General features: G+C 64.6%; 47 protein-coding genes. 27 read left to right on the top strand and 20 right to left on the bottom strand.

Annotated elements, in window-relative coordinates; all coding sequences use genetic code 11:
• Positions 1 to 121: 121 nt before the first annotated feature.
• Positions 122 to 397 (top strand): hypothetical protein, encoded by a 276-nt coding sequence (locus AE618_RS06880; RefSeq protein ID WP_054208319.1) that lies wholly within the window; start codon positions 122 to 124, stop codon positions 395 to 397.
• Between the two features lie 98 nt (positions 398 to 495).
• Here the strand turns inward: AE618_RS06880 and AE618_RS06875 are convergent, their stop codons facing one another.
• The gene (locus tag AE618_RS06875) at positions 496 to 1,752 is read right to left on the bottom strand and encodes a WcaI family glycosyltransferase (RefSeq protein ID WP_054208318.1); all 1,257 of its coding nucleotides are present in this window, start codon (positions 1,750 to 1,752) and stop codon (positions 496 to 498) included.
• Positions 1,753 to 2,373: 621 nt separating this feature from the next.
• On the opposite strand from AE618_RS06875, the gene gmd reads away from it, so the two are divergent.
• The 4 genes from gmd (at position 2,374) to AE618_RS06855 (ending at position 5,948) form a co-directional block, all read left to right on the top strand.
• The gene (gene gmd / locus AE618_RS06870) at positions 2,374 to 3,450 is read left to right on the top strand and encodes a GDP-mannose 4,6-dehydratase (protein ID WP_054208317.1); all 1,077 of its coding nucleotides are present in this window, start codon (positions 2,374 to 2,376) and stop codon (positions 3,448 to 3,450) included.
• Positions 3,440 to 4,387 (top strand): GDP-L-fucose synthase, encoded by a 948-nt coding sequence (gene fcl, locus AE618_RS06865; protein ID WP_054208316.1) that lies wholly within the window; start codon positions 3,440 to 3,442, stop codon positions 4,385 to 4,387. Before gmd ends, fcl begins: the two co-directional genes overlap by 11 nt.
• A gap of 87 nt (positions 4,388 to 4,474) precedes the next feature.
• Entirely contained in the window at positions 4,475 to 4,831 is a 357-nt protein-coding gene (locus tag AE618_RS28430) for a hypothetical protein (protein WP_054208315.1), read from the top strand.
• Positions 4,832 to 4,841: 10 nt separating this feature from the next.
• Positions 4,842 to 5,948 carry an SGNH/GDSL hydrolase family protein gene (locus tag AE618_RS06855; RefSeq protein ID WP_054208314.1) on the top strand — a complete coding sequence of 369 codons (1,107 nt, stop codon included), beginning with the start codon at positions 4,842 to 4,844 and terminating at the stop codon, positions 5,946 to 5,948.
• A gap of 109 nt (positions 5,949 to 6,057) precedes the next feature.
• On the opposite strand, the gene AE618_RS27855 is transcribed toward AE618_RS06855, so the two are convergent.
• From AE618_RS27855 to rfaE1, 3 genes are all read right to left on the bottom strand, one after another.
• Positions 6,058 to 6,240: a hypothetical protein gene (locus AE618_RS27855; protein ID WP_210166446.1), complete on the bottom strand. Its 183-nt coding sequence runs from the start codon at positions 6,238 to 6,240 to the stop codon at positions 6,058 to 6,060.
• A 218-nt stretch (positions 6,241 to 6,458) separates the two neighbouring features.
• Positions 6,459 to 7,433 carry an ADP-glyceromanno-heptose 6-epimerase gene (gene rfaD, locus AE618_RS06850; protein ID WP_054208313.1) on the bottom strand — a complete coding sequence of 325 codons (975 nt, stop codon included), beginning with the start codon at positions 7,431 to 7,433 and terminating at the stop codon, positions 6,459 to 6,461.
• The gene (rfaE1, locus tag AE618_RS06845; protein WP_248310780.1) at positions 7,430 to 8,956 is read right to left on the bottom strand and encodes a D-glycero-beta-D-manno-heptose-7-phosphate kinase; all 1,527 of its coding nucleotides are present in this window, start codon (positions 8,954 to 8,956) and stop codon (positions 7,430 to 7,432) included. Before rfaE1 ends, rfaD begins: the two co-directional genes overlap by 4 nt.
• A 305-nt stretch (positions 8,957 to 9,261) precedes the next feature.
• Here rfaE1 and AE618_RS06840 point away from each other — a divergent pair, with 305 nt between their 5' ends.
• From AE618_RS06840 to AE618_RS06820, 5 genes are all read left to right on the top strand, one after another.
• On the top strand, positions 9,262 to 11,061 hold the full coding sequence (locus AE618_RS06840) for an acyltransferase family protein (protein WP_082365058.1): 1,800 nt from the start codon (positions 9,262 to 9,264) through the stop codon (positions 11,059 to 11,061).
• Positions 11,062 to 11,184: 123 nt separating this feature from the next.
• On the top strand, positions 11,185 to 11,991 hold the full coding sequence (locus tag AE618_RS06835) for an aldo/keto reductase (protein ID WP_054208311.1): 807 nt from the start codon (positions 11,185 to 11,187) through the stop codon (positions 11,989 to 11,991).
• The gene (locus AE618_RS06830; RefSeq protein WP_054208310.1) at positions 11,988 to 13,535 is read left to right on the top strand and encodes a GMC oxidoreductase; all 1,548 of its coding nucleotides are present in this window, start codon (positions 11,988 to 11,990) and stop codon (positions 13,533 to 13,535) included. The genes AE618_RS06835 and AE618_RS06830 overlap by 4 nt, the downstream gene beginning before the upstream one ends.
• Entirely contained in the window at positions 13,532 to 14,491 is a 960-nt protein-coding gene (locus tag AE618_RS06825) for a hypothetical protein (protein WP_156330153.1), read from the top strand. Before AE618_RS06830 ends, AE618_RS06825 begins: the two co-directional genes overlap by 4 nt.
• 573 nt (positions 14,492 to 15,064) lie before the next feature.
• Positions 15,065 to 15,958 (top strand): glycosyltransferase family 2 protein, encoded by an 894-nt coding sequence (locus AE618_RS06820; protein ID WP_248310779.1) that lies wholly within the window; start codon positions 15,065 to 15,067, stop codon positions 15,956 to 15,958.
• A 58-nt stretch (positions 15,959 to 16,016) separates the two neighbouring features.
• Here the strand turns inward: AE618_RS06820 and AE618_RS06815 are convergent, their stop codons facing one another.
• The 3 genes from AE618_RS06815 to AE618_RS06805 form a co-directional block, all read right to left on the bottom strand.
• Complete coding sequence (locus tag AE618_RS06815) at positions 16,017 to 16,652, bottom strand: thermonuclease family protein (protein WP_054208307.1); 636 nt, start codon at positions 16,650 to 16,652, stop codon at positions 16,017 to 16,019.
• 93 nt (positions 16,653 to 16,745) lie between these two features.
• Positions 16,746 to 18,170, bottom strand: a complete 1,425-nt coding sequence (locus AE618_RS06810) for a mannose-1-phosphate guanylyltransferase/mannose-6-phosphate isomerase (RefSeq protein WP_054208306.1) — start codon at positions 18,168 to 18,170, stop codon at positions 16,746 to 16,748.
• Positions 18,171 to 18,988: 818 nt separating this feature from the next.
• Complete coding sequence (locus tag AE618_RS06805; RefSeq protein ID WP_054208305.1) at positions 18,989 to 20,428, bottom strand: exopolysaccharide biosynthesis polyprenyl glycosylphosphotransferase; 1,440 nt, start codon at positions 20,426 to 20,428, stop codon at positions 18,989 to 18,991.
• A 256-nt stretch (positions 20,429 to 20,684) separates the two neighbouring features.
• Here AE618_RS06805 and AE618_RS06800 point away from each other — a divergent pair, with 256 nt between their 5' ends.
• Complete coding sequence (locus tag AE618_RS06800; RefSeq protein ID WP_210166445.1) at positions 20,685 to 21,818, top strand: AGE family epimerase/isomerase; 1,134 nt, start codon at positions 20,685 to 20,687, stop codon at positions 21,816 to 21,818.
• A 22-nt stretch (positions 21,819 to 21,840) separates the two neighbouring features.
• On the opposite strand, the gene AE618_RS28665 is transcribed toward AE618_RS06800, so the two are convergent.
• Entirely contained in the window at positions 21,841 to 22,155 is a 315-nt protein-coding gene (locus tag AE618_RS28665; RefSeq protein ID WP_210166444.1) for a hypothetical protein, read from the bottom strand.
• Between the two features lie 549 nt (positions 22,156 to 22,704).
• On the opposite strand from AE618_RS28665, the gene AE618_RS06790 reads away from it, so the two are divergent.
• Together AE618_RS06790 and AE618_RS06785 are read left to right on the top strand one after the other, a co-directional pair.
• On the top strand, positions 22,705 to 23,916 hold the full coding sequence (locus AE618_RS06790; RefSeq protein WP_054208302.1) for a polysaccharide biosynthesis/export family protein: 1,212 nt from the start codon (positions 22,705 to 22,707) through the stop codon (positions 23,914 to 23,916).
• Between the two features lie 48 nt (positions 23,917 to 23,964).
• Positions 23,965 to 25,836 (top strand): O-antigen ligase family protein, encoded by a 1,872-nt coding sequence (locus tag AE618_RS06785; RefSeq protein WP_054208301.1) that lies wholly within the window; start codon positions 23,965 to 23,967, stop codon positions 25,834 to 25,836.
• Here AE618_RS06785 and AE618_RS06780 read toward each other — a convergent pair.
• The 5 genes from AE618_RS06780 to AE618_RS06760 all read right to left on the bottom strand — a co-directional run bounded on the left by AE618_RS06780 (position 25,829) and on the right by AE618_RS06760 (position 31,825).
• Positions 25,829 to 26,722, bottom strand: coding sequence for a glycosyltransferase family 2 protein (locus AE618_RS06780; RefSeq protein ID WP_054208300.1), 894 nt, complete (start codon positions 26,720 to 26,722; stop codon positions 25,829 to 25,831). The two genes, AE618_RS06785 and AE618_RS06780, sit on opposite strands and share 8 nt — an antisense overlap.
• Complete coding sequence (locus AE618_RS06775) at positions 26,719 to 28,764, bottom strand: right-handed parallel beta-helix repeat-containing protein (protein ID WP_054208299.1); 2,046 nt, start codon at positions 28,762 to 28,764, stop codon at positions 26,719 to 26,721. Before AE618_RS06775 ends, AE618_RS06780 begins: the two co-directional genes overlap by 4 nt.
• Before the next feature lie 29 nt (positions 28,765 to 28,793).
• Positions 28,794 to 29,912 (bottom strand): acyltransferase family protein, encoded by a 1,119-nt coding sequence (locus tag AE618_RS06770; RefSeq protein ID WP_054208298.1) that lies wholly within the window; start codon positions 29,910 to 29,912, stop codon positions 28,794 to 28,796.
• A gap of 28 nt (positions 29,913 to 29,940) precedes the next feature.
• Positions 29,941 to 30,528 carry an acetyltransferase gene (locus tag AE618_RS06765; RefSeq protein ID WP_054208297.1) on the bottom strand — a complete coding sequence of 196 codons (588 nt, stop codon included), beginning with the start codon at positions 30,526 to 30,528 and terminating at the stop codon, positions 29,941 to 29,943.
• Between the two features lie 100 nt (positions 30,529 to 30,628).
• Entirely contained in the window at positions 30,629 to 31,825 is a 1,197-nt protein-coding gene (locus AE618_RS06760; protein ID WP_054208296.1) for a glycosyltransferase, read from the bottom strand.
• Between the two features lie 401 nt (positions 31,826 to 32,226).
• Between AE618_RS06760 and AE618_RS06755 the strand changes: the two genes are divergently transcribed.
• The 4 genes from AE618_RS06755 to wzy all read left to right on the top strand — a co-directional run bounded on the left by AE618_RS06755 (position 32,227) and on the right by wzy (position 37,049).
• The gene (locus tag AE618_RS06755) at positions 32,227 to 33,240 is read left to right on the top strand and encodes a glycosyltransferase family 9 protein (protein WP_210166443.1); all 1,014 of its coding nucleotides are present in this window, start codon (positions 32,227 to 32,229) and stop codon (positions 33,238 to 33,240) included.
• Positions 33,237 to 34,547, top strand: a complete 1,311-nt coding sequence (locus AE618_RS06750; RefSeq protein WP_156330152.1) for a lipopolysaccharide biosynthesis protein — start codon at positions 33,237 to 33,239, stop codon at positions 34,545 to 34,547. Before AE618_RS06755 ends, AE618_RS06750 begins: the two co-directional genes overlap by 4 nt.
• Before the next feature lie 98 nt (positions 34,548 to 34,645).
• On the top strand, positions 34,646 to 35,503 hold the full coding sequence (locus AE618_RS06745; protein ID WP_054208293.1) for a sialate O-acetylesterase: 858 nt from the start codon (positions 34,646 to 34,648) through the stop codon (positions 35,501 to 35,503).
• 31 nt (positions 35,504 to 35,534) lie between these two features.
• Complete coding sequence (gene wzy, locus AE618_RS06740; RefSeq protein WP_054208292.1) at positions 35,535 to 37,049, top strand: O-antigen polysaccharide polymerase Wzy; 1,515 nt, start codon at positions 35,535 to 35,537, stop codon at positions 37,047 to 37,049.
• 40 nt (positions 37,050 to 37,089) lie between these two features.
• Here the strand turns inward: wzy and AE618_RS06735 are convergent, their stop codons facing one another.
• The gene (locus tag AE618_RS06735; RefSeq protein ID WP_197280698.1) at positions 37,090 to 39,234 is read right to left on the bottom strand and encodes a right-handed parallel beta-helix repeat-containing protein; all 2,145 of its coding nucleotides are present in this window, start codon (positions 39,232 to 39,234) and stop codon (positions 37,090 to 37,092) included.
• A gap of 241 nt (positions 39,235 to 39,475) precedes the next feature.
• Here AE618_RS06735 and AE618_RS06730 point away from each other — a divergent pair, with 241 nt between their 5' ends.
• Positions 39,476 to 40,750 carry a hypothetical protein gene (locus tag AE618_RS06730; protein WP_054208290.1) on the top strand — a complete coding sequence of 425 codons (1,275 nt, stop codon included), beginning with the start codon at positions 39,476 to 39,478 and terminating at the stop codon, positions 40,748 to 40,750.
• A gap of 40 nt (positions 40,751 to 40,790) precedes the next feature.
• On the opposite strand, the gene AE618_RS06725 is transcribed toward AE618_RS06730, so the two are convergent.
• Positions 40,791 to 41,447, bottom strand: coding sequence for a transglutaminase-like cysteine peptidase (locus tag AE618_RS06725; RefSeq protein WP_156330150.1), 657 nt, complete (start codon positions 41,445 to 41,447; stop codon positions 40,791 to 40,793).
• A 258-nt stretch (positions 41,448 to 41,705) separates the two neighbouring features.
• Here AE618_RS06725 and AE618_RS06720 point away from each other — a divergent pair, with 258 nt between their 5' ends.
• The 5 genes from AE618_RS06720 to AE618_RS06700 all read left to right on the top strand — a co-directional run bounded on the left by AE618_RS06720 (position 41,706) and on the right by AE618_RS06700 (position 47,187).
• A complete protein-coding gene (locus tag AE618_RS06720; protein ID WP_197280697.1) occupies positions 41,706 to 42,455 on the top strand; it encodes a metallophosphoesterase in 750 nt (249 codons plus the stop codon).
• A gap of 200 nt (positions 42,456 to 42,655) precedes the next feature.
• On the top strand, positions 42,656 to 43,219 hold the full coding sequence (locus tag AE618_RS06715) for a hypothetical protein (protein ID WP_156330149.1): 564 nt from the start codon (positions 42,656 to 42,658) through the stop codon (positions 43,217 to 43,219).
• Between the two features lie 204 nt (positions 43,220 to 43,423).
• A complete protein-coding gene (locus tag AE618_RS06710) occupies positions 43,424 to 44,041 on the top strand; it encodes a hypothetical protein (protein WP_054208286.1) in 618 nt (205 codons plus the stop codon).
• Positions 44,042 to 44,134: 93 nt separating this feature from the next.
• The gene (locus AE618_RS06705; protein WP_082365055.1) at positions 44,135 to 46,396 is read left to right on the top strand and encodes a polysaccharide biosynthesis tyrosine autokinase; all 2,262 of its coding nucleotides are present in this window, start codon (positions 44,135 to 44,137) and stop codon (positions 46,394 to 46,396) included.
• A gap of 128 nt (positions 46,397 to 46,524) precedes the next feature.
• A complete protein-coding gene (locus tag AE618_RS06700) occupies positions 46,525 to 47,187 on the top strand; it encodes a hypothetical protein (RefSeq protein ID WP_156330148.1) in 663 nt (220 codons plus the stop codon).
• A 21-nt stretch (positions 47,188 to 47,208) separates the two neighbouring features.
• Here the strand turns inward: AE618_RS06700 and AE618_RS06695 are convergent, their stop codons facing one another.
• Positions 47,209 to 48,333, bottom strand: a complete 1,125-nt coding sequence (locus AE618_RS06695) for an acyltransferase family protein (protein ID WP_054208284.1) — start codon at positions 48,331 to 48,333, stop codon at positions 47,209 to 47,211.
• Positions 48,334 to 48,803: 470 nt separating this feature from the next.
• Between AE618_RS06695 and AE618_RS06690 the strand changes: the two genes are divergently transcribed.
• A complete protein-coding gene (locus tag AE618_RS06690; protein ID WP_197280696.1) occupies positions 48,804 to 49,856 on the top strand; it encodes a lipopolysaccharide biosynthesis protein in 1,053 nt (350 codons plus the stop codon).
• Positions 49,857 to 49,908: 52 nt separating this feature from the next.
• On the opposite strand, the gene AE618_RS06685 is transcribed toward AE618_RS06690, so the two are convergent.
• The gene (locus AE618_RS06685; protein ID WP_054208282.1) at positions 49,909 to 51,063 is read right to left on the bottom strand and encodes a glycosyltransferase; all 1,155 of its coding nucleotides are present in this window, start codon (positions 51,061 to 51,063) and stop codon (positions 49,909 to 49,911) included.
• A gap of 368 nt (positions 51,064 to 51,431) precedes the next feature.
• On the opposite strand from AE618_RS06685, the gene AE618_RS06680 reads away from it, so the two are divergent.
• Both AE618_RS06680 and AE618_RS06675 read left to right on the top strand, forming a co-directional pair.
• Positions 51,432 to 52,703 carry a hypothetical protein gene (locus AE618_RS06680; protein WP_156330147.1) on the top strand — a complete coding sequence of 424 codons (1,272 nt, stop codon included), beginning with the start codon at positions 51,432 to 51,434 and terminating at the stop codon, positions 52,701 to 52,703.
• A gap of 236 nt (positions 52,704 to 52,939) precedes the next feature.
• Positions 52,940 to 53,554 (top strand): WecB/TagA/CpsF family glycosyltransferase, encoded by a 615-nt coding sequence (locus AE618_RS06675; protein ID WP_197280695.1) that lies wholly within the window; start codon positions 52,940 to 52,942, stop codon positions 53,552 to 53,554.
• A gap of 22 nt (positions 53,555 to 53,576) precedes the next feature.
• Here AE618_RS06675 and AE618_RS06670 read toward each other — a convergent pair whose 3' ends face one another.
• A complete protein-coding gene (locus AE618_RS06670; protein ID WP_210166442.1) occupies positions 53,577 to 55,031 on the bottom strand; it encodes an undecaprenyl-phosphate glucose phosphotransferase in 1,455 nt (484 codons plus the stop codon).
• 267 nt (positions 55,032 to 55,298) lie between these two features.
• Positions 55,299 to 55,664 carry a VanZ family protein gene (locus AE618_RS06665; protein ID WP_054208278.1) on the bottom strand — a complete coding sequence of 122 codons (366 nt, stop codon included), beginning with the start codon at positions 55,662 to 55,664 and terminating at the stop codon, positions 55,299 to 55,301.
• A 240-nt stretch (positions 55,665 to 55,904) separates the two neighbouring features.
• On the opposite strand from AE618_RS06665, the gene AE618_RS06660 reads away from it, so the two are divergent.
• Positions 55,905 to 56,654 carry an aspartate/glutamate racemase family protein gene (locus AE618_RS06660; protein WP_054208277.1) on the top strand — a complete coding sequence of 250 codons (750 nt, stop codon included), beginning with the start codon at positions 55,905 to 55,907 and terminating at the stop codon, positions 56,652 to 56,654.
• A 451-nt stretch (positions 56,655 to 57,105) separates the two neighbouring features.
• Here the strand turns inward: AE618_RS06660 and AE618_RS28425 are convergent.
• On the bottom strand, positions 57,106 to 57,671 hold a 566-nt coding region (locus AE618_RS28425), incomplete at its 5' end, for a TetR/AcrR family transcriptional regulator (RefSeq protein WP_054208276.1).

Here is a 57,671-nt window from a genome sequence, read left to right as displayed (position 1 = left end):
CAAGAACGACGGTGGAGCTATCGTCGTCGAGCTTCAGCCGGACAGCTTCCTCTCTTTCGAGCCGATCGGCGGCTCCTTTGGCCGAGCCGCGCTGTCAATCGACCATCTGCGTTGGGACGATGTGGTCATCGAGCACGATCTCGCCGCGTTGCCAGCGGAGAGCCTGTCGCGTTGGTTCCGGCTCTGGTTCGACCCCCAGGACGAGCGACACGACGAGACGGCAGAATTTTCAGGCGTGATTCATTCGATGATCGCTCAGCCCCATTCGATCAGCATCGACTTTGGCACAGCCGATCCCGAGGCCTTTTGGGACATGCTGCAATTGCTCGATGATGCGGGTGCGACGCGCATCAGGATCGGCAGTTCGAGAGCGGAGTCCGCAGATCCCGACCAGTAAGGGTGGTGCGAGGCCGTGTCTGGTTTGGCTGTGCCGTCGTCTCGCTAGCGCACCAAATCCGTGGGCGGCAGCGATCGCACGGTCCCCACTACAGTGTTTCAGCTCTTGGCGGTCGCCGGGCGGCTCTCGGCCGCGCCGAGATCGATCGTCACCTCCGCCCGGATCTGCTCCAGGCAGACGTTGTGCGCGAAGATCTGCGCGAGCTTGCGGCCGTCGCCGAGCTGGGGATGGGAGCCGGTATCGGCCAATATGGCGATCTCGCGGGCCATCGCCGCCGTATCGCCGGCCGGTACCAGAATGGCCGTGCCGTCGAGGACATCGTAAAGCTCGGTGCCCTTGTCAGCGGTGACCAGGACGGGCTTGCCGCTGGCGAGCATGCCTGCGAGCTTTGAGGGCAGGACGAGATCGGCCATGCCGGCCTGCTGCGGCAGGATGTGGACATCGGCCAGGCTCAGCAGTTCCGAGAGCCGATCGGCCGGCTGCAAGGGCAGGAAGCGGACATTGGGCAGGCTGCCATAACGCGCGAACAGGCGCTTCTTCTCCGGGCCCTCGCCCGCCACCACGAAGAGAATGTCCGAGCGGTCGGCCAGCAGCTTCGCTGCCTCGAATGCGACCTCGAGCGCCTGCTTGGCGCCGATATTGCCGGAATAGAGCGCGACCTTGGTCTCGGCGGCGATGCCGAGTTCGGCGCGATAGCTGTTTTCGCCCAGATGCGGCCTGATCCGGCCGAGATCGACCCAGTTACGGATGATCGACATGCGGTCGCGGGCGACGCCCTTGTCGGCGAGCCGATCCGCCATGCGGTGCGAGATCGCGATCACGCGGTCGAAGGCTTTCAGCGTCAGGCGCTCGAACAGCCCGGCAGCCCTCTGAAGCAGGCCGGATTTGAGATGGCCGACCGCGAAGGCCGCATCGATCTCCAGGTCCTGGACATGCAGCACGAGGCGCGAGCCGACGAGTTTGGCGGCGAGGATCGCGGCCGGCGCCGAGAGCAGGGTCGGTTCGACGCAGAAGACCGCGCGGGGGCGCCGCCATAAAATCTGCCAGATGATGACGGGCAGTGACGACACGGCAAAGGAGATCGGCGGAACCAGACGCCAGAAGCCGCGCATCTCGTCGCGCAGCAGCAGCGGGCAGCGAATGACCTTGACGCCGGCGAGCGTCTCCGAGGCGTAGCGCGAGGCGGAATAAGGTGGTGCGACACGCCAGCCGGGATAATGCGGAGGCGCGGTGACGACGAGGACGTCCTGGCCTTTCGCAGCCAGAAAGGCGCCGATTTCGCCGGAATAGAGGCCAACGCCCGTGGGTTCCGGCGCGTAGTTCATCCCGTAAAACAGCGTGTCTAGCCGAGTCATCTCTCACTCCGTCCGGCAAGCGAGCCAACCCGCCGAAAAGCGCACCGACGCATCTGCCATGGCAGCACATCATGCGTTCGTCGGAGTGATGTCCGACGGACCTGTGATGGCTGGCCCGAGCGCGTTTTCGCGCTGCACAATTCTCAATCTATCGCCGCTGCCGTGAGGTAATGCAAGTCTCGTGCGCGGCGCGCAGGACGCCCGCCGACCGTCGCAAACGTTAACCAACTGACCCAGGTAGCGAGAAGCTGACAGGCCTGGAGCAGGGGGTAATTTTTCTTGCCATGGACCTGTGACCGCAGAATGCCCCGAATTGGGCCCCATTCCGGTTGTTTTCTCTCGCATTCACATTATTAGGCTCGATATTGCCTGGAACGATGTCAAATTCGTGAGGCCTGCGTTTTCCGGCTGGCAGCAGAGGGGCGACCTTGCAGGACGGTAACCCTAATGCATCATTACCTATCGTCAATTCTGCCAGACGCCTTAGACGATTGCCTCCCGCTACGGGATGTGTGATTTGTGCATTGCAGCGTCGGGCCAGCCCTGTTCCAACAGGGCGCATGGTGGCGACATCGGTCAGGCTTGTGCGCGACGGCGGACCAGCGAAATCTGGAGGACGGTATGGACAGGTCTGGGCTTGGTAAGGTCGCGCTCATCACGGGCGTCACGGGGCAGGACGGCGCCTATCTCTCGGAGCTGCTGCTCGAGAAGGGCTATATCGTCCACGGCATCAAGCGCCGCTCCTCCTCTTTCAATTCCGGCCGCATCGAGCACCTCTACCAGGACCCGCACGAGAAGGATCAGCGCTTCATCCTTCACTACGGCGACATGACGGATTCGACCAACCTGATCCGCATCGTGCAGGAGGTCCAGCCCGACGAGATCTACAACCTCGCTGCCCAGAGCCATGTGCAGGTTTCGTTCGAGACGCCGGAATACACCTCCAACGCCGACGCCACCGGCACACTGCGCCTGCTCGAGGCGATCCGCCTGCTCGGCCTGACCAACAAGACGAAATTCTACCAGGCCTCGACCTCCGAACTCTACGGCAAGGTCCAGGAGATTCCGCAGAGCGAGAAGACGCCATTCTACCCGCGCAGCCCCTATGCGGCCGCAAAGCTCTACGCCTACTGGATCGTGGTGAACTACCGCGAGGCCTATGGCATGCATGCCTCGAACGGCATTCTGTTCAACCATGAGAGCCCGCTGCGCGGCGAGACCTTCGTCACCCGCAAGATCACGCGCGCCATCGCGGCGATGCATCTCGGCTATCAGGACAAGCTCTATCTCGGCAATCTCGACGCCAAGCGCGACTGGGGCCATGCCCGCGAATACGTCCGCGGCATGTGGCTTATGCTCCAGCAGGACGAGCCGGACGATTATGTGCTGGCCACCGGCGAGACCACGATGGTGCGCGATTTCGTCAGCCATGGCTTCAAGCAGGTCGGCATCGACATCGCCTGGAAGGGCGAGGGCGTGGAGGAGCAGGGCCTGGATGCCAAGACAGGCAAGGTTCTGGTCGAGATCGATCCGCGCTACTTCCGCCCGACCGAGGTCGAGTTGCTGATCGGCGACCCGACCAAGGCGCACACCAAGCTTGGCTGGAAGCACGATACCAAGTGGCAGCAGCTCTGCGAGGAGATGGTGGCGTCCGACCTGAAGGTGGTCCAGCAGGAGCGCCGCCGCAATGCCGAGTGAGGCTGCTTTCGATCTGACGGGCAAGCGCGTCTGGGTCGCGGGACATCGCGGCATGGTCGGGGCGGCGCTGGTGCGCCGCCTGCAAAGCGAGGCTTGCGAGGTCGTGACGGCCGGCCGCAGCGACGTCGATCTGCTGCGCCAGGACCAGACCGAAAACTGGCTTTCAAAGAACAAGCCGGACGTCGTGATCGTGGCTGCCGCCAAGGTCGGCGGCATCCTTGCCAACGACACCTATCCGGCCGATTTCCTCTATCAGAACCTGATGATCGAGGCGAACATCATCGAAGCCTCGCGCCAGGCGGGTGTCGGCAAGCTGCTCTTCCTCGGCTCGAGCTGCATCTATCCTAAGCTTGCGCCGCAGCCGATCCAGGAGGATTCGCTCCTGACCGGGCCGCTCGAGCCCACCAATGAGTGGTATGCGATCGCCAAGATCGCCGGCATCAAGCTCGCCCAGTCCTATCGCAAGCAGTATGGCTGCGACTACATCTCGGCGATGCCGACCAATCTCTACGGGCCGGAGGATAATTTCGACCTTCAGTCGAGCCATGTCATGCCGGCTCTGCTGCGCAAGGCGCATGAGGCCAAGCAGCGTGGCGACAGCCAGATCACGATCTGGGGCACGGGCACGCCGCGGCGCGAGTTCCTGCATGTCGACGATTGCGCCGACGGGCTGGTTCACCTGCTCAAGACCTATTCCGGCTTCGAGCATGTCAATATCGGCTCGGGCGAGGACGTGACCATCCTGGAGCTGACGCAAGCCGTCTGCGAGGTCGTCGGCTTCACGGGCGAGATCGTCAAGGATACGAGCAAGCCCGATGGAACGCCGCGCAAGCTGATGAGCGCAGACCGGCTGCGCGCCATGGGCTGGGCGCCGAAGATCGAGCTCAAGGACGGCATCAGTCAGACCTATCGGTGGTTCCTGGCCAATCGCGCCTGAGCACGGCGTTTCCGCGCCGCCGGGGCAATCTTATCCCCGTTCTCCCGTCAGGGCGTAGGCTGATGCCTCGCTCGACGGGAGACGATCATGCGCGACTTTTACGAAGCCTTTCCCCATAGCGCGGCCCGGCTCGCGCTGGCGCCGACCTTCTCGGACCATGTCGAGGACGTCGTGCTCGACGCCGATGTCCTGGTCCGCATCGCGCTGCCGACAGGCGCGCGCTTCGTCCTGTTCAGCTTCGACGGATCCTTCCGCGCCAGGCCCGGTACGGCAACGACGCCGCTCGCGCTGCCGTCGGTCTCGACCAGCGACGGCTTGGGCAGCGAGCTCAATCCGGGCGGCCGGCGGATTCCGGAGCGGCTGGCAGACGGAACGACCGTACCGACGCATCTGTGCCTGCGCGCGCCAGCGGCGTGCAAGGGCTCGCTCGCCTTCTACGCGTAAGGGGGCGGTGATGAACGCTTTCAATCCGACCCGCGTGACGGGCGGCGACAGCTGCCGGACCCTGCTCGCCTGCGGCCCGGGCGCCCCCGTCTGGGGACCGACCTCCAATGCCGTCTGGTTCGACCTGATGCGGCCAGTCGTCCTGCCGGCGGGGACCTTTCAGCCAGGTTCGACGCTGGAATTCGATCTGCTGATCGAGTTCCAGGCGCCTGCCGCTGCCGGACGTGCGATCAGGCTGGATGTCAACGGCGTCGTCATCGGCCAGGCCTTCCCGGTCGCGGCGATCGGCTGCACGAGCGTCAAGCTGCCGGTCTGGGTCGCCAATGACGGCGGATCGTTGCTGGGCTACAGCGTGAATGTCAACGACGTGCTGTCGCCGGCTGCCGGACAGGGCGCGCCATTCGCCAGCCATGCCGCCTTGGCCTCGGTCTCCACGGTCGATGTCACCACCGAGACGACGATCCGCGTTCAGGCCCGGCCGATAAATGGCGACATCTGTCGGCTGGTCGGGATGTGCCTGACCCAACGCGCCATGCCGGGCCGGCCCGGTCAGCTCCTGCCGGCCAATGCCGTGTCCTGCTGGGGCGACAGCCTGACGGCTGGCAGCGGTTCGACAACGCCGACGGGTGGTTGGCCGAGCCGGCTGCGGCAGACCTTGGCCGGGCGCGGCGTCAGCAATTTCGGCATCGGCGGACAGACCTCCGTGCAGGTCGTCGATCGGATGCTGGCCGATCGGGTGATGGGGCGTTCGGGCATCGTCATCGGATGGTTCGGGCGTAACGATGTCGGTGTCGCGGGCGACCTGACGGCCACGGTGATGGCACAGCATGCAAGGGCTGCCGCCAATATGGCGTCTGGCGCGAGCTATCTGCCCTGCACGATCACGCCCTCGTCGACCGAAGTCACGGGGAGTGCCAATCACACCGCCATCCTGGCCGCGAACACGGCGATCAGGGCGGCCTATTCGCAGACGATCGACCTGTTCGCCGCGCTTGCGACCGAGCCGGATGGGACGATCGCGTTGGCAAACCGTTCCGACCCCGTGCATCTGAATGATGCCGGCTACGAGATCGTCAAGACATCCGTGCAGGCAAAGCTGACCTCGCTCGGCCTGTGATGCAGCCTGCGCGAACCGCAAGCGAGCGCGCATCTGAAAAAGCCATCTGGAACCGTCGGGTTCCAGATGGCTCGTGATTTGGATGAAGCCTGAAAGGCGCGCGATCCGATCAGAGAATGATCAATTTGACTGCAACGAAGGCAACGAGGGCGACCCAGCCGACATTCAGAACCGCCCCGACGCCGATCAAGGCAACGGCCCAGTTCGGGCCCTGCTTGGCGGGAAGCGTCTCCGAAGTGCCGATTTGCGCGGTTTGGGACCAGGCAGAGGCATCCATTTGCGACGTCGTCATGTGAAATCTCCCATGAGGCCGGCCTCAACAGCGTTTGCAGCGCTGCCGGGCGACGGCCCGGATCATTTCAATGCCTGCATTTCAGCAAGTATTGTGCCATGCGGTAGTTAATTTTGTTGCACTGCAATATGGCGGCTTGATGACGGTTCCGTGAGAATGCGTTCAGGACGTCGACGGTGGACCCCATGGGCAGCGCCGCAGGCCGACGCGATCGGACGTCAGCGATAGGCGTCCGCCGTCAGGAGATGGTTGCCGACATAGTCGGCGACGCCCTGTTCCAGAGTCCAGAACGGCTTGTCGTAGCCGGCCTGGCGCAGTTTCCCCATCTCGGCCTGGGTGAAATACTGGTAGTTGGCGCGGATCGAGAGCGGCATGTCGCGGTACTGGACCTCGAGCGGCTTGCCGGCTGCCGCCGCGGTGGCCTCCATCAGGTCCTTGAACGAGCGGGCGGCGCCGGTGCCCAGGTTGAAGAGGCCGCTCGTGCCGGCCTGCTGCCAGAGCCAGAGCATGACCGAGACACAGTCGGCGACATAGACGAAATCGCGAAGCTGCTCGCCATCGGCATAGCCGTCCTTGTGCGAGCGGAAGAGCGTCACCGGGTCGCCGGCTGCGATGATGGCGGCGTTCTTGGCGACGAGGCTCTGCATGTCGCCCTTGTGGTACTCGTTGGGGCCGTAGACGTTGAAGAACTTGAGCCCGGCCCAATGCGGCGGGCTTTCGCCCCCGGCTTCCGCGCCCAGCGCCCAGCGGTCGAAAGCGTGCTTCGACCAGCCATAGAGGTTGAGCGGGCGCAAGCCGTCCAGCGTCTCGACATCGTCGAGGAAGCCTTGAGCGCCGTCGCCATAGGTCGCCGCAGAGGAGGCGTAGATCAGCGGCGTCCGCGTGCGGGCGCACCAGCGCCACCACTGCATCGAGGAGCGCAGGTTGGTGCGCAGGATGTCGTCGGCGTCGGTGGCTGTGGTCGAGGAGTTCGCGCCCATGTGGAAGACGGCATCGGCGGCAGGCCGCCCCGCGAGGAAGGCCTCGACCTCGTCGGGGAAGACGATATCGACGAAGCGGCTCTTGGCGATGTTGCGCCATTTGCCCTCGCTGCCGAGCACATCGACGATGACGATGTCGCTGCGCCCTTGCGCGTTCAGCGTCGCAACGAGATTCGAGCCGATGAAGCCGGCGCCGCCGGTGACGATGATCATGCGGGGACTTTCGTCTGCGCCGGGACGGCGCTCTGTCCGCCGGCGGCGAGGCGGGTGGTGGAGTGGCCGGGCATCAGTTGAGCCAGCACAACGCGGCCGCCGCGCGCCTTGACGATATGCCCGCCGACGACCTGATCCTCGGTGTAGTCCGCGCCCTTGACCAGGACGTCGGGCTGCAGCGCCTCGATGATGGCGAGCGGCGTATCCTCCGCGAACAGGATGACGGCGGCAACGCCCTTCATCGCGCCGATGACCTCGACACGGGCCTCTTCGTCCTGCAACGGGCGGCTTGGCCCCTTCAGTCGCTTGACCGAGGAATCGGCGTTGAGTGCCATGATCAGGCGGTCGCAGGAGTTGGCAGCCTGCCGGATGAGCGAGACATGGCCGGGATGGATCAGGTCGAAGCAGCCATTGGCGAGGCCGACGCTCAGTCCCTGCCGCGCCCAGGCCGTGCGCAGCGCAACAGCCTGGTCGAGCGACAGCGGGCGACCATCGGTGGCATCCTCGGGAGCGATCGATGGCTCGACAGCCTCGGCGATTTCGCGGCGGGAGACCGTGGCGGTACCGACCTTGCCGACGACGATGCCCGCTGCATGGTTGGCCATCTTCATCGCCGAGCCGATCTCGAAGCCGGCAGCGAGGCTGGCGGCCAGAACGGCGATGACGGTGTCGCCGGCGCCGGAGACGTCGAAGACGTTACGCGCGACGGTGGCGAGATGGATCGGCGTGCCCGTCACCGGGATGAAGGACATGCCTTTCTCCGAGCGCGTGACGAGGATGTCGGCGCCGGTCGCGGCATGGGCGCGGGCAGCTGCGGTCACGACCTCGGCGTCGCTGTCGCAGGGCAGGCCGGTCGCCTCGCTCAGTTCGCGGCGGTTGGGCGTGAGGACCGAGGCGCCGGCATAGATCGACCAGTCGCGGCGCTTGGGATCGACGATGATGCGCCGTCCCTGCGCCCGCGCCGCCGCGATCGCGGCGGTGATGACCGCATCGCAGAGCACGCCCTTGCCATAGTCGGAGAGGATCGCGATGTCGCAGGCGGCGATCGCGCTGGTGGCCGCCGTCGCCAAAGCCGCCTCGACGGCTGGCGGGACGGCTCCGGTCTCTTCGTAATCGACGCGGATCATCTGCTGTCCACCGGCAAGAATGCGCAGCTTGCGTGTGGTCGGGCGGGCGCCGTCGGCGACGAGGCCGGAGGTCTCGACGAGACCCGACGTCGCCAGGGCGGCGAGCAAGCCGTCGCGGGCATCGTCGGCGCCGGTCAGCCCCACCGCCTGAACGCGCACGCCGAGCGAGGCGATGTTGGTCACGACATTGGCGGCGCCGCCCGGCAGCTCGCGCTGGTTGCGGGCCCGCACGACCGGCACCGGGGCCTCTGGCGAGATACGATCGACCGCGCCATGGACATAGCAGTCGAGCATGACGTCGCCGATGACGGCAATGGCGATCCGGTCGAAGCGTTCGAGAGCCATTGTGAACCAGTCCAGGGAGATGCAGGCGGCCGCGCGACGACGTTTCGTCATCTTCGTATCCACGATTTCCGGCGCAGAGCCAATACTTCGCACTGCGGCATCGATGTCGCTCGTCCACGAGGCGGCGTCGACGAGCCATCGGGGCCTGCGAAAGCGTTGGCGGGGGACTTGGAGCGGCTCACGGCCCGGAAAGCATCGCGTGCCGCCTCCGGCAGTAACTATAGCAGCAACAAGAACGAGTTACGGGATCGGGCCGTCGGGTATATGCGAGATGTTGCATCGCAGCACTTTTCCGCTCAGATAGTGTGTGCGATCGTCACCTTCGCTCAAAGCGGCATTTTTGACCGGAGGATCCCTTGGCGTCGACAACGTATCGGCCGGAAATCGACGGGCTGAGGGCGATAGCGGTTCTAGCGGTCATTGCCGCTCATGCCGGTGTTCCGTCACTCCACGGCGGGATACTTGGCGTCGATATTTTCTTCGTGATCAGCGGATACCTGATCACGGGTATCCTGCAGCGCGAGTTCCGGTCGGGCACATTTTCATTGCTTGGCTTCTATGACCGACGCATGCGGCGCATTCTGCCGGCGTTGTACGTCATGATGCTGCTCTGCACGCCGGTCGCGTTTCTCCTGATGCTGCCGGGCAACCTGGAAAATTACGGGCAGTCGCTGGTGGCGACCGTTCTCTTCGCCAACAACATCCTGCTGCTTCTGACGGCGGGATATTTCGATCTCGAGAGCAAGCTGAAGCCGCTCCTGCACACCTGGAGCCTCGGTGTCGAGGAACAATATTATGTCTTCGCGCCGCTGCTGATGTGGGCGAGCTACCGGCTGCTGCGCGACAAGGGGCTGCTGGTCTTTGCCTGCGTGATGACGCTGGCCAGCTTCATCGTTTCGCTCTGGCTTTCGGGGGCCCGTCCGAACGCGAATTTCTACCTTGTCTTCTCGCGCGCATGGGAACTTGGCGCGGGCGCGATCGTCGCGCTGATCGAACCGCGGCTGCGCGCCGCATCGGGCCCCAGCGATGGCCGTCGCGAGACATTCACGCTGATCGGGCTGATCGGACTGCTGGCTTCGATCGTCCTGACCAACCCCTCGAAGTCGATGCCGAACTGGCACACGCTGGTTCCGGTGCTGAGCACCTGCGCAGTCCTGGCCTATGGCTCGAGGGAGGGGATCGCCGGCCGCATGCTGAGTGCCGGCCCGGTCGTTTTCATCGGGCTGCTGAGCTACAGCGCCTATCTGTACCATCAGCCGGTGCTCGTCTTCGCGCGGCTGTCCTCCTTCTCGGAGCCGCCGCTCTGGCTGATGCTGTCGCTGTGCGTGCTGGTGTTCGGCATGGCCTATCTGTCGTGGCGCTTCGTCGAGACGCCATTCCGTGATCGCCGCCGCATCTCGTTCCCGCGTGCCCTGGCCTTTGCTGCGGTCCCGTCCGTCCTGATCGTCGGCGTTGGGCTGTCGATGTATTTCAGTTCGGGCTTTCAGGCGCGTTGGCCGGAACTGGCCGCGAAGGACCCCCATTTCGGGCCGCAGCAGAACAAGATCTATAACAGCGAGCCCGGGCAATTCAGGGGGGTTGCGCTGCCAGATGCATCCGACCGCAGGCGCGTGCTGGTGATCGGGAACTCGTTTGCAAGAGATTTCCTCAATATGGGTCTGGAAGCCGGGGCGTTTAAACCAGGCTATCTCAGCTACAGCGAAAGCAGCGACTGCGTCCCGATCACGCCGGCGCTCAAGCAATTGACGCGGAATGCCGATCTGATCGTCTGGGCCACGGATCTGGAGGTCGATCGCGTGCCTTGCGTGCGCGACCGTGTCGCGGAACTCGATGCACTGAAGCCCGGTATCACTCTGGTCCTGGGAACCAAGAGCTTCGGCTGGAACAACAATGCGGTGATGCTGCTGCCCTCGAATGAGCGTTATGTCTATCGGACGCGCCCGTTGCCCGAGGTCGAAGCGGCAGACAAGCTGGCGGCGGCGACGTTCGGCAAGCGCTTCATCCCGGTCATCTCGCATATTCAGGACGGGCAGGGCGCGGTCCCGGTCTTCACTCCCGAGAAGATGTTCATCAGCCAGGACACGCGCCATCTGACCAAGGCGGGCGCGCAATATCTCGGCAAGCTGGTCTTCGCCGATCCGAGACTGCAGTCATGACCACGGCAGGCGCGCACTATCGAGGACAAGATGTATAAGTGGCGATGTGAAGCAGCAAATCCGGCATGGCGGGCTAAGGCTACCGTGACGTTTGGCTCCGATCGTATGGAATGGATGGTCTAGATGCAGAGCATCACGATCCCCGGCACAGACCTCACCGTTTCGAAATTCATTTTCGGAACGGCAAGTCTTTTCAACGTCGGATCGGCAAACGAGAGGGTCCGGTTGCTCGAGGCGGCGATAGACCAAGGCTTTACTCATGTCGATACGGCGCCCTATTACGGCTTTGGCACTGCGGAACGCGATTTGTCATCGGTGCTGAAAGCGCATCCTCGCGTGACGATCACCACCAAGGTCGGCATTTATTCGCCAGGCGGCGAAGATCAGAGTGCTGTCTCGGTTCTGCTGCGCAAAGCAGGCGGTAAGGTTGTGAAAGCTCTCGCCCGTCCCACCACCAGCTTCGACCTCGATCGAGCCGAGCGCTCTCTTGCGGGCAGCCTGCGCAGATTGGGGCGAGACCACATCGACATCTACATGCTGCACGAGCCTCGCATCGAGCTGCTGCGGGTTGCGGAATGGACAAACTGGCTGGAAACCAAAGTGAAGGCGGGGTCCATCCGGTATTTCGGGATCGCCTCGACGCAGGACAAGCTGCTGCCATTCTTGCAGACGCCCGGCAGTCCGACACAGGTGGTCCAGATGGCCGACAGCCTTGACAAGCACGAGGCCTCCGTTCTCTCGAGCCACGGCAGACCGATGCAGATCACCTATGGCTACGTGTCCGCGGCGCAGGCGCGTGGCGATGCACAGCCCGTCGAGACGATCATGCGGCAGGCTCTCGCGCGCAACACGACGGGGTCCATCATCGTCAGCACCAAGCGCGCCGCGCGACTGTCTCAATACGCCCGTTGGCTGGAGCGCGCGGCGTGATCCGCAACCTGACTCAGCAGGGGGCGGTATCGGCCGATGCCGATGTCCTCGTGATCGGGGCGGGAACGGTCGGGCTGGTCATCGCCGCAGAGCTCGCCAAGGCCGGCCTGAAGGTCATCTGTCTGGAATCTGGAGCGGAGCACCAGGATGCCGACGAGCATCCGCTGAACGAGGTCGTGCAAACTCGGTCGGTTTATTCCGGAGCGGCGCATGGCCGCTTTCGCTGCCTCGGAGGCAGTTCGACGCGGTGGGGCGGGGCGCTGATCCCGTTCCTGGAGGGAGACCTGAAGAGGAGAGCTTGGCCCATCGAGCACTCCGAAATTCTCTCGCATCTCCCTGCGGTGGAGCGGCTTTTCGGCTTGCAGGCAGGCAGCTACGAGACTGCCGACGTGCTCGGCGCCACAGCGTCTGACTATGTGGCTCGCCTCGCGAAATGGCCGCCCTTCGCAAAGAGAAACGTCGCCAACTTGTTCGCCGCAGAGATCGCGTCGGAGGCGGGCCCCAGCATTTGGCTGAACGCGACCGCGACCGATTTCGAGGTCGAAAACGGACGGCTCATCTCTGTGACGGGGCGGGCCTCATGCGGCTCAAGCATCACGGTGCGTGCCCAGGAGATCGTCCTGGCCGCGGGGGCGATAGAGACGACGCGTCTGCTTCTCTTGATGGACAGGCAAAACGGTGGAGCGGCCTGCGCTCCGGACGATCAGATCGGCCGCTATTTTCACGACCATCTGTCCGTCGCCATCGGTGAACTCAAGGATGCGGACCTTCGTTCCCTTAATCGCTTGATCGGATTTCGCTTCGAGGCTGGAGGAACGATGCGCAACTTGCGCTTCGAGCTCGCCAACGAGTCACCGTTTCGCGAGACGGTTCCGCCCCATTTCGTTCATATCGGTTTCGACAAGGAAACCACCGGCGGTTTTGATGCGCTCCGCGACGCATTCCGGGCGGTCCAGCGGCGACGGCTGCCCAATATCAACACCCTCCTGCGGCTCGTGCGCGGCGCGCCCTGGCTCTTCAAAGCGGTCTGGTGGCGGTTCATCGAAAAGCGGCTCCTCTTCCCGGAAGGCGCCCGCCTTCATGTGCATATGGTCATCGAACAGGCGCCTCGGCCGGACAACCGCATCAGCCTTTCCGCGACACGGACAGACGTCTTCGGGCAGCCATTGGCAGAGATCGACTGGTCGATATCGGAGATCGACATCGCGGCTCTTCGGAGGGCGGGGGATGCGTTCCAGAAGAGCTGGGATCAATCACCTTTGTCTCGGCTGGCGCGTTTCGTCCGCAGGCCAGACGAGGACGCGGAGCGCGACTTGTCCAAAGGGGGTGGAATCTATCATCCCACCGGCTCGACCCGGATGGGTGACGAGCCGGCCAAAGCGGTCGTGGATCGAAACCTGAACCTATTCCGGATCCCAAACATCACGGTGCTTTCAACCTCGGTCCTCCCGAACGGTGGAGGCGCGAACCCAACTCTCATGCTCCTGCTTTTGGCGCAGCGCAGCGTGCAGCGCCTCAAGAAGGTTTTCAAAGTCACTGAGTGAGTTTTGGCGCGCGCTTCGCCCTCCGTCTCCATGGCTTGGAGAGGGCCGTTCGTGAGGCCCGCCCAGCCGATACAACAAAGGGATTCGATATGAGCTGGCGCAGCGCGCTTCTACGGTCGGTCAATGGCGTCATAGGCGCGGCGGGATGGCAGCTTCAGCCGCGATCCTTCGATTTCGACGATCGGCTCGAAAGTCCGACGCATCTCGCGGCCATGCACGGCGCGATGGCCGCGCAGATCGCACCATGGCTCGAGCGGCAGACGCTGTTTGTGGCCAAGCCACTGCCGGATCTGACCGCGGAGATCGCGACGTTCTACGCCGCGTTCCTGGATTCTCCCTTCCGGCGGCAGCTGGGGGAGAGCCGCTACAACAATTGCCTGTGGCTCCATCTCCTCGCCCGCAGCATCGAGCCCGACCTGATCATCGACAGCGGGACCTATACGGGGGCGAGTTCCTGGGCCCTGTCGCGCGGCGCGCCTGCGGCCAAGGTCGCCAGCTTCGACATCGACCTGTCGAACCTCAAGCTGCGCCTGCCTACGGTGACCTATGTGGAGGCGGACTGGACCACCTTCGACCTAGCGCCCTACGCGGGCAAGAAAATCCTGGTGTATTTCGACGATCACGTCGATCAGGCGCGGCGGCTGCTGGAGGCCCGGGCCCGCGGGATTCCGTTGGCGATCTTCGATGACGATTTCACGCTCGGGGCCTTTCCGGCCATGGCCCATGACGGGGCCGCGTTGCCGAAAGTCGAATTCGTGCTCGACGAGACGCTCCGGGACGGCGACGAGATCGTCTGGCGCAATCGCGGCCAACTTGCCCGCTGGCGGATCGACCGAGGCTATCTCGACCGCGCCAGAGCGGCGGTGCGCGCGACGGAGCGGGTTCCCAGTACCTCTCTCGTCACCGGGATCCATCAGACGCCCTATCGCATCGTGTCCCTGCATCATGATGGATGAGCGCAGGGCAAGGGCGCTGACCCTTGCAGGACATGGCGGCAGGTTTTTGGATCGACCCGGCTCCGGCCGCCTGCCCGAGCCCACCTTCATGCGACCTTCGTCATTGAAGCGCTAGGATCGCCCGGGCCATAATCGAACGGAGGACGGGCCGGTTCTTGCATCGCGGCATTGGCTCTGTGAAACGATTAACCTGCTGGGCTGACGCATCGCACGGTGCAGCGTCGATGATGGCTGACATGATATCGATTGGGACTTGAGTGTGGCAGCATGGCTCTGAAAGAAGAGACGTGGCTGTGGATGAGACGATCAGCAGGAACAATTTTCCCGGGGGGGAAGAAGGACACCGATGGTCTGCGAGCGTTCAATGCTTCAAACCGGAGCGCTGATGCGGGCCGCACTTGGAAATCTGGTCTGCCCGACGTCGAGGTCTGACGTCGGCTCGTTGACCCTGTTGCGAACTGGGGAACTACAAATGGCTGTTATGGGCGAAAAACCGACAGGGCACGCCCTCCTTGTGGACATGAACCTCGTTTCGCCGAAATGAGTCCGTCTTCGTCCAGCAGGCTTGCCGTCGTGCTGCTGACCTTCAACGAGGCAAAGCACCTTCCGCGCGCCTTGGCGTCGGTGCGCGATATTGCATCTGAAATCTTTGTCATCGATTCCGGATCGACGGATGGCACGCAGGAACTGGCCCGCTCGATGGGGGCCTCGGTGCTGCAGAATGCTTTCGTCAATCACGCACAGCAGTTCCAATGGGGGATGGACAACGCTCCGATCACGGCTGACTGGGTCATGCGTCTGGACGCAGACGAGATCGTCGAGCCCGATCTGGTTGCTGAGATCAAGGTCAAGCTGCCACAACTTCCGCCCGAGGTTACCGGGGTCAATCTGAAGCGCAAGATTATCTTCATGGGGCGGTGGCTACGTTTTGGCGGCCGCTATCCCCAAATCCTTTTGCGGATATGGCGGACGGGGAAGGGCCGCATCGAGCAGCGCTGGATGGATGAGCACATGCTGCTCACCGAAGGCCGCGCAGTGACGTTCACGGGCGGGTTTTCGGATCACAACCTCAACGACCTGACCTTTTTCACGAACAAGCACAACAAATACGCCACGCGGGAGGCGCTGGATATCCTCAACCAGCAGCTTAAGCTGTTCCCGCGCGACGAGGCGTTAGGGAGGGGGAACACCTCGATGCATGCCGCGTCGACGCGCTTCCTGAAGGAGCGCTTCTACAACAAGCTGCCCTTCGAGTTCTCGACGCTGGGGTATTTCGTTGTCCGTTATTTCCTGCAGCTCGGCTTTCTCGACGGGCGAGAGGGTGCGATCTATCACTTCCTTCAAGGCTATTGGTACCGCTTCCTCGTCGGCTCGAAAGTCGAGGAACTGCGTCGAGGCATTGCCCATCTCAGCGACCCTGCCGAGATCCGCAAGGAACTGGCGAGCCTGACAGGGCACACGCTGTAAGGCGCGACCGGCCCGGCCGGGCACGCACCGGTCTGGAGGCCGGTCGGATGGCAGGCGGTTACGGCTGCCGCCGGATCGTCCAGCCGCCGTTCCAGAGACCGGCTTGTGCGTCGCGTGCCTTGCGCATCGCGGCGTCCAGCCGCTCGTCGGGTCTCGTCGGGCGCACCCAGCCACCGCCGACCAGCGCCTCGGCGAGATCGGCGTCGCCGACGGTGCAGGACGATTCGAAACGGCCATGCATTGGCGGCAGCCGGACATGACAGTTGACCTTGCCAGCACGCAGCAGATTCGACAGCGCGGCGCGCGCCTGCAGCCCGCAGGCGAAAAGCTCGTCCTTCCGGTCAAGACAGATCGCATCGCGATGCGGACCGAGCACGTCCTGGACAGAGATCGCCCATTTCCCTGCCGTGAAGCGCTGCCCATCGACGATCATGAAGGGTGGCTCGAGTTCGACGTCGTCGTAGCTGGGCTCCGGCTCAGGCGCGACGGCAAGGCTGTCCTGGAGCTTGGCTGCCTGTTCCGGCGCAGCCTGGGGGGCGGCGGCGAGATCTGTCGCCTGGGCTGAAGGCGAGGACGCCGGCGTATCGATCGGCTGGGACTGAACGACCGAGTCTCCCAGCGGCGCCAGCGCTGCCGGGTCGAACTGCTCGAGAGCGATCACGACGGCTCCGGCCGCCGCAGCCGCGATCGCCATCGTCGTCAGCAGCCTGGGCCAAAGCCCCCTTCGCCCTCTTCCGCGGCGCCTGCCAAATGCCATGCCCAGTCCGTTCCGGAAAACCGTCTCTCGTCAGGCCCGGTTGTAGACATCTTCGAAGCGGATGATGTCGTCCTCGCCGAGATAGCTCCCGGTCTGGACCTCGATGATCTCGACATCGATCCGGCCGGGATTGGCGAGCCGGTGAATCGCCCCGCGCGGAATATAGATCGATTCGTTCTCGGAAAGGTCGCGGACGCTGTCATCGACGGTGATGCGGGCCGTGCCCTTGACGACGACCCAGTGCTCGGAGCGATGCAGGTGCTTCTGCAGCGAGAGCTGCCCGCCGGGATAGACGACGATGCGCTTGGCCTGGAAGCGGTCCTGCTGTTCAAGCGTGCGGTACCAGCCCCAGGGCCGGTAGACGCGTGCATGATGGGTCGCCTCGATGCGACCTGCCTTCTTGAGCGTGTCGACCAGGCCCTTGATCTCGCCCGAGCGCGCCTTGTCTGCGACCAGTACGGCGTCCCTCGTCGCGACGACGACGGTGTCGGTCATGCCAAGCACCGCGACGAGCTGCCCTTCACTCGAAACATAGCTGCCGGTGGTGTCGATAAAGGTGACGTCGCCGGTTGCCGCATTGAACGAGGCGTCCTGCGGCGAGACGGCCCATAATGCGTCCCAGCCGCCGATGTCGGACCAGCCGAAGTCGCCGCCAACGACGACGGCATGCGCCGTCCGCTCCATCACGGCATAGTCGATCGAGATTTTCTTGGCGCTCAGGAAGCTGGCTTCGTCCAGCACCGGCACGCCGAGATCGGTCTTCGCTCCGGCGACTGCGGCACGAACCCCGGCGACGCTGTCCGCATCATGACCGGCATATTCGTCGATGATCGTGGCAGGCTCGAACAGGAAGTTGCCGGAGTTCCAGAGATAGCCGGAGGCGACGTAGCGCAGCGCTGTCTCGTGATCGGGCTTCTCGACGAAGCGGGCGACCGCGCGCGCCTCGCCGGCGACGGTGGCGCCCGCCTCGATATAGCCGTAGCCGGTGGCCGGGCTGCTGGGGATGATGCCGAAGGTCACGATCTTGCCGGCGCGCGCCGCCTCAATGCCCGCTGCCACTGCCGCGCGAAATGCCGGAACGTCGAGCACGACATGGTCGGCGGCCAGCACGAGGACGAGAGCGTCGGGGCTGTGCTCGGCGATATAGAGGCTGGAGGCCAGGATCGCCGGGCCGGAATCGCGCGCCACCGGCTCGAGCAGGATGTCGGCCTCGAGCCCGATCTCGGCGACCTGACGCTCCACCATGAAGCGATGGATCTTGTTGGTGATAACCAGCGGCCTGCCGAACAGCGAGGGGTCGTTGACGCGCGCCAACGTCTCCTGAAAGGTCGAGAGCTCGCCGATCAGCGGCGCGAACTGCTTCGGGAACGCCTCGCGCGAAGCGGGCCACAGGCGGGTGCCCGAGCCGCCGCACATGATGACCGGGCGAACCAATCCGGTTGCATTCGAAGTCATCTCTTCTCCTTATCGACGGTAGACCACCGGAAGCGTTTCCAGCGCCGGTTCATGTGAGCCTGCGGCAAACCGCAGGACCGCTGCCATGGGACATATCACTGGCGCCGCGATGTGACAGGGCGGAGTCAACAAGGTTGCGTCAGCGCGCGATCCGGCGAGAGACATCCGACCTCGTTTTCCTCGCGACATACCGCGCAACGGGCATGTTTCGTGCCACGGCCTCGACAATCCGGAGGCCCCCACGGCGTCACCTGTTCAAAGTGTCTCAACGGCCGAGATGCGATGTGGCGGCTGCGGGCGACGAGACCGTCGCAAGATCAGTCACATCATATGCTTTCGGTGGGGTCGACTTCGAAAAATCGAGTTCAGTTAAGCTTAATGTTCGGGATAAACCACTCGTCAACCTTCATATTAAATAAAAAGTCGAATGACTATGTCTAACGTCGCTCGTGATGCGCTGGATTAAGACAACGCGGCGGTAAAACGCATTATCATTTCGTTTTCCATCGCTCGTCATCCCGGCTTCGCGGAGTTATTTGTTAAGCTCCGCCGATCTAGGTTCGCCACGTTGTTTGACGGCGCGTAGCGCCCGACGGGCCCTGGCGGCCCGTTCGCTCCTCAAGATGCCAGGACGGCGTCATGACAGTGATGATGTGGTTGGCCATCGTGAATCTGGCCTGCATGGCGGTGTTCCTGGAGATGGCCGACGCCGCTCCGGCGATCGACTAGATCGTGTGCCGGCTGCCGCGCCGCACATCGTCGCCCTTCAGCCTGTCAGACCCGAATGCTCATCGGCCTGGAGACGGGCGCGGTGCGCCTCAGTAGGTGTACTTCACGTTCAATAGAGCGGTGAAGGTCCGCAGGATGATCCGCAGATCGAGCCAGATGCTCGAATTCTCGACATACCAGATATCCAGCCGCACGCGCTCGGCCATGCTGTCGGTCGTCGGCGTCTCTCCCCGGCTGCCATTGACCTGGGCCCAGCCGGTCAGGCCGGGCTTGACGTGCTGGCGGTAAGGGTAGTCGCCGATCAGCTTCTCGAAATGAGCATCATGCGCCAGGGCATGCGGCCGCGGGCCGACGATCGACATCTCGCCGCGCAGGACGTTCCAGAGCTGCGGCAACTCGTCGATGCTGAGCCGGCGGATCAGCCTGCCGACGCGGGTGACGCGGTCGTCATGACGAGAGGCCTGCCGAACGACGGCGCCGTCTTCCATCACGCGCATGCTGCGGAATTTGAGGATGCGGAACGGGCGGTTGTTGAAGCCGTTGCGGGTCTGCCGGAACAGGACCGGGCCAGGACCGTCGAGCCGGATCGCCAACGCCGTCAGGATCAGCAGCGGCGAGATCAGAAACAGCGCCGAACTGGCGATCACCACGTCGAGCGCGCGCTTGGCGCCGCGCTCGGCCAGCGTCATCGGGGCGCGATGCATCTCCACGGTGACCAGATTGCCGAAGCTCTGCGTCGGGCGGGAGACGATGTCGCCCAGCCGTTGATCGAGCGCGAGGCGGATCGGCAGCGGCAGAATGCGCAGTCCCGCGACGAAGCGCCCGGCGAGGTCGAGGCGGCTGCTGTCGAAGGAGACCACGACCTCCTCGACGTTCGAGCCGCGTAGCGACGAGGCGGCCTGGTTGATGAAGCGCTGCACGGCCTCGTCGTCGAGAGGCTCGTCGAGGGGAAGAGCGACGCGAGCGACCACCGTCAATCCGAAGGGGGCGAGCCTGTGCGCCAGCTTGCCGTCGTCGAGATGGGCCGCATCCCCAATCAGCGCGATGCGACGGGTGGCGAAGGCGCCGCTCTCCAGTGCGCGGGCCATTAGCCCGCGCCAGAAGAAGCGCAGGCCTGCGACCAGGCTTACACCGCAGACGATGAAGGAGATCGTCGCGCCCCTCGAGACCGTGTGACCCATCTTCAGGGAGAAGCCGACCAGCATCAGGAAGCCGGCTACGGTTGCCCACAGCGTGAACACGCCGCTGACCTGCCGCAGGGGTTTGAGCAACTCGATAGGCCGATAAAGCCCGCGCAACTGCATGAGAGGGACGAAGAGCGCGGCGAACAGGACGCCAAGCGCCAGGAAATCGCTGACCTCGCCCGCCAAATCAGACATCAGTTCGCTATAGGCGACGCCTGTAAGCACGCTGGCGCAGACGATCGCAACGACGTCGACGGCAACGACGAACGACCCGATTGAATCGTAGCGAAACCAGCTGCTCCGGGCGCGGCCAGTAGCCGCGGCGGCGGTGAAATCGATCGCCATGGGTTTCCTAAGCGGTGGCCGGCATTAACGGATCGTCTACGATGTTTCGATTTTTCTTTCAACTGCCATGACGTTTCGTCATTTTGTTAACCGTCTGGAAAGTTTCGGTTTCACGACCTGCATGAAACGCGCCAGATCAGATGCGCGGTCCATCGATACAGGGCCGATGTGGCGCGGGCTTGACCATTGCAGGGGAGCCGGCGCCAATCGCAGGCCGCATCGGCAAGCGATGGGGATGGATGACAAAGGGACCGCGATGCCTTCGCCGCGTTCGACACTGGCCCGCTGGCTCTGCAACGAAGCGCTGCCGCTTTGGGCCACGGTTGGCCGGGACACGCTTTCTGGCGGAGTGCATGAGCGGCTGCGCTGGGACGGGACGGCCGATATCGGCGTTCCCAAGCGTGTGCGGGTCCAGGCGCGCCAGATCTATTGCTATGCCCATGCCGCCGATCTCGGCTGGTTCGACGGGCTCGGTCTGGCGGGCGATGTGCTCGACTGGCTGGTCGACAAGGCGCATGCCGTCGATGGAAGGCCGGGTTTCGTGCATCTGCTGGAAGCAGATGGCAGCGTCGCGAACCCGCTGCGCGACACCTATGACCACGCCTTCGTGCTCCTGGCGCTTGGCTGGTATGCGAAGGCGAGCGGCGACACGCAGGTTCATGGATTGATCGGGCAGGTCCTCGCCTTCCTCGACGAGGCGATGCTGGCGCCGGATGGCTCCTATCGCGAGGGCGTGCCGCCAAGCCTGCCGCGACGGCAGAACCCGCACATGCATCTTTTCGAGGCGATGCTCGCCCTGCACGAGACCATTGCCTATCCCGGGGCACTGGAACGGGCTCGCCGGCTGCACGCGATGCTGGAGGCGCGCTTCCTCAAACCGGCGCCGATGCTGCGCGAGTTCTTCGACGACGGCTGGCAACCGGCTGCCGGCGATGAAGGCCGTATCGTCGAGCCCGGCCACCAGTCGGAATGGTGCTGGCTGCTGCGCCGCTACGAGGTGGCGGCTGGTTTGCCGGCGGGGCCGCTCGCCTCGGCCCTCATCGACGCGGCCGAGGCGGGCAGCGGGACGGGGGGCGGTTTCCTGATCGACGAGACGGATGTCGAAGGACGTCCGCGTCGGCGCAGCCGGCGTCTCTGGCCCCAGACGGAATGGGCCAAGGCCTGGCTTTCGGAACAGCGCATCGGCCGCGAAGGAGCGGGCGCCAAGGCGACGCATGCCCTGTCGATGCTGATGGATGGCTATCTCGGCAGGCCGGTGCCCGGCGGCTGGATCGACCAATTCGACGAGGCCGGCAAGCCGATGCTGAACACCATTCCGGCAAGCTCGCTCTACCACATCTTCGGGGCGGCCGTTGAGGCCGAGGCCGCTTCGGGGACGGCGGCAGCGTAGCGTCGCGTCGCTTGAAGGCGCTCTAGCGCGGCTGCGAGCATTCCGTCTGGAGGCGCGCCAGGGCGGGAGCGGCATAGAGCTTCGCGATGCGTCCGCTGAAGCGCCTGCCGCCTTCGCTGATGACGAAGCTCAGATCCGCCATCATCTTTTCGGGCGCAGCGAATAGGGAGAGCATGTCGCGCGGCACGAGGAGCCCGGCTCCGGAGGGGAGCACCGAGGCTTCCGTTTCGAAGCGCAGGCCGCCCAGATCGAGCGCAATTGTCGGTTTCGCTGCCGGGCCGAAAGGGGACAGAACGATGAACAAGGCATCGGTGCCGTTCTCGGCGCAGCGGAACATGAGCCCAGCCACATCCACATCGGAGCTGCCGGGGTCGGCAGTGCGCAGGATCGAAGCGGTGGTGCCGCCGCCCGGGACGCTCGATCGGGTGAGCCGCCATCCGACGCTTTCCGCGGTCGCTCCGATGGTGCCGGGGGCGGAGCGGTCCGGCTTGGGCTGGGCTTGAGAGGGCGTCCGATGCTGCAGCAGCGAGACGACGATGAGGCAAAACGCGAAAATGGCGAGCCGACTTAACTGTCCAAACGTGGTAAACGTCATGATCGAAGCTGACTAACCTGGAAGATGGCTAATGACGGCGGCATGCACTCTATGAGTGCGCGAAAAGCGCGGGAATACTGGCTTTGGCATGGTAACATTCCGCGGTGCCGTCTGGAAAATCTAAATTAGATGACAATTGCCTATTTTTTAGGCTGCCTCTGACTCCATTTCGCGACGCGATGTTGCGCCAGGGCAACAAATTATTAACCATAACATTCTACCATGGGATTGTGGTCTCCTGCGCTTGGAGATAGGTCGTTCCACTGCGATACAATTTCGAGTGCGTTCAACATGATCGATTTGAAGAGCCTTGCCGTAGCGGCCGTTTTGGCCTCGCTCCTTGGGGCATGCTCGACCCTGCCGAGTTCCGGCCCAACGGCCGCCTCGCTGCGGGACGATGATGCATCGACCGATGCGGTTCCCTTCGCTCTCGTCAATCTCAACCAGACCACCGTCGATGTCCTAGGCCGTTACGAGCCCAAGGGTTTGGCCGGCGCCTTCACCGACCGGCGGCCCTCGGCCAACATCAAATTCGGCATCGGCGACGTCGTCACAGTGACGATCTTCGAAGCGGCTGCCGGCGGTCTCTTCATTCCCAACGAAGCCGGCGTGCGTCCCGGCAACTTCGTCACTCTGCCCGAGCAGGCGATCGACAGCGACGGCAACATCAGCGTGCCGTTCGCGGGCTCGATTCCTGCCGCCGGAAAAACCAATGTCGAGGTGCAGCGCACCATCGTCGACCGGATCAAGAACCGCGCCATCGAGCCGCAGGTCATCGTGGCGCTCGGACAGCAGCGCACGGGCCTGGTCACCGTTCTCGGTGAAGTCAACAATCCCGTCCGCTTCCCGGCCCCCGCATCTGGCGCCGGCGACAAGATCACCGACGCGATCACGCGTGCTGGCGGCATCAAGGCCCAGGGTTACGAATCCTGGGTCGTGCTCGAACGTGGCGGCAAGCGCGCCACCGTTCCCTTCGAGAACCTGATCGCTCAGCCCGTCAACAACATCTACCTGCAGCCGAACGACCGCATCTACGTCTATCGCGAAGCGCAGAAGTTCCTCGCTTTCGGCGCGGCCGGCCAGCAAGGCGAATTCAATTTCGACGCCTGGCGCATCACGCTCGCCAACGCGGTCGCCAAGGCCGGCGGACTGCTCGATTCCCAGGCAGATCCCGGTTCGGTCTTCCTCTATCGCCGGGAAAGCCGCGACGTCGCTCGCCGCCTCGGCATCGACGTGACCAAGTTCACCGGCGACCAGATCCCGGTGATCTACTCGACCGATCTGCGCGATCCGAGCGGCTTCTTCGTCGCCTCGAAGATGCAGATGCGCAATGGGGACGTGATCTTCGTCGCCAACGCCCAGTCGGTCCAGGTCACGAAGTTCCTGCAGATCCTCAACCTGGCTCTCTCGACCACGAACGGCGCGGTCTCGACGGGCAACAACGCCCTGATCCTGCGCTACAACATCCGCAACCTGTCGAGCGCCTCGCCGATCGGCCTGTAAGCCGACGTGCCCGGCGGCCAACGGCCGCCGGGAGCCCAAGAGAGGGCCATGGACGATATCGAAGGCCAGGCGAAGACCGCGACGAAGACGGTGCAGCCGGCCGCGATGCCTTCCGAGGATGCGCCGCGAAAGCGCAAGGCCGGTACGTCGCCCGCCCGGCGATCCCGGCGCAAGCCATCCGGCGGGGACCAGCCGAACGATCCGCCGCTGCAGGCTTCAGAGCCGTCGCCGGCCGCAACGGTGGTCGCTGCCGTTCGTCCCGAGATGGGCGAGCCTTCGATAGCGTCACCGACTGGCAAAGCAACGCGTCCGCGCAAGGGCGGCGGCAAGGTCGGCGGCAAGATCGACGGAACGAGCGTTCGACCGACCGGGCGCAAACCTGCACGCGACAAGCAGGCCAGCCCAGCGGCTGCCTCGGGGGCGATCCAGCAACAGCCGGCGCCAAGCGATGCGGATGCGCCGGAGCTCGCCACCCTTTGCGAGAGAGAGGCGTCCAAGAACCACGCTCCGGATGCGGACGCGCAGGCGCGGCAGGCGCGGGTCATATCCGGCGCCGGGTGGCGCTTGCGGGCCTCCCACGCGATGCTGGTCGCTGCGCTGGTGCTGGCGCCGGCGCTCTTTGGCTCGCGCGACGGGGCGACGATCGCATTCTGGTGCGCCTGGCTTTCGAGCGGGATCCTGCTTGCCCCGTCGACGGGGCTTACGCTTCGGGTCGCGGGCTGGCTCGCTGGCGTCGTGGTCGTGGTCTGCGCGTGGTCGTTCGTGCTGCACGAGCACCTGGCCGCCAATCCGTTCCTGGCATCCGAGCACCCGCTGTGGCGGCAGACGGCGAACCTGCTGGAGACGGTGTTCGCAGGGTCCGTCGGGGTCCAACGCTACCAGGCCTTCTATGCAGTGGGCGTGCCGATGGCGGCGCTGCTCGCCTTCGTGCTGGGCCTGCTGAGCTGCGGCGAGACGCGCCAGCGCGAGCAGCTGGTCAAGGCGCTGGGGTACAGCGCGGCCGTCTATGCGGCCTTCGGACTGGTCTCGCTGATCGCCAACCCGAGCATGCTGCTGTGGCGCGAAAAGATCGCCTATATCGGCGCGGTGACCGGCACCTTCGTCAACAGCAACACGGCTGCCGATTATTTCACGGCCGGGGCCATCGCATGGCTGGCGCTTCTGCTGCGACGCCAGGCCGATCAGCGGCGTAGTTCGTCGCGGAACGGCGGGGACGCCTGGCGGTGGCGCCTGCGCAGGGGCGATGCGACCGTCATCGCCGCGGGGCTGTGCTGCGTGCTGGCCCTGATCCTGACGCGATCGCGGCTTGGCGTCGCGTTGGGCGGGGCTGCGCTGGTGGGCACCTATCTGGCGCTGGATCGCAGGCCAGGGCAGCTGCTGCGCCGCCTGACGGTCGCCGCGGCGGTTGCCGTTTCGCTGCTGCTGATGGTCGGTGCGTCTCTGTTTGCGCGGCTCGACCTGCTCGGCTTTTCCGATGGCGGACGACTGGAGACCTATCGCAACACGCTGCGGATGATCCTCGACCATCCCTGGTTCGGGGTCGGGCTCGGCTCGTTTTCGGCGGCCTATCCGGCCTATCGCGGCGATGGCGACCTGTGGTGGGTGTGGGAGGCAGCGCACAGCACGCCCCTGGAGCTTGCAGCCGAGATGGGGCTGCTGCTGGCGGGCCTCATGACGCTGAGCTGGCTCGTGCTGCTGATCGCGCTGGCGCGGCGGTTTATGGCGTCCCAGGAGACGCTGGCGGTCGTCGCCTTCCCGGTCCTGCTCGTCGGCGCCGCGCATTCCCTGGTGGATTTCAGCCTGCAGACGGCAGGCTTCGCCATTCCGGCGTTGGCGTTGGCAGGCGCTGCGCTGCGCGCCGATCCGCGCCGCGCCAAAGAGGCTCTGCTCGCCACAGCGGAACCGGACGCCGTTACCTGAAGTTGGCGGCGATGAGCTTGGCGTAGCGGACGGCGAAGTTCAGCGGCCAGATCGGTCCACCGTGCCGACGGCAGAAATAGAGCCATTCGCGCCAGGGCACGCCCTTGGGATGCAGCAGGATGAAGCGCCAGTTCGCCACCGTGAGCTTCGAGAGCTTTCGTTTCTGGGCTTCGTTGTATTCCTGGAAGCCGACCGGCTTGCCCATCTGGACGATGGTGTATCCAGCCTCGGTGGCGCGCAGGCCGTAGTCGATATCGCCGAAGGTGTGGCGGTAATTCTCGCTGAGCAGGCCGAGATCGTTCTGCACGCGCGCGGGCAGCAGGACGAGGTTGCCGTTCATCGTCTTGGCGATGGTCTCGTCGCTCCGCAGGCGGCGGAAATGCAGGCGCGACAGGCCCTCCTTCACGTTGAAGCCGCCATAGGTGTCGGCACCGCTGCTCGGGCTCACGGTCTTGCCGACGATGATGACCTTCTCGCCATGGTGCGCCTTCGCCTGCGCATGGCAGGCGAGCATGTCGGCCAGCGCCGTCTCGTTCATGGCCAGGTCGTCATTCAGCCAGAGGAAGAAATCGGGCTGGGTCGCAGCTGCCGCGGCCTTCCAGGCCGTCAGCATGCCCTGGTTCCAGTAGAGGTTGCCGTCGCCGACGATGATCTGGGCGTCCGGAAATTCGGCACGGACGGCGTCGGCGGTGCCGTCCGTGCTGCCGTCATCGGTCAGGAAGATGCTGGCCTTGACGCGCTCCGGCATCGCGGCCCTGAGCGCACGCAGCGCAGACAGCGTCAGCTCGCGCCGGTTATGCGCGGTGAGCACGACGGAGAGCGTCACGGCTTGCTCCAGTGGATCGCCCTGCCGCGGGTTGCGTTCGGTGCTGTCTGCGATCGTCATTTGGGGCCTTGCTGGTTTGCCGCGACAGGCGCGAAGGTGAGGTCGTGCAAGGCGCCAGCCCTGTCTGCGACGGCGAGACCGAGAGCCGCGACGGCGGGGTTGGCGGCGGCGAGGGCTTTCAGCAGATCGGCTGTGCCGGCATCCGGGCCGATGCCCGCCGGCATCGTCACATCGATCGTGTCGGTCGCCGACAGGAACGGCCGCGAGCTCTGGAACTCGTATTCGATCATGGTTCGTCCGAGCAGGACGTTGCGCTTCACGACATTGTCGATGGGCGCGCCGATCTGGTTCTCGGGCAGGGTCGCCAGCGTCGGGTAGCGGCTTGCCCAGAGCGGCTGGCGGAAGGGCATGGCGTTCAGCTTGGTGTTGAGCTCGCCCGTCAGCGTCATCGCCCTGTGCTTGTGCAGGCCGCGATCATCGAACAGCACGGCGGAGCGCTGCGAGGCCAGGAATGCATTGCCCTCGACCAGATTCTCGCGGCCGCCGCCGATCTGGACCGGCACGTTGACCCTGTGGAAGACGTTGCCGGTGATCGTGGCGCCGCTGAACTGGTCGTCGAGATAGATGCCGATGAGGGATCGGTGACCGCCGCGCTGGCCGCCGCCGATGTCGTGCAGGTAGTTGCCGTTGAAGACGTTGCCGCGCGCGGTGAAGTCGCGGCCCATATAGATCGCCCCGGCGTCGTTGGTTTCCTTCACGACGTCGGAAATCTCGTTGCCGGAGACCCTGTGCTCGTTGCCGTTGACCAGGATCGCCGAATGGGGGCCGTCGCGGAACAGCGAGCCGGTGACGCTGTTGCCGACGCCCTGGACATCGACCGCAGGCCTGTAGGTCGGGGAGTCCTGGCTGAAGCGGACAAAGATCGAGTCCGTCACGGCATGGCGTGCCGGCGTCAGGTTCTTGCGGTCTCCGCCGGAGATCAGGATCCCGGTCTCGGCGGTGTCGGCGACGACGCTGCGCCGGATGACGACGTTGCGGCCGCCCGTGGCGGTGATGCCGCGATTGCCGCTGTTGCGGACCAGGCAGTTCTCGATGACGACGTTCGACGCGTTCTCGATCCTGATGGGTGTGCCGAGCGTGCGCTCGAACCCGATATTGCGCAGGGTGACGTTCTGCACGGTGGCCAGCACCATCAGTTCACGCGCCACGGCGACGTCGAATTTGGCGGCGGCTCCCGGCACGGGAACGACGAAAGCGCGCCTGCCGGCGGGATCGAGGACGTAGCGTCCGGGGGCGTCGAGCTCGCTCATCGCGTTGAAGACACGCGCGCGGATCACGCGCCGTGTCGGAAGCGGGGCGACGAGCCGGCTGACCAGAAGCTCGCCGCTTTCGGGATCGACGGACAGCATCGACTGCGCCTCATAGGCCCAGTCAGCGACCCAGTAGCCGGCGACCTGGAGGTCCTTCTGCGAGCGGAAGCGCTCGAACATCGCTCGTGGCAGCTTGACGCGCACGCCCAATGAGTTGGGATCGGCCCTCGCCTCGACGCCCTCAGCGTAGCCGCTGCGAGGCCAGACCGACGGACGGAAGCGGTTATCGCCCTGGAATATCTCGAACTGCGAGGTCGGCGTGCCGTTATAGGCACCGCGCGCCACCAGCCCGAGCGGCTGCGTGCCACGCGCCGCCGACAGGTCGACGACCTGCACGGGCTGTGGCGGTGCCGCCAGACCGGCGAGATCGGCCGGGCCGGCGGGGCGAGCCTCGGCTTCGAGGGAACCGTAAATCCGGGTGGAGCCGTCGGCTGCGCCCTCGATCACGAAAGGCGCGTTCGGACGTCCGGAATCGCGCGGTTCGATGATGATCGGCATCTGCAGGCGGTAGACGCCACTGGACAGCCGAAGGGTCACGGTTTCATTGGGGGTGGCCTGGCGGATCGACCTGACCTCACTTATGCCGGCCTGGATCAGTTCGGAGGCAGACGGTCCGCCCGGCACAGGTGCCTTGACCTCAACGACGCGCGCAAGCGCGATGATGGGGCCCATCGTCCAAAGCATCAGCAGCAGAGCCGTGACGCGCGCCGTTGCGAGCTGTGATCCGAACATGTCTTCTCCTGCCTTACGCGGTTCTCGCGTCAAGCGTGCCTGAGGCCGCCGATGCGTTTCATGCGCCGCACCAGCGGTCCCTCGACCAGCAAATGGACCGCGACCCCGATGGCAAGCGCCCCAAGAATCACGCCAACCATCGCCACGCTCCAACTCGCCTGCGGCGCGATGCGTCGCAGCAGAGACAAAAGCACAAGCATGACCGGAATATGGGTGAGGTAGATCGCATAGGACGCGTCACCGACCAGCCTGCCCGCGCTGATGACCGCCCCGCGTCCATCGGGATGTCGGGACGGCACCGCGATGCCCAGAGCAAGCATGATCGATGCCAGAATGCCCGCAATGAGGGCCGTCCTGATCGTCATGATGTGGAGGTCCAGCGCGTATCCGGTCGCAATCAGGCCAAGCGAGAGTGCGGCAAGAACCGCCAATCCGCGGACTCCGCTCAGGAACGGCGCGGCCGCACGCGACCACGAGGCGGCAGGGCGAGCGGCCAGAAGCCCGATGGCAACGCCGAAGCCGAACTGGAGATTGACGGGGTTGGCGATGAATTCGAGCAGGTCGTGCGCCTTCTCAAGCGTCCCGATCGGCCGGATCGCATTCAGGAGGAGAGGGGACAGGGCCCAAAGCGCGAAAACGAAGCGCAGGCCCGGCCGCGTCAGGAAGGTCAGCGCGAAGACGGCGTAGAACAGCGCCTCGTGGCGCAGTGTCCAGATCACGTCCGGCTTCAACTCGCCCACGGGCCAGAGCAGCATCGCCCGGAGATAGGACATCGTCGGGATGTCGGTGCCGCGTCCCGCCAGCCGAAGCAGCGCATAGGCGACGATGCACAGCCACATGAACGGGACGATCCGCATGAAGCGGCGGGCGGCGAAGTCGCGCACCGTCATGACGGCCCGGCCGGTCGACGGATCGAGCGTGGTGTAGGTGATGATGAAGCCGCTGATGACGAAGAACAGATCGACGCCGAGATAGCCGTAGTCGAACAGGGCAGGGCCGGGCCGGCCCAGGATGGCGGGGTCGGCGATGTTGGCGCTGGCGTGGAAGGCAACCACCAGCAGGGCGGCAAAGCCGCGCAGATACTGCACGCCCGGCAGCGTCGCGCTTTCCGCTGCGTTGACGGTGGAGCCGAGGCTCCCGGTATCCATGCTGGTATCGAGGGCCGCCATTCCCGCCCTAATGCCCGGCCGCGGGGGCCGTGAACTGCTTTCGCTTGCGCAGCGGCTTGGCCGGGTTCCCGACATAGATCGTCCACGCCTCCAGATCCCTGAAGGCAACGGCCCGGGCGCCGAGAACGGCCCCTTCACCCGCGGTGACGCCCGGGCCGACGAAGGCCTCCGCGGCAATCCAGGCATGGGGCTCGATCCGGATCGGCTTGGCGATCAACTGGAAATGCGGATCATCGACGTCATGCGTGCCGGCGCAGAGATGGGCGCCCTGCGAGATGACGGCGAAATCACCGATGGTGATCGGACCCTGACAGTAGCAGGTCACGCCGGGGCCCATGACCGCATGTTCACCCATGACGAGATTCGACGGCAGCCATATGTTCACCGAGCGGTAGATCCGCGCCGTCGACGCGATGCGCGCCCCGAAAAGCTGCAGCAGGAGACGACGCCAGGCATGCAGCGGCGGCGGCGTCCAGGAGGCCAGCAGCAGCCAGACCACATACCAGAGCGCCCGGATCATCCGGTTGGCGCGGCTGAAGCTCGGCGCACCGACAACCGAGGATGCAACCGTGGCGTCCAGTGGCTTTGCCGTCATTCCAGGAACCTCATGCCAAAGCGTTCATGCCTAGGAGTTCGTCTCAAACGGCCCGATGCACAAAATCTGCCGCTGCCCAAAATCTCACGCGCCTATGCTCTCAGGCGGCCAGCTCGCGCAACGCCCTGTCGATCGCGGTGGTGATCGTCTTCGAGGTGTTCTTCACATCGAAGTGGTTCTCGAAGCAGGCGCGTGCCGCCCTCGCCATATGATCGCGCGCGGCCGGTGACAGCGCGATGAAGCGGCGGATCAGCGACGCCGTCCCGTCCACGTCGTCGCTCGCGACGAGGCCAGCTCCGTCGCGCTCGACCTCGCGCCAGATGTTGATCTTGTTCGAGATCAGCACCGGGCGGCCGCAGGCCAGCGCCTCTGCAACGGCGATGCCGAAATTCTCCTGGTGGGACGGCAGGATGAAGGCCTCGCAGGCGCGGTAGGCGCCCCATTTCGCGGCACCCTCGACCATGCCGAGCCAGTGGATCCGTTCGCCGATGCCGAGCTGCGTCGCCATGTCCTCGAGCGATTGGCGCAAGCCGACCTGATCGGGGCCGGCGATGACGATGTCCGTATCGGGCATCGTTTCAGCGACCTTCGCGAAGGCCTGAAGCAGCAGGTCGCAGCCCTTCTTTTCGTGGATGCGGCCGAGGAAGAGCAGGAAGCGTCGGCCGCGCAGCATCGGCGCGATGGCATCGAAAGCCTCGGCCTGGGCCGGATCGGCCTGTGGCACATCCTCGGTGCCGTAGCTGATGACCTGCTCGCGGACCTTGTAGGGAAAGAAGGTCTGGCGGGCGAGCAGACGCTCGTCCTCGGTGGTGAAGAACACGGCGCGCGCATTGCGCAGCAGGGCGGCCTCGCTCCACCACCAGAGCAGCTGCTTGACGAGGTGCTTGAACGGATAGGCTTTGCGGAACCAGGGGTCGAGCATGCCGTGCGGGAAGACGAAATAGGGCACCTTGCTGACCTCGAGGGCCTTGCGAGCCGCGAAGCTGGCATAGTTCCAGAGGCCGTTCACGATCACCGCATCGTATTTCGGGGTGTTCTCGATGAGCCAGGGCACCATGTGGCGGGTATAGCCGTAGCGCTCCCTGAACGGCCCGCCGAGATGGCGGCTGTAGGAGGTCTCGCCGAGCGCGATCACCTCGATCGGACAGCTCTTGACCCAGGGATCGTCGGGCAGATCGAGGCTCGCGATCGTGCAGGAGAGGCCCATGCTCTCGTTACTCAGCGAGGCGCGCAGCACGCCTTCCATCAAGCCGCCCGACACCGCCGATGCAGTCGGCAGGATATGAAGGATTCGCATCCCGGGTTGAATCGTCATGGGTACGGGAGGCGTGGTGTCGGAAGCATCGAGACGCCTCAGTTGCGGAATGCGTCGATCAAGGCCGGAGGATCGAAATTCCCGTGGCTCATTCTGATTTCGTGTTCCAGCGAGAAATTTGCTCATTATCCGGCGCCTGCCGCCTTACGTATCTGTTCGAGGTCGACCGGACGGACATTTCCGCGCTCATACTTGTGAACGAGGGCGCCGACGTTTGATCGCGGGGGCGGTTCCAGGCGCATTGGTTGACTTGTTCTTCGGCGGCATTCAGAGGATAGGTATCGTCAGGACGTCGGCCATCCTCAGCATGTTCATTATCTCATTGAAAGCAGGGCAATGGCGAGCGTTATTCTTGAACGAGGTTATCAACTAAAGCGATGAGCGTGCGGCACATCGTCGTCTTTAGGCTAGGCAGTCTCGGTGACGCGGTGGTGTCGTTGCCGTGCTGGCATCAGATCCGCGAGCGGTTCCCCGATGCGAGGCGGACGCTGCTGACCAACATGTCGATCTCGGCCAAGGCTGCCGGCGTTCCCGCCGTGCTGGGCGGGGGCGGGTTCATCGACGATTTCGTCGAATATCCCATCGGTGTACGCTCCGCCGGCTCACTCTGGACGCTCGCGTCGCAGCTGCGGGCGCTGCGCGCCGATATGCTGGTCTACATGGCCGAGCCGCGCGGGTTGGCCTCCGTCTATCGTGACTGGGCCTTTTTCCGGCTGTGCGGTTTCCAGACCATCGTCGGCCTGCCCTGGCGTGACGACGACCGCAACAACCGCGTCGACCCGGCGACGGGGCTCGAAGAACTCGAATCCCTGCGGCTGGCGCGCCAGATGGCTGGGCTGGGGCCGATCGACCTGTCGCGGCCCGGTGCCTGGGACCTATGCCTGAGCGATGCCGAGATGGCCGTCGGCACGCAGGCGACCGCCGTCTTCGGCGAGACGCCTTTCATCGCCATCAACATGGGCGGCAAGGACAAGGAAAAGGATTGGGGCCAGGCGAACTGGGAACGGCTGATCGCAGAGCTGGGCGCCGCGATCCCGGGCGCTGGCCTGCTGGCGGTCGGCGCGCCCAGCGACTCCGCACGCGCGCTGGCGCTGCGCCCTCACTGGCCCGGGCCGCTGGTGGATGCCTGCGGCGTGCTGTCGGTGCGCGAATGCGCGGCGGCGCTCGAACACGCGCGGATCTTCATCGGCCATGATTCAGGGCCGATGCATCTCGCTGCGTCGCGAGGCCTGCCCTGCATCGGGCTTTTCGGAGATTTCAACCGGCCGGCCAAATGGCACCCCTATGGCAGCGCGCACCGGATTTTGCATCGCATGGACGGGCTCGCGCAGATCTCGACCACTGAGGTGCTCGAGGCGGCGACATCGCTCTGGCATCGCGCCGCGATAGCGGCATGACGACCTCCGCTCCCCGCGAGAGGAACTGGCGTCGTGTGGCCGGCACGATGGGTGCCCAGGTTTCCAACCAGGTCGTCACCGTCGCGACGCAGGTCCTGCTCGTACCGGTCCTGCTGCATGCCTGGGGGGTCGACCGCTACGGCGCCTGGCTGCTTTTGTCGGCGATCCCGACCTATCTCACACTGACCGATTTCGGGTTCACCGCGATCGCCAAGAACGAGATGACGATGAGCGTCGCGCGCGGGGAGCGCGACGCGGCGCTGCGGACCTATCAGAGCGTCTTCGTGCTCTTATGCGGCATCAGCGTCCTGACCATGGCCGTGGTCGCGATCGCCGCCGACTGGCTCCACCTGACAGCCCTCTGGCCGCTCGCGGGGACGAGCGAGGTTGACGCGGGCCGGGTGCTCGTCATTCTCAGTCTCGGTGTCGTGCTGTTCCAGTTCATGCTGCTCGGCGCGGCTGGGATGCGTGCGCTCGGGCGTCCCGCCGAGGAGGTTCTGTGGGGCGCGACGGCACGGCTGGCCGAAGCCGCCTTCGCCGGGGCCGCGGCGTTGATGGGCGGCGATTTCGTCGCCGCGGCATTGGCGATGCTGGCGGCTCGCCTGCTGCTCACCGCGGCGTTGTTTGTCCGCCTGTTTTTTCTGGCGCGCTGGCTGAGGCCGCTGGGCCGGCATCTTTCGATGTCCGAGATGTCGCGCCTGCTCGGACCCTCGCTCAGCTATATGTGCTATATCGGTGGCGTCGCCGTGATGGGGCAGGGGCCGGTGCTCGCGCTCGGAGCGATCGGCTCGCCCCGCGACATCGTCGTCTTCTCCGCGACCCGTACGCTGACGCGGCTGGGGGTGTCGGCCGCCAATGTCCTGACATTCTCGCTGTCGCCGGAATATTCGAGGCTGTTCGGGTCGGGCGACCACCAACGCTTCGCGCGCTTCGCTCTCGCTGGCATTGGCCTGATCGCCGGCATGGCTCTGATCTATGTCGGGGCACTGGAATGGCTTGGTGGCACCATCCTCGCCTTCTGGACCTCGGGAGAGGTCGTCGCTATCCAGCCCTTCCTCCGCCTGCTGCTGGGCGCCGTGGCCTGCGAGATGATCTGGAGCGCGGGCTTTGCGCCGCTGGCGGCGACGAACCGTCATGTCGGGGCATCGCATGCCTTCCTCGCGATCAGCCTGGTCGCGGTCGGCGCCTGCTTCCTGCTGCCGCCGGCGTTTGCCCTGAGCGGCATCGGTATCGTGCTGTTCGTGGTCAATTTTACGATGATTCTCGTTATCGCTTGGCTTGCGCGCCGACATTGGCGCATCAGATAAGCGCCGACGATGGCGTTTCCTGCAGGGCTGACCGGTGCGCCGGGGCCGGCAACGCCTCCGCCGGAAGATGATCTCAGCGAGCCAACACCGGAACCGTCATGCGCATCATCGTGATCCTGCTTCTGCTGGCCTCGCTCGGTGCCAATGTCGCGATGGCAGGTTTCATCACTGTCGGGGTCGTGACGCGCGCATCCTTCACGGACATGATGCGAAAGGGTGCGAAGTTCCTGAAGCTTCCGCCTATCGGCCGCTGGCAGCCGAACCGGGACTACCAGAGCGTCCAGCCCTGCGACCTCAAGCCGAGTTTCGTCGTGCTGGTGATCGGCCAGAGCAACGGGGCGAACGCCGCCTTCTCCTATACCAAAGCGCAGGATCCGGGCGCACGCGCCTTCTATGATGGGGCCTGCTACGGGCTTTCCGACCCTGTCATCGGCGGCGACGGGACCCGCGGGAGCCAATGGCCGATCTTCGCGGATCTGTTCAAGGCGCGTTTCGAACGGTCCGTCACCGTGATTTCCGCGGGATGGGGGGGATCGGCGATCACGGATTGGACCGACAAGGGCTATGACCGCTTTGCTCTGTCGCAGTTGCGTGCGCTGCGCGAGGCCGGCCGGACCGTCGATGCCGTGTTCTGGCAGCAGGGCGAGCAGGATTTCGCCACGGATCCGGCGACCTACAAGGCCAAGTTCGCGGTGGTCACGCAACGCCTGCGGGACGCCGGCGTCACGGCGCCGATCTTCGTCGCACGGGCCACGCTGTCGGGCAGCTTCGTCAACCATCCGCTGCGCCAGGCGCAAGCCGAGCTCGCTGCCCAGCCGGGCTTCGTTGCCGGCCCCGATGCCGACAGCGTCACCGAGCGGTTCGACAAGTATCACCTGACGGCCAACGGCGTCGTCGAGATGGCGAAGCTCTGGTTCGACGCCGTCGTTGCCTGTGACTGCGTCGCCAAGGATTGAATTTTAAGCGCTTCATGCTTTGAGTGCCGCCATGAGCAGCATTGCGGGGACATGGCGGCGCGGAAGGGCGCAGATCCGGTCGGCGAGTCCGCGCGCCGACGACGATGCCATGGTCGCAGCCGGGCTGATCTATGCGCTTCTCGCCGTCCTGGTCTGGGTGATCCAGAGCGAGCTTGGAGTCCGCACACCCTGGCCGGTTGCGAGCGTGACCGGCATGTTCGCCGTCCATTTGCTGCTGATCCGGCGCTCCTTGAACGATCCGGTCGTGATCTTCGTGATCGTGATGTTCATGTACAGCTATCTGCCGGCGATCGCGGACATCTCGGCGCCGGGGTCGACTCTCGGCTTTGATCTCGCGCTCGCCTACGACCTGTTCAATGTCGGCCAGATCGCGACCATGGTGGGGGTCGCGATCAGCTGCTCGTTCATGCGGCGCAACGGCCCGCCGCCGGTGCTGTCACCCGTCGATTCCACCGCATGCCTCGTCGGCGGCATCGTCAGCGGCATCCTGGCGATCATGCTGATTTCGGCGGCGATCGCCGCGCGCGGCTTCGTGCTCGGCGGCAGTGTCAGCTATGGCGAAAGCTTCACGCAACAGACCGAAGCCGGAAACGGCATCTACATGCTGTGCATTCCGTTCTGCCTGGCGTCGATCGGACTCATCCTCGCCAGCCGCCACCCGCTCTCCGGCTATGTCCTGGCGATCCCGGTATTCTGCTTCATCGAGATCGCCGTGGGCATCGGCCAGCGCAAATATTTCATCCAGCCGGCTCTGTTCATCTTTGCGTTCTACTGGACCTCGAGACGCTTCTACCAGACCGTCGCGATCATCGCCGCAGCCCTCTTCGGGTTCCTGTTCTTCTGCTATCTCGGCTTCCTGCGGATCAACGCGCTGGGAATCGAGGCGCTGCTCAGCCCTGCCGAATGGGCCAATTTCTTCTCCGAACTCGGCGTCTATGTCGGCAGCGAGACCGTCTATCTCTATGCGACGGCCGCATCGGCCGTGGCCGGTTTCATCAGGCCGCTCGACTACGGCGGCGACTATCTGATGGCCTGGGCGCTCAGCTTTCCGCGCTTTCTGATGACGGATGCGCTGGCCGAACTCTATACCTCGGCCAACGACCGGTTCAGCTATGCCTATGACGTGCTCGCGGCGGATTTCGGCCAGGGGTACGGGTTCTCGTTCCTGGGCGAATCCTATCTCGTGGGAGGGCTTCCGGCCACGGCGCTGATGGTGATCGTCCAGGTCTGCCTGTTCCGCTATGCCTATCTGCGCGGCGGGGGCAACAGACCCACCGGCGTCTGGGGGGCTATCTCGCTTCTGTCACTCTACTTCGCTATGTGGACGCAGCGCAATGCGCTCGGCGTTATCATCCGCGAGTTCATCGTCTTTGCGATCGGCGCCGTCGTGGCGATGTATTATGCAGGACACATCACCAGCCGGATCGTGCTGCCGACGATGGCCAAGATCCACCGCGACACCAAGCGGTCGCAGGAGGCCGCCGCAGCGTCGGCCCATGCCGAGCCGACGCGCATCCTGCACTGAGGTTCAGGCGAGGGCTGCCCGGAAGACGGTCGCACGCGCTTCACTCGAAAACGCGCGGATAGGCCGGCATGTCGGCGAGCAGTTTCTGGTCGCTGGTGCGGCCGGCGCGCGCGGGGTCGAAGACCGGGAAGCCGAGCAGTTTCAGCGCCGGCGAGTCGGGCTTGAGCCGATAATCGTGGGCGGCCGCATCGACGAAGAGCGGGTCTGCAATGATCGAGTTGACGTCCCGGCCGAGCCGTCCGCGCCAGTCCTGCCAGGTGGTTCCGTCGGAAAACTGGGGCGACCGATCGTCCAGCGTCCAGTAGAGATTGCGGTCGGCGCGCAATTCGGAATTGGTCCAGGGGCCGCGAAACAGCGCGCCTTGTCGCCGCCAGACGATGATGTTCTCGTTGATCTGCTGGTCCTTGCGATACAACTCCAGCGGATCGACTCCGATCGCGCCGGTGGGCCCGCCATTCACGAAGATGTTGTGCCGCAGCAGCAGTTCCTGCCCGTAATGCAGGAAGTAGCTCTCATGCGAGGTGTCGTAGACGAGGTTGCGCTCGAAGACGATGTTGCTCGACCCCTCGTCAGGGTAGAGCCCCCAGCCTCCATAATCATAGGCCTTGACGTCATGGATGACGTTCTCGCTGACGATCGAGCCCGGCGAGATCCCCATCGTGTAGATGCCGCCCATGTCGGAGAGGACGTTCTGACCGAGCTGATGAATCAGGTTTCGGAACAGCATGTTGCCGCGGTTGTGACTGACGCCGAAGCCCAGCGTGCCGCCGATCTGGATGCCCGTGTAGTAGGTGTCGCGGATCTCGTTGTTCCGGACGACGTTGTAATGGGCATTGGCGATCCAGATCGCCGTGCCGGCGGGGTCCAGCCGCCCGAGCCCGAAGATCAGGTTGTTCTCGACCAGGTTGCTCGCCGTGGTCTTGTCACCCTGAAAGGTCAGGAGATGGGCATAGGCTACCGATGATGCACCGGTGCCGATCTCGATGGCACCGGCGCCCATGTCGCCGAATTCACTGTTCACGACCCGGCTGAACATCGTGCCCGGGCCGAAGGACACGCCGTAACCCGCCGTGTTGCGGACGGCGATCCTGTCGAATGTGATGTTGCGCACGCCGGCCATGACGATGACTGAGGGCATCCCGGTCGCGCCGGCGCTGTAGGTCGAACCCTCCGGCGGCGTGACCCAGTTGTTATGCGCGAAGGTCAGGTTCTCGAAGCGCAGATGCGCGGTTCCAGGCCGCAGGATGATCGCGTGTTCGAAGCGCGGGGCGACGACCTCCGTCCGTTGCGGGTCCTCGCCACTCTCGGGCAGGTAGGTCAGGATGCCGGACTGTCGGTCGAGGTAGAACTCGCCGGGCTCGGTCAGCGCCTCCCGGACATTGTCGACGCGATAGCGAAAGCCTTTTGTCAGCTTGTACCAGTTCTCCCGCGTCTTGCCCTTCAGCCAGATTTCGCCGGTGGCCTCGTCGATCCGGCCGGGCCGGAGCCGCGAGACGCTCCAGTTGTGCAGGATCAGGATTTCGATATCCGGCGAATTCTGCCAGGCTGAGCGCAGGTCGCCCCGGGCAAAACCGAAGCGGTCGAAGCCGCGTCCGCGGACCTCCTCGGACGGTGCAACCTCCCTGTCGATGCGATGATAGCCCTTCTTGGGCAGATGCGGCCGGCTGCGGCGAACGCCATCGACATAGAGTTGGGTGAAGTTCCAATTCTTCTCGACGACCTCGGACAGCTTCAGTTCCCAACCGCCACGGGGCGATTGCGTCCAGCCGGTCAGCCTGCGCCCGGCGCTGAAGACCGGACGCTCGCCGGGATAAGCCGTGTAGATGATCGACTGGTCCGGCCTGCCGCTGTCTGCGGGGCCAAAGACGACGGGGGCGTCCAGATGATAGGTGCCGCCGCGAACCATCACCGTCAGCGGCCCGGCCCTGCGGTCGATCGCATATTTTTTGCTGCGCACGATCTCGACGGCGCGGCCCAGCGTCGCCACGGGCCCGTCCACGCCGTTGGGCGCTTCGAGGCTACCCGACCAGGTGTCGTTGCCCTCGGTTGATACGAAGACGTCGGCTGCCGGCGCAGCGCTGACGGACGAGCCCGAAACGACCGCGATGACGCCAGCCAACAGAAGCCGCCGGAATTGTGCCGCGATGATCCGAGCCTGCTTGCTCTCGCACTTGCGAACGGCCATCATGATCGTCCGGCAGAGATGTTTTATGGGATTCACAATGATGACCTGGGGATCGAGCACGATCGACGGGCGATATTAGCTGCCGCTGCGCCGCAATTGAAGGGGTACGGATATGCGTGCGTCTTTCATGTCTCCTGTCCGCCGGCTCCCAGAAGTTCCGTTCGGTGCAGTGCAGCACGAGCTTTCCGTCAGGGCCGCGCCGTCCCTTGCGGACACGGCCCAAAGCGGGCACGACGCAACCATGACGATCGCATCCGGTTTCCTGTTCGCCGTTATCGGGTTGTCGGCGGCATTCCTGTTCGCGAGCGGCAACGCGCTAACCGGCCTGCTCCTGATCGTGGCGGCGACCGGTGCGACCTTCGCGCTCGCCGGACTCAGCCCACGCGACGCCGCGCGATTCACCACTGCCGCCCGCCTGCCCGTCATGGCAGGTGGCGCGTTGGCCGCTTTCTGCCTGCTGCAGAGCCTGCCTCAGCCGCTCCTGGCCCATCCGGTCTGGCTGAGCGTTTCGTCGGCGCTCGATCCTGCGGCTGCCATGGGTAGCATCACGATCGATGCCGGAGCGACATTGCTCGGTGCGCTTCAGATTGCGGGGCTGCTGGCGGTTTTCTGCCTTTCGGCTGCCGTCGCGACCGAGCGGTGGCGCGCGCGGGCGCTGCTGCGGGGGCTCGTCGCGCTGGCGGGCCTGATCGCTGCCGTGGCGCTGACGGCGCGCTTCTTTCCGGGGCTCGGAATGTCGGCGCTGGCGGGGACGCAGGCGCGCGCCTGCCTGCCCTCCGCCGCCGTGATCGCGACAGCAGGGCTCGTCGATGTCGTGATCCTGCGCCGGTCCGAGGGTCAGCTCCGGCGGGAGGCGAGGCATCGCGCCCTGATACGACTGGCCGCTCCGTTATGCGCTGTCGTCCTCTCGCTTGTCCTGATCGCGGGGCTGTCGTCGCGCGGTGCGCCGTTCCTGCTCATGCTGCTGGCCGGGGCACCGCTTCTGATCGCTCCCCTGGTCGCGCGGGCGTTCAATCTGGGCGTTCCCGGTTTCCTTGCCATGATCGTGACGGCGGTGGTCGCAGGTGTCGCACTCGCACGGCCGGGCGGTTTCGAGACCGCCGGTACCTTCCGCAGCGCGACCGATACGGTCCAGCAAATGATCCACGACGCGCCCTGGCTCGGCACAGGGCTCGGCACATTCGACAGCATCGCGATGCTCTACAGCTTGCCCGGAGATCAGTCCGACGCTCTCGGTTACGCCTCGCTGGCCGTTCGCCTAGCCGTGGAACTCGGGATGCCGGTGTCGTTGGCGCTGCTGGCCTGTGCGCTGGCTGCCGCGGTGCGTCTCGCCTGGGGTGCCTTGCAGCGCGGCCGCGATCAGGTTTTCGCGGCAGCCGGGGCGGGGGTCGTGGTGACGCTTGTGCTCGAGGCTGTGGCCGCTCCGGCGGTGCCGGGCCTCTTTCCGGCCCTGCTCGTTGCGCTTGTCGGCGGGCTCGGCTTCGCGCAGGCCTCCACCCGTTCCCGGGTGGAGTGAAGCCTCGCGGGGCTCTAAGGGCTCGCGCTGCTCGTTGTCGTCAGCTCAGCAGATCGGTGCCTCGCCGCCTGAGCGTCTGCCAGATATGGGCTTGCGTCGGCGACTGCGTGCGGATCCAGCGATAGGGCGATTTGGTCCAGTTGCGGACAGCGCCGGAGAGGTTGTCGAGAACGACGTCCTCGTCGTCGAGCCTCACCACCAGGACGAGATGATGCTCGCCGGAGGGGATCTGGACTTCGGCGAGCAGCAGCCGTTCCGCCGGCCAGCCGCTCTGACGAAGCAGAGAACGCTTGGTGATCGCGTAATCGTTACAGTCGCCGGCCTCTGGCGCTATGGTCCAGCTGTCGAACGCGGCAGTGCCGATATAGCGACGCGCGGCAATCGTGCGGTTGACCAGGCGGTTGACCTCGACCAACTGCGTCTTGCCGGAAAAATCCGTCACGAACGGGCCGTATATCTCGGGTGCCTGCGCCTGATCGGTTTGCGCTGGATCCAGCTGTGCGGGAGCACGCTGGCACTCATCTTCATAACGCAGGCAAAAACGGGTATAAGCGAGTGGTGCAAGCGTCGGAGCGTCGAACTCCATACGGTTCTGGCCAATGCTCTTGTATTCGCGATAGGAAGCCTGGCTGCTCTCACTAATACAAAATGTCGCAATCGTTGTCAGAGCTGCGACGAGGATGCGAAATGTCTGCACTGGCTGGCCCCCGACTTCGTTCGTAGGGCTGGTTCTACATGAGGCATCATAGGATCACGTTTGCAAAAAGCGTCGAATATCGGTATCGCTCTTCACCGGCCGTTCACTATGGCGATTCCCGTTGAGAGAGGTGCGGCATTGATGGTCGTCGTTTCGCGAGAAGCCTGTTCCAGGACTGCTCTGGAGGCCGGCTTTGTCCTCGCGTCGGGCCGGCGTGCCGTGCGATTCATGACAGGCCGGCTCTAGGAAACGCGTCTGGTGTCTTTCTTTCGGAAGTCGGTTCCCGCGCCCGTCGTCGCACGACAGCCTCGTCTGCCGGCGGGCTTGCGCGTCTATGCCATCGGCGACGTGCATGGCCGTCTCGACCTGCTCGACGAGGCTTTCGGCAAGATCGACCGCACGGAACTGGAGCGCCCGAGCGAGCGCAACCTGACGATCCTGCTCGGCGACATGATCGACCGCGGGCCCGATTCCCAGGGCGTGGTCAGCCATATCCTGACCCGCAGCAAACGCCGTTGGATGCTGGCGATGCGGGGCAATCACGAGCAGTACCTGCTCGATTTTCTCGATGATCCCGACATCCTCGAGGAGTGGGGGCCGCTGGGCGCATTCAATACGCTGTTGTCATATGGTCTGAAACCGAACCGCGCGCCGACGCCGGAGCAGCGCCGCCAGCTCTCTCAGGACCTGCGGGCGGCGTTGCCGCCCGGGCATCTCGATTTTTATCAGAATCTGCCGATCTCGTTTTCGTGCCACGGCTATTTCTTTGCGCATGCTGGCATCCGCCCTGGCGTCGCGCTGGATCAGCAATCTCCCGAAGACCTGCTGTGGATCCGCGACGAATTTCTCGGCCATCGCGGTCCCTTCGAGCGCGTGGTCGTCCATGGCCACACGCCCGTCGTCGTGCCGGAACTGCTGCCGCACCGCATCAACCTCGATACCGGCGCCTATGCGACGGGGCGGCTGACCTGCGCGTTGCTCGAGGGTGACGACGTCGTCTTGCTCTGAGCCAACGGCTGCGACGATCGAGCCGGGGCTGTTGGCACGAACTTGGCTTGCGACATGGGCCTGGCTTGCGACATCAACTTGGCTTGCGACATCGCGCTTCCCTCGGCCTGGCTAGGACCGGTTGGACGGCCTATCGGTGGCGATCATTGAAGTCCGGATGGCACATGATTTTGCGCAGGGCTAACGCGGCGGATTTCGGTGTGGCTGCCCTCGGGCTCGGCCTGATCGCCCTTGCCGGGCTTTGGCTGCTGGTCTCGGAGGCGCTGCTGAGCCGCGACAGGCGGCATGCTGGCGGCGCTTGGCTGTCGACGACCGTCGCGGGCTTTCGCGGCGACGTCTGGGCGGAGCGGCTGCGCGCGACCCAGACCGGAAACCAGCCTGCGGACATGGCCCGCCGTTTCGCGGTTCGCACCGTCGCGCGCTCGCCTGTGACTCCGGAGGCCTGGCTGACGCTGGCCGAGGCGGTGCCGGAGGAGGGGGCGCAGAAGCAGGCCGCGATCGCGATGGCTTGCGCTACGGGGCCAGCCGTCGTGCCCTTGATGACGAGGCGCATCGCGCTGGCCGTCTCGGCCAATGCGATCACCGACACGCTCGTCGAGCAATGCGTCCGTAGCGACGTGCGGCACATCCTGCACCGTGAGAACGGCCTCAGGGCGGTGTTGCTGGAGATCGACCGCGCCGCCCCTCCGGCCGGGCGCGCGCGGTTGCGCGCGATCATCGGAGATATCGACCCGGCACTTGCAGCATCGCTCCCAAGCGGTTGAGCGGTGAGCGACGCCGGCATCGAACGGGTGCCACCTGCCCAATTTCCGTCATGAGTCCGAGAGATAGTGGACTTGGCTGTGCTATGGTGGCTGGTGTGTGCTTATCCGGCCGCTGTCTCCATTAACGAAACAGTAAGGTTCATGTTGCGCTTGCGAACGAGTGCGGCGAAAGACATACAGAGCGTTCGTTTGAGGTTGCGTTTCATGTTGCATCACCATTGTCGGTGGCTTCTCGCCGCGCTCCTCCTGGGGCAGGTGACAGCCGTATCGGCAGAGGTCTGCCTTCCGCCCAACCAGCCGTTGCCGACGGCTCTGATCAACGCATTCCGCGACAATCCGCGGAAGACGCTTTTGGAAGATACGCCGCCGACCATGCTTCAAAGTGTCGTCAACTCGATCGTAGCCGCCGATACGACGCTTGCACCGCAGGTGGTCGCGTTGTTGTCGGGACTGCCGGGAGATCAGAGCAGTTCGATCGGCTCGGGCCTCGGTATGGCCGTGCTCGGCTGCCGGCAGAACTATCCTGGAGACCAGGCCAAGATCGAGGCGGCGACGCTGGTGCAGCAGGCGCTGGCGGCGACGGACAACACCGCCGCGCTCGCCTCCTACAACACCGCGGCGCAAAACGTGGCCACGGCTGCCGTCGGCACTGCGGCGGCGGGCGGCGGTCTCGGCAGCGCCAACAATGGCGGCATTCCGACGGGCGGCGCAAATCCGGGCGGTGTGGTCACCTTGGCGGGAGGGACACGCACGACGGCACCGTCCTTGCTTAATCCTCCAGGCTTCGGTGGATTGTCGATTTTGCCTTCGAGCGCTCGCTGATACGCAGTCATCCGGCGCTCGCGGATGATCCACAGGCCGGGCTTGATGTGCACGTTGCGCCCGGCGATGCACGATGATGGAGGTTGATCGCAGATGCTGCAATCCAAGATCGATGCCCCGGGATCATCGTTTCCCATCGCCTCTTCGCGCGAGGCCATGGACGCTCTTGTCGGTATCGTCCGCAGGCAGATGCCAGTCTTTATCATCACGATCGGCTGCATCGGGTTGCTGGCGCTCGCCTATCTGCTGACCACCCCATCGAAATACGCGGCATCAGGGCTGATGCTGATCGACACCCGCAAGGTGCAGCTCGTGCAGCAGCAGCAGCAGGTCGTCGGCGACGCGCCGATGGATGCCAGTTCCGTCCAGACCCAGATCGAAGTCCTGAAATCCGAGAACATCAGTCTCGCGGTCATCAAGAAGCTGAAGCTCGACGAGGACCCTGAATTCATCGGGACGGGCGGGGGCCTGTTGACCGGCGTGCGGAGCCTGTTCTCCCAGTTCCTGCCGCCTCCGGCAGAGCCATCGCAGTATCGGCTGCAGCGCAACGCGCTGCGCTATTTCGAGCAGAACCGGCTGATCGCTCGTGTCGGCCTGACCTATGTGATGGAACTGCGGTTCACCTCGACCGATCCCGAGAAGTCGGCGCGTATCGCCAATGCCATCGCGGACGCCTATTCGGTCGATCAGCTCGAGGCGAAATTCCAGGCCACGCGCAATGCCAGCGTCTGGCTGCAGGAGCGCATCCAGACCTTGCGATCCCAGGTTGCGACGGCAGAGAAGGCCGTCGTCGATTTCAAGGCCCAGAACAATCTGGTGTCGTCCAACGGGCGCCTGGTCAACGATCAGCAGCTCTCCGAAATCAATACGCAGCTGGTGACGGCCCAGGCCGCGAGCGCCGAGGCAAAGGCCCGGTTCGACCGCATTCAGGAAGTCCTGGCCAATCCGCTGGCCGAGGGCATCGTCAACGACGCCCAGCGCAACGAGGTCATCGTCAAGCTCCGGCAGCAGTTCAACGAATTGCAGAGCCGTGAGTCGATCTGGGCTCAACGCTATGGCCGCGACCACCTGGCCGCGATCAATCTTCGCAACCAGATGCAGGAAATCCGCCGCAACATCAGCGAAGAGTACCAAAAGATCGCGCAGGGCTATCGCAGCGACTACGAGATCGCTGCCTCCCGCGAGGCGGCATTGCGGGCGAGCCTCGCCACCGTGATCGGCGAAACGCAGTCGACCAGCCAGTCGCAGATCCAGCTGCGCGAGCTCGAGAGCAACGCCCAGACCTACCGGACGCTCTACGACAACTTCCTGCAGCGCTACATGGAGTCGGTGCAGCAGCAGTCGTTCCCGATCACCGAGGCGCGGCTGATCAGCCCGGCCGCCGTGCCGCTCGTCAAGAGCGAGCCGCGCACGCTGATCGTCCTTGTGATCGCCGGGGCTTTCGGCGTCATAGCGTCGTTCGGCATCGCCTTCCTGCGCGAGTTCAGCGACAGCGCCTTCCGGACCACCGCGCAGGTCGAGGAGACGCTGAAGGCGACCTGTCTCGGCATCCTGCCGGCCCTGTCGCTCAAGGCGGCCAAGCGGTCAGGACCGGCGCCGAAGCCGGATCAAAGGCTGATCTCGGTCGCAGATTCGATCAACAGCTATGTCGTCGATGCGCCGTTCTCGCCCTTCACCGAGACGCTGCGCTCGCTGAAGGTGAACGTCGATCTCGCGCCTCACAGACAGAGCAACAGCGTGCTGGGCTTCACCTCGACGCTCCCGGGCGAAGGCAAATCGACGATCTCGTCGAATTTCGCCGAACTCGTCGCGCATGGCGGCGCGCGCTGCATCCTGATCGATGCGGATTTGCGCAATCCGACCCTGACCCGCAGCCTTGGACCGCATGCGAAGAAGGGCTTGGTGGAGCTCGTTGCAGGAACCGCCAAGCTCGAGGAGGTTCTGCTGCGTGACGACCGCACCGGCCTGTTCTTCCTGCCCACCGGCGACACCCGCCGGATCGTGCATACCGCTGAGTTCCTCGGCTCGGAGGGCATGCACGCGGTCGTTCAGGACCTCCGCCAGATGTACGACTACGTCATCATGGACCTTTCGCCGATCGCGCCGGTGGTCGATGCGCGGATGACGACGCGGTTCATGGACTCCTACATCTTCATCGTGGAGTGGGGAAAAACCAAGGCCGACGTGCTGGAGCATGCGATCGCGAACGCGCCGGAAGTCTACGACAAGATTCTCGGCGTCGTGCTGAACAAGGCCGACATGCGCAAGCTGGGTCGTTATGAGCGTGGGCGCAGCGACTACTACATGCAGAAATATTACGGCCGCTACGGTTATCTGACCAACGATCGCGCATGACCGCGGCGGCGCTGGCATGGCCGGCGCGCATGCTGCTGCGAGCCTGCTTGTCCGGGCTCGCCGTAACCTGCTTCGTCTGGTCCATCGGTGCCTTTGCAGGGTTCTGGACGCAAAGCGGAATCGCTGGGATGGCCGAGCAGATCCTGCAAGGCCAGACCTTCCGGCCCGATGCGATCAGGGGCCTGCTGGCAGAGGGGCGGACGCCGCTCCTGCTGCGCGCGGGGGCGCCGTCGCGCTTCACATCCCGGCCCGACCACCTGCGTAATCTCGCCGTCCTTGAAATGGCGCTGGCCGAGCAGGCCGCCCAGAGCAGCGAGGTGGATCTGCTCGCGGTGCTGCCGCGTCTTCAGCAGGTCACGCTGACTGCGTTGCAGGCTTCGCCGGGCGATCCCTTTCTGTGGCTGATGCTGTTCTGGGCCAAGAGCGCGTCGGCAGGCGTCACCAGCAACACCATCCCCTTGCTGCAGCGCTCCTACGAACTGGGGGCCAATGAAGGATGGATCGCGCTGAAGCGCATCCGCCTTTCGCTGGCCTCGCTGCAATCCCTGCCGCCGTCTCTCGGTCAGCGCGTCATGGCCGAGTTTCGCGCGCTGGTGGCGTCGGGCTTCGAGCTGTCGGTTGCCGAGATTCTCGCGGGCTGCGAGCCGGCGATCCGGCAGAGGCTGGTCGATACGGTGGTCGGCCTGCCCGAGGTCAATCGGCGCAAGCTGGCCGAGAACCTCGTCGCCAAGGGGCTCCACGACCTCGCCGTGCCGGGTATCGAGCGCACTGAGTTGCGCCCCTGGATGTGAGGCTTATGGCACGCCGCACCCTCAGCGGGGCTGCGCCAGCGCCGGGCGCAACCGCAGCGCCGAGAGAGCGGCATTGCCCAGCGCGATGCCGGGCAGCTCAACCCAGCGATAGCTGAGCAGGGCGAGCGGCAGCGTCAGCGCCAGCGTCGTCAGCATCAAGGCCAGCGCCGAAAGTGGCCAGATGCCGAACGCCGCGAGGCCCAGCATGCCGCCTCCGACGATCGCGACGGCCGCCATGATCGGAAAGTGCAGCAGATAGACGCTGTATGAGATGTCGCCGAGGACAACCAGGGGGCGGGCGGCGAGCCAGCCGAAGGCCTCGCGGCGTGTGACGACGAGCGCGATCAGGATGGCGGCGGCAATGCCCTCGGCGAGAGCCGGAACGGGGGCGCTGTACCATTCCGTGAAGTTCCAGCCCCCCAGCAGACGGAACGCCGCCATGACGACCAGGCAGGCCGCAGCGGCGATGCGGGCTTCGCGTATTCCGAGCTTCTCAAATAGCCCAATCCAGTGGGGGATCGAGGCGCCGATGGCAAAATGAACGAGATAGGTCGCCATGACGGCGCCACGTCCCGATTGCGGCAGGAAAAGGCTCACCGATGCCAGCAGCACGAGGGCGAGCGCCATCCGCCGCCCATCTCCGCGCACGCTGATTGCGAGGACCAGAACGAGGAGGGAGCCGAGCAGTTCGGCCGTGATCGACCAAAGCGGCGGCACGAGATAGGAGCCATAAGCCATGAAGGACGCCAAAGCGCTTTTGGCGCCGCCATCGGCGGCTGCGAAATATTTGGAAGCCCATGTGGACTGCCCCGGCACGGCCATCTCGTGATCGAGGAGGACAAGAAGGACAAGCGAAAGCCCGCAGGCAAACCAGACCGCTGGATAGATACGGAAGACGCGTCGCAGCAGAAAGCTGACGGCGTCCGCCTGGTTCATGGCTGTTCGTGTAAAGGAGAGCGTCAGCACGTAGCCGCTGAGCACGAAGAAGGCGATGACCGCCGCATGGGCGTTCAGGAGCGTTTCGGCTGCCGGATAGAGCGCCTGCGGCAGCGCGAAGTAAAACAGGCAGTGATGCAGGAGCACGACCAGCGCGGCGATGCCGCGGACCGACTGGAGTTCGGGGAGGTGGTGGTGCCGTACCGCCATTGCGTTCTCGCACTGCAATATGCTTTAGATTGTCTAGTGAACGAACGGGGGAAAGACAACGCTCCGGCGTCGTGATCCTGCTGTAAAATCTGAATTTTCGTCCTTTCTGCTCTGCCCGGCAAAGGTTCGACGCAACGGGTAGGGAGCGACGTTCTATGAGCGCGGGGCTTCTCCAGCAGGTCAGGCATACGATCAGGGAAAAGATCGTAGCGATTCGTACGTCGCCGGTAGCGCGCACCACGTTCCTCGCCGCGCTGACGGATGGCTTCAACGCGGTTGCCGGCTTGGTCTATGTCATCGTCTCGACGGGGTTGCTGTATCGCTATCTGGGCCCGGCGAAGTTTGGTGTCTGGGCGACGGTCTTCAGCCTTACGGCCGCGCTGGCCTTCATGGATTTCGGCCTTGGGAACGCTGCCATCGGTGCTCTCGCTCGCGCGAAGCGCCGCGGCTCCGCGACCCTTGTGAGGACAGTGCTGATCGCGCTGATGATAGCGTCGATCGGTAGCGGTCTGCTCATTCTCGTGCTGTCGCTCACGGCTCTGCACTTCGGCAGCGTCGATGCCCTGTTCGGCTTCAAGCCGTCAGAGATCAGCGCGGAGCTGAGCGCTTTCATTATGACCTTCGCGGTGCTGCTGGCGGCGAGCTTCCCGATCAATGCCATGGGCCAGGCCATGAGGGGTCTGCAGAAGGCGTGGATTTTCAACTGTTCGCGCATGACCGGCTATATCGCTGCAACCTTCGGCGTCTGGCTCGGCCAATCGATGAGCGCCAGCCTGATGACGCTGCTTCTGCTCAGTTTCGGTTTACAGTTACTGTGCAATGCCATCGTGGGCTGTGGCGTCCTGATCTGGCAAACCCGGCATGCCGGGCAACTGCGCCTGTCCCGCATCCGGCGCTTCATCGGGCGCATGCTGAGCACTGGCGGATCATATGTGCTCTTCAATCTGGCTCGCACCTTCGGTTGGTTGCTCGACTATGTGCTGGTCATCCGCCTGATCGGTCCCGAGGCGGCGGCCGGGTTGGCGATCATCCAGCGGATGTATCAGGTCGTCACGATCGGTTACTCTATTCTCAGCAGTGCGCTCTGGCCGGTCTATGCCTACCTGATCTCAGGTCATGAATGGCGGCGTCTCAGGACACTGTTCCTTGCCGGGTTCTCAGCCACGGTCGGCTATGCTGTTCTTGCCTCGATGCTGCTCTTCACATTCCGGGAGGAGATCGCGCAGGTCTGGCTGCACAACTCGGTTCTTTCGCTGACGACTGCCTATGGGCTCTTTGCGATCTGGTACTGTGTCGAAGCGGCCGGATCATCGTTCAGCGTGCTTCTCAACGCCAAGGGCATCGTCACGCGCCAGGCGACAGCTGCCGTCGTCTTTGCCTCGGTTTCGTTTGCGCTCAAACTCTGGTTCGTGCCGCTCTACGGTCTGACAGGGCTCGTGTCCTCGACGCTTGCCGGCTACGCGGTCGGATTCGTCACGCTGCTGCTGCTGATCCGCAAGATCCCGCTGTTCCGCGGCAGGTAAGCAGCGGCAAGTCAGCCGAGGTGCCGGGCCGTCCCGGCTGTCCTGGTACGCTTCAGCCCTGGCGCGCCTTGGTGCGGAGCATTTCGGCCAGCTTGAGGGCTGCGACGGAGACGTCGTAGTTCTCCATGAAGCCCTTATGGGCCGCGACGCCCATGGCGGCCTTGGCTTCCTCGTCGAGCGCCAGGAAGCGGGCGATCAGGGCGGTGATGCCGGCGACGTCGTCATTCTCGACCAGGGCTGCGCCGCAGGCCTCGACCTGGCGCCAGATATTGACCTTGTTGGTGATCAGGACCGGCTTGCCACAGGCCATCGCCTCGGCCACCACGATGCCGAAATTCTCCTGGTGGGACGGCAGAATAAAGGCTTCGCAGCCGTAATAGGCGCCCCATTTGGCGTCGCCCGCGAGCATGCCGGGCCAATGCAGCCGGTCGGCGACGCCGAGCTGGCGGGCCCGGCCCTCGAGCTCGGGGCGCCAGCCGGACTCGTCGGGGCCGGCGATGACGAGATGAAGGTCGGTCTGGCCGGCCGCTGCGGCGAAGGCCTCGATCAGGAGATCGCAGCCCTTCTTCGGGTGGATGCGGCTGAGGAACAGCAGATAGCGATGGCCGGCAAGGTCGGGCAGCTTTGCCTGGAAGACCTCGTTCTGCCGGGCCGCGACCGGCGGTGACAATGTGCCGTAGCCGACGACCTCCTCGGTATAGCCCTGATGACCGAGGAATGAGCCACGCGCCATGTCGCGCTCCTCCTCCGAGGTGAACAGCACGGCTTCCGCATCGCGCAGCACCCGGCCCTCGAACAGGCTCCAGAACACCTGCTTCACGATGTGCTTGGCCGGCTTGGCCTTGCGGAACCAGGGGTCGAGCATGCCATGCGTGAAGACGGTGTACGGCAGCGCACCGGCAAGCCCTCGCCAGGCTCCGAAGGACGCGTAGTTCCAGAGGCCATGCACCACGGCAATATCGAAGCGATCCCGGTTCTCCTTCAGCCAGGGAACCAGCTTGTCGGAGTAGCGGTAGGGCTGGGTCCCCGGGCCGAGCGCATGGATGGGCACCTCGAACAGCGAGAGCCAGGCCGAGCCGGGCTCATCGAGGCAGACGATCTCCGTTTCGTGCCCCGCCGCCGTCAGCACGGCGGTGCTGAGCCGCAGGCCCTCGCTGGGACCGCCAAAGCGAGGATCCAGACTGGAGATGACACGGAGAATGCGCACAATCTCATTCCATGGCTGTCTTAAGACGAAGAATCGACGAGCAAGCAGTAAACCACAGCAGCGTGACACTCGCCTAAACCTGTACTGTACGGGTCTGCGCGCGTCACCTGCCGCCAACCTGCATTTTTTATGCTATCGTTTCCTGCCATTTCCCTTCTGCTGATCGCGCCTCGTTCACGACCTGTTGATGTACGGCCGCGCTTTTTTGCCGCGGAGGCGCGGCAAGGCCGAATCCGGCCCGTGCCGCGCCTTTGCTGCGCTGCGGTGCCGGGCTGGCATGACTGGCCGGAGTCGGCTAGATTGGCAGTGATGTCGGCCTGACCATGGAACGCCGCCGGCCCGGCCGGCCGAGGGAGACGGACCAAACCGTGGCATATCTGCTCGCGTTCCTAACTCTTCCATTCCTTCAGGTAGGACTCAGCTTCTACGTCTCCGGCATGACGGTCGTGGCGCTCTTGATGCTGGCCAAATTCCGGCAGCAGATCATGGTGTCGATCTTGTCGCACCCAATGCGCACGCTGATATGCTGCCTCGCTTTCATCATGCCGTTGATGTTCCCGTTCGAGATCGACGGGCAGGACGTGGGACGCGTGCTCCGGGAGACGGTCTTCATCCTGCTGATGGTGTCCGCGTTCGGGGTCGTCTCAGAGCAGATGAACAATGAAACGGTCAGGAAGCTGACGAGCTACATCTACATTTTGATCGGCTTCTATTTCGTTCTTTCTCTTGTCCAGACCGCTCTGCTTTCCAGGCAGATTTATTTTGGCCTCCCGCGAAACATCTTCGTCGCCAATGAAGCGACGATTCCTGGCGAACTCGATCTCCTCTATTCGAAGATCCGGGCGACGGGAACGTTCGGAGAGCCGTCCTATCTTGGCTTCATCCTGACATCACTCGCGTTCACCCTGTTTCCGCTGGCCAAGAAATGGGTCGCGCCGCGTATCGCCATCCTGCTCGTCGTCCTGACGGCCCTGATTTCCCAAAGCCTGTCCTTCTTTATCGCGATGGCGTTGCTCGTTGCCTATGAGCGGCCGGGCTTCAAGGAGCTCAAGATCACATTTGTCCTGCCCGCGATCATCATTGCCTGCATCATGGGAATCTACTTCTTCGACGTCATGGAAAGCTTCCTCGGGCGGGTGACATCATTGTCGAACAGTTCCGCCGAGCCGTCCGGTTTCGTCCGCATCTTTGGCCCGATCTCGATCCTTCCGGAGTTCCTTGCCGAGTTTCCAACGGGGGTGCCGTTCTACAAGCTCTATGCCATCCTGGAGATGTATGTTCCGATCGGTCTGCGTCCACTGAGCTTCTACGATAACGGGCTGATCAATTTCGTCCTCGACTTTGGATTCTACGGTTTCCTGCTGTTGTATATCTACTTCGCCAGCGTGAACGATGGCGCCTCGCGGATCTATCTTTTCGCCGCCGGCATCTTCAACGGCGCCTTGCTGTCGCCCGACAAGGTCGGCGTCATGATCCTCGTCTTGTCCCTCTACAATTCCTTCGTGATCTATGCTCGAAACCAAGACAGGCGCGGTGCGCCAGCCCAGGCTGCCTCCGCGATGTCGTCTCCGGGACGACGTGCCAGACCGTCACCGGCCCATTTGCCGTCGCTGCGGGCGCGCCGCATCCCTGACGCGTGACGATCGGCCCTGAACGCAACCGCGGATCTTGCGCGCGATTGGGCCCGCGCCGCTGAATTGACCGCCAGTTGGGTTATGGTTAACGTTCCGTTAGTCATTGTCCGTCATGCGGTGGATGGGCCGTCCGTCAGTCCCCGATACGAGGCGGCGGCGCATAACGTTGCTACTGCCTTTCGATATCTCGCCTTTCGATATCCTGCGACCGCTCTCGTCGCACTCGGTCCGGAGCCATCCTTTTGTCACGCAGGTCATCGCCTGACTTCGAGTCGCTGGCGGCGCAGAAGCCGGGTACCGGTGTGTGGCCGGCAAAAGCCACGCACCTGCCAAAGGTTCCGCGTACGTCACAGGCGCCGGGGCTCCCTGAGCTGCTGGCGCAGGCCCAGGGTGGCGGGACGCGCGTCTTCTTCTTCGGGAGCGCGCCGGGAATCGTCTACGCCTTGCGCGACAAGGTCGCCTCGGACTTCCCGCGGCTGGTGATCGCCGGCATCTGCGATGCGGATTTCAGCGGCGCCGTTTCGTCCGCGATCGTCGACTTCATCGCTGCCACGACGCCTGGAATGATCGTCGTCGACATGGCCGAGCGGGAGTTCTCCGCCTTCGTCAGGTCGAACGGTCACCGTTTCCCGGATGCGTCGCTCGTCCATCTCGACGGGGCCTTCTGCGCCTATCTGCTGCCGCAGGGCAGGCGGGCTGTCCTGTCGCGCAGATCGCTGCGACATGGCGTGCCGCTGATCGCTCGCAGCCTCTCGGCAGCGCGGTTCTGCGGCATCGTTCTCGCCCAGTTGCTGCAGGGCGGCATGTCTCGGGTGCGGGTGGCGCGCTCGGGCGCGGCGATGCGGCGGGACGGATAAGTCCTTTCGGCGCCGCTGCTGCTCAACCCGCGTTCATGAAGGCCTTCTTGCTCAGGACGGTCCGGAACAGGATCGCGATGTCGAGCCAGAACGACCAGTTGTCGATGTACCAGTGGTCGAAGGCAACACGTTTTGCCATCTTCTCGTCGGTGTCGGTCTCGCCGCGCAGGCCGTTGACCTGCGCCCAGCCGGTAATACCAGGCTTGACGTTGTGGCGGCGGGCATAGAGCGCGATCTTGCGCTCGAACTCCTGATCATGGGCCAGCGCATGCGGGCGTGGCCCGACCAGCGACATCTGCCCCGCCACCACGTTGAGCAACTGCGGCAGCTCGTCAAGATTGTAGCGCCGCAGCACGCGGCCGATCCTGGTTATGCGCGCATCGTTGCGCGTCGCCTGGACGATGATGTTGCCATCATCGGTGGTTGTCATCGTGCGGAACTTGAAGATGCGGAAGGCCTGCTGGTTGAAGCCGTAGCGGCGCTGGCGGAACAGCACCGGGCCGGGCGAATCGAACCGGATGGCGGCGGCGACGATCAGCAGCAGCGGGGCGGTCAGGATCAGGATCAACGAGGCCGAAACGATGTCGAAGGCGCGCTTGAGGGCGACCTCGGCGACTGACAGTGCCGGCCGCGTCAGGCGCAGGCTGGAGAGAGAACCCGTCCGGACGATATGGGGCGTCTCGAAGCGGTCCATGATTTTCTCGGGCGTCAGATGGATGGCGACTGGCAGGTTCATGAAGGCATCGACGCAGGCGTCGATCGTCTCCTGGTCCGACCAGGGCAGGGCGATGAACACCGAGTCCGGGCGCTTGATCCGGCAGTTCGCGACGGCATTGGCCAGATCGGCCGCCAACGCCGCTGCGGGATCGTTGATGCGGCGCTCGTCGGCGCTGCGCAGAAAGGCGACGTCGACGATGGCGAAGCCGATATTCCAGGGCTGATGGCGGGAGACGAAGGACATTACGTCGGGTTCCCGGCCGATCAAGAAGACACGCTCGCTGGTGATGCGGCCGGTCTTGCTGGCCAGCGAGACGGTGCGGACCATGCCCGAGCGGGCGAGTGCGATCACCGGGATGCCAACGAGATAGCTCGCGAGGATCACGGCGCGCGAATAGTGCTCCACGGTCTTGGTCAGGAAGAGAATGGCGATGAAGGCGACCATCGTCATGTTCCAGACCGTGAAGGCCGAGCCGATCTGGCCCTTGGTGGAGAGATAGTTGGCGATCTGGTAACGGCCGCGCATGGCGTTGATGAAGACGAAGATCGCCGCGAGCATCGTCGCCAGTTCGAGCGTGGTCTGGTCGGCAGGAACGCCGCCATAGGCCTGCAGGTGATAGACCAGCGAGACCAGCCCGACGGTGGCCATCACGACCAGTGCATCGGTCGCCGCCGTGACCAGGCCGAGCCAATGCCGCCAAGCGTTGGCACCATCCTCGGCTGCCGCGCCTGCGGCGAGGTTCAGTTCGTTCACCGTCATCTTCGCTCGATCGCTCCGCATCGGGTGGGGCCGGAGGGCCCGCACGTCTCTCGGCGCTCCTGTCCGGCACAATTGGCCATGTCGGGGCGCTTCGGGGAGGTGGATCGCAAGCGGCATGCCGCAGGGGCATGCTTCAATTTGGGTATGGCCGCCGGAAATCCGGCTCGATTCGAGCAGCGTCGTGCCGACCGGGCCGCGGGGAGTCGTTCAGAGCGGAGCGATGTGCCATTTCGGCACGGCGCCGATTTCCCGCCTCAGGCCAACAGGTCAATGAGCCCGGCGCAGGCCGCGCGAGAGCCAGTCCATCACGACGGCAAAGGCCACGCCTGCGATGGCGCCGAGGCACTTGATGATCGCGTCATGGGGCCTGCCGTGGCGCGTCGGCTCCAGCAGCTGGGCGCTCTCCAGGCCAATGGCGAGCCCAACCGTCAGGACCAGAATCATGCCGCGGCGGCGCGGGTAGGCGGTCGCCAATGCGCCCGCAAGCACGAGGAAAGCGATGAAGCGCTCGATATCGGGACCCGCGTCCGGCAGGTGCGGCCGGCTGCCGACCGGCGCGAGGGTGGCGAATGCGATGACCAGCGCCGCGCTCCAGCCGATGGCGATCGCTATCCGCCGGGTGGTTCTGTTCATGTCGTTCAAGCGCTAAGCCTCGTCCATGCCGTTCCCAACGCGATGCAACTATCGCACCGTCGAAAATGGCCCGGGGAAGGCGGGTCGGATCGATCCGGGCTGGGAAGACCGCCTTATGGGCATGTCCGGTGTGATGAGCAACCGCAACGCTTGGCGATGGGCGGATCTGCCAGCGGAGCATGGCGTTAGCCAGGCTTCCGCGCTACCTCTCGCACACGACAACCGACGAGACCGAGAGCCATGACGATCACCGCTGTCACCTCCCAGGCCCGGCGGATCGCGCAGGGCGGCAAGGCGATCTACGGCGCGCCGCTCGGCATCCTCATGCTGGAGGCGCGGTTTCCGCGCATCCTCGGCGACATGGGCAATGGCGCGACCTGGCCGTTCCCGGTGCTTTACCGCGTCGTCGGTGGCGCCAGCCCCGACAAGGTGGTGCTCAAGGGCGCGGCGGGGCTTTTGCCGGATTTCATCGCGGCGGCGCAGGATCTGGTCCGGCTCGGCGCAGAGGCGATCACCACGAATTGCGGTTTCCTGTCGCTGTTCCAGCGCGAACTGGCGGCGGCCGTCGGCGTGCCGGTCGCGACCTCTTCGCTGATGCAGGTGCCCTGGGTGCAGGCGACCTTGCCGCCGGGCAAGCGCGTCGGGCTGGTCACGGTCTCCGCCGGCAGCCTGAGCCCCGCGCATCTGGAGGGCGCGGGCGTGCCGCTCGATACGCCCGTCGCCGGCACGGAGAACGGCAAGGAGTTCTTCCGCGTACTGATCAAGGCGGAGAAGGACGACATGGACATCGACCTGGCCGAGCGCGACGTCGTCAATGCGGCGCTGGATCTTGTGCTACGGAACCCGGATGTCGGGGCGATCGTGCTCGAATGCACCAATATGCCGCCCTATGCGGCCGCGGTGCAGGCGGCGACGGGCCTGCCGGTTCACGACATCTATTCGATGATCATCTGGTTCCACGCGGGCTTGAGGCCTCGCGTTTTTGCGTAAGACAGGCTGGGCCTGCGCCGCAAACGAGCGCTAGGCCGTGCTGTGGGCGGAAGTCCGCTCGGCAGGAGTCTCCAGTCCATACGTCCGCGCATGACGAGGACGATCGCGATGACGATCTCGCGCAGCGACCAAAAGGAGTGACTGGCCCGTCCGCTTCGTCGCGGGCAACAACGGTGCCACCGGCCGCCACCCCGCATCCGTCAGATCCGTTTCGCATCGAACTCTCGCGCGACTATGCTGCCGGCGAGTGGCTGGGGGCAATATTGCTCGCTCCAATATGGCCTGAACGGCCCTTGGAAATCACGAACGCCCCAGCAGTTGAACCCTTGCGGGACGGACTCTGAGGCGTTCGCTGTCGATAGCCGTTGGAGAACAATAGTGGGCAGGACCTGCATGACGCGACGCGCAGGATCAAGGAGGAACAATTCTGTGTTTACACATTCAGTCTCGTTCAAAGGCCGCCTTCCCGGGGGGGGCTGAGCGAACCCGTTTTCTCTAGCTCTGCGTCTTCGCACAACAGGCCAAAAGCTACCAATGTCGTACGAGCCGCTGGCCACAGGGCATTGCGGTCTGGCAACACCTTGGCCATCGAGTTAAGCCCGACCAGCAAGGTTTTCAGCGATAGCGCGGTCGCGGCAATGTCGGTGTTGTGGGGAAGCTCTCCGCGCGCGACGGCCGCGCCCAGCAATACCTCGATCCGCCCAAGCCGCGCGACCATATGGGCAGCCACCTCAGGGCCCAATCCGGCATCCACATTGCAGAGCGCGCCAACGCTGTTGACGGCCAGACAGCCCTTCGCGTCGACATCCCGGGCGAGGCTTTGACAGACCGCCTTGAATGTCGCGGTTATCAGCGCGCAGACGCTTCCTTCAGGCGGCACCACCGCCAGAGCGCGGTCGGGCGAACGTTCGAGATAGCGTTCAAGCGCTTCCATGAACATGGCCTCGCGGCTCTCGAAGGCATTGTAGAAGCTTGAGCGGGTGATCCCCAATCGCTCAGAGAGCGCTTTGACCGAGT

Origin of the sequence: Allobosea vaviloviae, assembly GCF_001298265.1 — a bacterium.
Taxonomy (GTDB): domain Bacteria; phylum Pseudomonadota; class Alphaproteobacteria; order Rhizobiales; family Beijerinckiaceae; genus Allobosea; species Allobosea vaviloviae_B.
The sequence above is the reverse complement of the archived record's forward strand: the minus strand, read 5'-3'. Positions and strand labels throughout refer to the sequence as shown.

Excerpts from the sequence above, each read along its gene's own strand:
- AE618_RS06855 (WP_054208314.1), top strand. The coding sequence starts at position 4,842 with ATGAACGCTTTCAATCCGACCCGCGTGACGGGCGGCGACAGCTGCCGG.
- AE618_RS06705 (WP_082365055.1), top strand. The coding sequence starts at position 44,135 with ATGCTGCAATCCAAGATCGATGCCCCGGGATCATCGTTTCCCATCGCC.
- gmd (WP_054208317.1), top strand. The coding sequence starts at position 2,374 with ATGGACAGGTCTGGGCTTGGTAAGGTCGCGCTCATCACGGGCGTCACG.
- AE618_RS06735 (WP_197280698.1), bottom strand. The coding sequence starts at position 39,234 with ATGGCCGTTCGCAAGTGCGAGAGCAAGCAGGCTCGGATCATCGCGGCA.
- AE618_RS06790 (WP_054208302.1), top strand. The coding sequence starts at position 22,705 with ATGATCGATTTGAAGAGCCTTGCCGTAGCGGCCGTTTTGGCCTCGCTC.
- AE618_RS06810 (WP_054208306.1), bottom strand. The coding sequence starts at position 18,170 with ATGACTTCGAATGCAACCGGATTGGTTCGCCCGGTCATCATGTGCGGC.
- wzy (WP_054208292.1), top strand. The coding sequence starts at position 35,535 with ATGAGCAGCATTGCGGGGACATGGCGGCGCGGAAGGGCGCAGATCCGG.
- AE618_RS06785 (WP_054208301.1), top strand. The coding sequence starts at position 23,965 with ATGGACGATATCGAAGGCCAGGCGAAGACCGCGACGAAGACGGTGCAG.
- rfaE1 (WP_248310780.1), bottom strand. The coding sequence starts at position 8,956 with ATGACGAAACGTCGTCGCGCGGCCGCCTGCATCTCCCTGGACTGGTTC.
- AE618_RS28665 (WP_210166444.1), bottom strand. The coding sequence starts at position 22,155 with ATGTTCCGCTGCGCCGAGAACGGCACCGATGCCTTGTTCATCGTTCTG.
- AE618_RS06875 (WP_054208318.1), bottom strand. The coding sequence starts at position 1,752 with ATGACTCGGCTAGACACGCTGTTTTACGGGATGAACTACGCGCCGGAA.
- AE618_RS27855 (WP_210166446.1), bottom strand. The coding sequence starts at position 6,240 with ATGACGACGTCGCAAATGGATGCCTCTGCCTGGTCCCAAACCGCGCAA.
- AE618_RS06815 (WP_054208307.1), bottom strand. The coding sequence starts at position 16,652 with ATGGCGATCGCGGCTGCGGCGGCCGGAGCCGTCGTGATCGCTCTCGAG.
- AE618_RS06760 (WP_054208296.1), bottom strand. The coding sequence starts at position 31,825 with ATGCGAATCCTTCATATCCTGCCGACTGCATCGGCGGTGTCGGGCGGC.
- fcl (WP_054208316.1), top strand. The coding sequence starts at position 3,440 with ATGCCGAGTGAGGCTGCTTTCGATCTGACGGGCAAGCGCGTCTGGGTC.
- AE618_RS06835 (WP_054208311.1), top strand. The coding sequence starts at position 11,185 with ATGCAGAGCATCACGATCCCCGGCACAGACCTCACCGTTTCGAAATTC.
- AE618_RS06770 (WP_054208298.1), bottom strand. The coding sequence starts at position 29,912 with ATGGATACCGGGAGCCTCGGCTCCACCGTCAACGCAGCGGAAAGCGCG.
- AE618_RS06745 (WP_054208293.1), top strand. The coding sequence starts at position 34,646 with ATGCGCATCATCGTGATCCTGCTTCTGCTGGCCTCGCTCGGTGCCAAT.
- AE618_RS06730 (WP_054208290.1), top strand. The coding sequence starts at position 39,476 with ATGACGATCGCATCCGGTTTCCTGTTCGCCGTTATCGGGTTGTCGGCG.
- AE618_RS06805 (WP_054208305.1), bottom strand. The coding sequence starts at position 20,428 with ATGGCGATCGATTTCACCGCCGCCGCGGCTACTGGCCGCGCCCGGAGC.
- AE618_RS06750 (WP_156330152.1), top strand. The coding sequence starts at position 33,237 with ATGACGACCTCCGCTCCCCGCGAGAGGAACTGGCGTCGTGTGGCCGGC.
- AE618_RS06710 (WP_054208286.1), top strand. The coding sequence starts at position 43,424 with ATGTTGCATCACCATTGTCGGTGGCTTCTCGCCGCGCTCCTCCTGGGG.
- rfaD (WP_054208313.1), bottom strand. The coding sequence starts at position 7,433 with ATGATCATCGTCACCGGCGGCGCCGGCTTCATCGGCTCGAATCTCGTT.
- AE618_RS06660 (WP_054208277.1), top strand. The coding sequence starts at position 55,905 with ATGACGATCACCGCTGTCACCTCCCAGGCCCGGCGGATCGCGCAGGGC.
- AE618_RS28430 (WP_054208315.1), top strand. The coding sequence starts at position 4,475 with ATGCGCGACTTTTACGAAGCCTTTCCCCATAGCGCGGCCCGGCTCGCG.
- AE618_RS06775 (WP_054208299.1), bottom strand. The coding sequence starts at position 28,764 with ATGTTCGGATCACAGCTCGCAACGGCGCGCGTCACGGCTCTGCTGCTG.
- AE618_RS06700 (WP_156330148.1), top strand. The coding sequence starts at position 46,525 with ATGGCCGAGCAGATCCTGCAAGGCCAGACCTTCCGGCCCGATGCGATC.
- AE618_RS06695 (WP_054208284.1), bottom strand. The coding sequence starts at position 48,333 with ATGGCGGTACGGCACCACCACCTCCCCGAACTCCAGTCGGTCCGCGGC.
- AE618_RS06670 (WP_210166442.1), bottom strand. The coding sequence starts at position 55,031 with ATGACGGTGAACGAACTGAACCTCGCCGCAGGCGCGGCAGCCGAGGAT.
- AE618_RS06665 (WP_054208278.1), bottom strand. The coding sequence starts at position 55,664 with ATGAACAGAACCACCCGGCGGATAGCGATCGCCATCGGCTGGAGCGCG.
- AE618_RS06800 (WP_210166445.1), top strand. The coding sequence starts at position 20,685 with ATGCCTTCGCCGCGTTCGACACTGGCCCGCTGGCTCTGCAACGAAGCG.
- AE618_RS06765 (WP_054208297.1), bottom strand. The coding sequence starts at position 30,528 with ATGACGGCAAAGCCACTGGACGCCACGGTTGCATCCTCGGTTGTCGGT.
- AE618_RS06780 (WP_054208300.1), bottom strand. The coding sequence starts at position 26,722 with ATGACGATCGCAGACAGCACCGAACGCAACCCGCGGCAGGGCGATCCA.